59 protein-coding genes and 2 tRNA genes (1 of these 61 cut by a window edge) are annotated in these 55,599 nt (G+C 67.9%); 31 read left to right on the top strand and 30 right to left on the bottom strand.

The features are described 5' to 3' along the window. Positions 1-88: 88 nt before the first annotated feature. The 17 genes from AC5W7N_RS20605 to AC5W7N_RS20685 form a co-directional block, all read right to left on the bottom strand. Entirely contained in the window at positions 89-514 is a 426-nt protein-coding gene (locus tag AC5W7N_RS20605; RefSeq protein WP_495922011.1) for a hypothetical protein, read from the bottom strand. Between the two features lie 24 nt (positions 515-538). Beyond that, positions 539-1,576, bottom strand: coding sequence for a toprim domain-containing protein (locus tag AC5W7N_RS20610; RefSeq protein ID WP_495922012.1), 1,038 nt, complete (start codon positions 1,574-1,576; stop codon positions 539-541). 1 nt (position 1,577) lies between these two features. Beyond that, positions 1,578-2,048 carry a hypothetical protein gene (locus tag AC5W7N_RS20615; RefSeq protein WP_495922013.1) on the bottom strand — a complete coding sequence of 157 codons (471 nt, stop codon included), beginning with the start codon at positions 2,046-2,048 and terminating at the stop codon, positions 1,578-1,580. Position 2,049: 1 nt separating this feature from the next. Then, positions 2,050-3,552, bottom strand: coding sequence for a hypothetical protein (locus AC5W7N_RS20620; RefSeq protein ID WP_495922014.1), 1,503 nt, complete (start codon positions 3,550-3,552; stop codon positions 2,050-2,052). 29 nt (positions 3,553-3,581) lie between these two features. Continuing rightward, on the bottom strand, positions 3,582-4,151 hold the full coding sequence (locus AC5W7N_RS20625; protein ID WP_495922015.1) for a hypothetical protein: 570 nt from the start codon (positions 4,149-4,151) through the stop codon (positions 3,582-3,584). A gap of 33 nt (positions 4,152-4,184) precedes the next feature. Next, the gene (locus AC5W7N_RS20630; protein ID WP_495922016.1) at positions 4,185-4,541 is read right to left on the bottom strand and encodes a hypothetical protein; all 357 of its coding nucleotides are present in this window, start codon (positions 4,539-4,541) and stop codon (positions 4,185-4,187) included. Positions 4,542-4,588: 47 nt separating this feature from the next. Continuing rightward, the gene (locus tag AC5W7N_RS20635; protein WP_495922017.1) at positions 4,589-5,230 is read right to left on the bottom strand and encodes a hypothetical protein; all 642 of its coding nucleotides are present in this window, start codon (positions 5,228-5,230) and stop codon (positions 4,589-4,591) included. A gap of 28 nt (positions 5,231-5,258) precedes the next feature. Then, positions 5,259-7,238 carry an ATP-binding protein gene (locus tag AC5W7N_RS20640; protein WP_495922018.1) on the bottom strand — a complete coding sequence of 660 codons (1,980 nt, stop codon included), beginning with the start codon at positions 7,236-7,238 and terminating at the stop codon, positions 5,259-5,261. Continuing rightward, positions 7,235-8,284: a hypothetical protein gene (locus AC5W7N_RS20645; RefSeq protein ID WP_495922019.1), complete on the bottom strand. Its 1,050-nt coding sequence runs from the start codon at positions 8,282-8,284 to the stop codon at positions 7,235-7,237. Before AC5W7N_RS20645 ends, AC5W7N_RS20640 begins: the two co-directional genes overlap by 4 nt. Then, positions 8,281-8,691 carry an RRQRL motif-containing zinc-binding protein gene (locus AC5W7N_RS20650; protein WP_495922020.1) on the bottom strand — a complete coding sequence of 137 codons (411 nt, stop codon included), beginning with the start codon at positions 8,689-8,691 and terminating at the stop codon, positions 8,281-8,283. Before AC5W7N_RS20650 ends, AC5W7N_RS20645 begins: the two co-directional genes overlap by 4 nt. Further along, positions 8,688-9,005, bottom strand: a complete 318-nt coding sequence (locus AC5W7N_RS20655; RefSeq protein WP_495922021.1) for a hypothetical protein — start codon at positions 9,003-9,005, stop codon at positions 8,688-8,690. The genes AC5W7N_RS20650 and AC5W7N_RS20655 overlap by 4 nt, the downstream gene beginning before the upstream one ends. Next, positions 9,002-9,331, bottom strand: a complete 330-nt coding sequence (locus AC5W7N_RS20660; RefSeq protein WP_495922022.1) for a hypothetical protein — start codon at positions 9,329-9,331, stop codon at positions 9,002-9,004. Before AC5W7N_RS20660 ends, AC5W7N_RS20655 begins: the two co-directional genes overlap by 4 nt. Next, positions 9,328-9,477, bottom strand: a complete 150-nt coding sequence (locus AC5W7N_RS20665) for a hypothetical protein (protein WP_495922023.1) — start codon at positions 9,475-9,477, stop codon at positions 9,328-9,330. The genes AC5W7N_RS20660 and AC5W7N_RS20665 overlap by 4 nt, the downstream gene beginning before the upstream one ends. Beyond that, positions 9,477-9,755 carry a hypothetical protein gene (locus AC5W7N_RS20670; RefSeq protein ID WP_495922024.1) on the bottom strand — a complete coding sequence of 93 codons (279 nt, stop codon included), beginning with the start codon at positions 9,753-9,755 and terminating at the stop codon, positions 9,477-9,479. The genes AC5W7N_RS20665 and AC5W7N_RS20670 overlap by 1 nt, the downstream gene beginning before the upstream one ends. Next, positions 9,752-9,967: a helix-turn-helix domain-containing protein gene (locus AC5W7N_RS20675; protein WP_462776169.1), complete on the bottom strand. Its 216-nt coding sequence runs from the start codon at positions 9,965-9,967 to the stop codon at positions 9,752-9,754. Before AC5W7N_RS20675 ends, AC5W7N_RS20670 begins: the two co-directional genes overlap by 4 nt. 166 nt (positions 9,968-10,133) lie before the next feature. Further along, positions 10,134-10,841 (bottom strand): GntR family transcriptional regulator, encoded by a 708-nt coding sequence (locus AC5W7N_RS20680; RefSeq protein WP_495922025.1) that lies wholly within the window; start codon positions 10,839-10,841, stop codon positions 10,134-10,136. Between the two features lie 87 nt (positions 10,842-10,928). Then, on the bottom strand, positions 10,929-11,786 hold the full coding sequence (locus AC5W7N_RS20685) for a hypothetical protein (RefSeq protein ID WP_495922026.1): 858 nt from the start codon (positions 11,784-11,786) through the stop codon (positions 10,929-10,931). Between the two features lie 128 nt (positions 11,787-11,914). Between AC5W7N_RS20685 and AC5W7N_RS20690 the strand changes: the two genes are divergently transcribed. From AC5W7N_RS20690 to AC5W7N_RS20725, 8 genes are all read left to right on the top strand, one after another. Further along, a complete protein-coding gene (locus AC5W7N_RS20690; RefSeq protein ID WP_495922027.1) occupies positions 11,915-12,610 on the top strand; it encodes a hypothetical protein in 696 nt (231 codons plus the stop codon). 335 nt (positions 12,611-12,945) lie between these two features. After that, positions 12,946-14,127 carry an NAD(P)/FAD-dependent oxidoreductase gene (locus AC5W7N_RS20695; RefSeq protein ID WP_228816063.1) on the top strand — a complete coding sequence of 394 codons (1,182 nt, stop codon included), beginning with the start codon at positions 12,946-12,948 and terminating at the stop codon, positions 14,125-14,127. Then, positions 14,124-15,101 (top strand): RNA polymerase sigma-70 factor, encoded by a 978-nt coding sequence (locus AC5W7N_RS20700; RefSeq protein ID WP_309139015.1) that lies wholly within the window; start codon positions 14,124-14,126, stop codon positions 15,099-15,101. Before AC5W7N_RS20695 ends, AC5W7N_RS20700 begins: the two co-directional genes overlap by 4 nt. Before the next feature lie 13 nt (positions 15,102-15,114). Beyond that, positions 15,115-15,714, top strand: coding sequence for a DoxX family protein (locus AC5W7N_RS20705; protein ID WP_195021425.1), 600 nt, complete (start codon positions 15,115-15,117; stop codon positions 15,712-15,714). Positions 15,715-15,758: 44 nt separating this feature from the next. Further along, entirely contained in the window at positions 15,759-16,253 is a 495-nt protein-coding gene (locus AC5W7N_RS20710; RefSeq protein WP_490725379.1) for an allene oxide cyclase barrel-like domain-containing protein, read from the top strand. A 106-nt stretch (positions 16,254-16,359) separates the two neighbouring features. After that, on the top strand, positions 16,360-16,782 hold the full coding sequence (locus AC5W7N_RS20715) for a nuclear transport factor 2 family protein (RefSeq protein ID WP_195021427.1): 423 nt from the start codon (positions 16,360-16,362) through the stop codon (positions 16,780-16,782). Between the two features lie 36 nt (positions 16,783-16,818). Beyond that, the gene (locus AC5W7N_RS20720) at positions 16,819-17,274 is read left to right on the top strand and encodes an alpha/beta hydrolase family protein (protein ID WP_195021428.1); all 456 of its coding nucleotides are present in this window, start codon (positions 16,819-16,821) and stop codon (positions 17,272-17,274) included. Positions 17,275-17,304: 30 nt separating this feature from the next. After that, the gene (locus AC5W7N_RS20725) at positions 17,305-18,120 is read left to right on the top strand and encodes an NAD(P)H-binding protein (RefSeq protein WP_495922028.1); all 816 of its coding nucleotides are present in this window, start codon (positions 17,305-17,307) and stop codon (positions 18,118-18,120) included. A gap of 126 nt (positions 18,121-18,246) precedes the next feature. Here AC5W7N_RS20725 and AC5W7N_RS20730 read toward each other — a convergent pair whose 3' ends face one another. Continuing rightward, positions 18,247-19,731 (bottom strand): CoA-acylating methylmalonate-semialdehyde dehydrogenase, encoded by a 1,485-nt coding sequence (locus tag AC5W7N_RS20730; protein ID WP_194991238.1) that lies wholly within the window; start codon positions 19,729-19,731, stop codon positions 18,247-18,249. Between the two features lie 25 nt (positions 19,732-19,756). Next, positions 19,757-20,650 carry a 3-hydroxyisobutyrate dehydrogenase gene (gene mmsB, locus AC5W7N_RS20735; RefSeq protein WP_195021430.1) on the bottom strand — a complete coding sequence of 298 codons (894 nt, stop codon included), beginning with the start codon at positions 20,648-20,650 and terminating at the stop codon, positions 19,757-19,759. A 147-nt stretch (positions 20,651-20,797) separates the two neighbouring features. On the opposite strand from mmsB, the gene AC5W7N_RS20740 reads away from it, so the two are divergent. The 9 genes from AC5W7N_RS20740 to AC5W7N_RS20780 all read left to right on the top strand — a co-directional run bounded on the left by AC5W7N_RS20740 (position 20,798) and on the right by AC5W7N_RS20780 (position 28,409). Next, positions 20,798-21,730, top strand: a complete 933-nt coding sequence (locus AC5W7N_RS20740) for a LysR family transcriptional regulator (RefSeq protein WP_375139407.1) — start codon at positions 20,798-20,800, stop codon at positions 21,728-21,730. A gap of 87 nt (positions 21,731-21,817) precedes the next feature. Then, on the top strand, positions 21,818-22,645 hold the full coding sequence (locus AC5W7N_RS20745) for an ABC transporter permease (protein ID WP_194991236.1): 828 nt from the start codon (positions 21,818-21,820) through the stop codon (positions 22,643-22,645). Further along, positions 22,638-23,459 carry an ABC transporter permease gene (locus AC5W7N_RS20750; RefSeq protein ID WP_163814823.1) on the top strand — a complete coding sequence of 274 codons (822 nt, stop codon included), beginning with the start codon at positions 22,638-22,640 and terminating at the stop codon, positions 23,457-23,459. Before AC5W7N_RS20745 ends, AC5W7N_RS20750 begins: the two co-directional genes overlap by 8 nt. Beyond that, on the top strand, positions 23,460-24,437 hold the full coding sequence (locus tag AC5W7N_RS20755; RefSeq protein WP_194991235.1) for an ABC transporter ATP-binding protein: 978 nt from the start codon (positions 23,460-23,462) through the stop codon (positions 24,435-24,437). A 223-nt stretch (positions 24,438-24,660) separates the two neighbouring features. Beyond that, the gene (locus AC5W7N_RS20760; RefSeq protein ID WP_194991234.1) at positions 24,661-24,819 is read left to right on the top strand and encodes a hypothetical protein; all 159 of its coding nucleotides are present in this window, start codon (positions 24,661-24,663) and stop codon (positions 24,817-24,819) included. A 27-nt stretch (positions 24,820-24,846) separates the two neighbouring features. Beyond that, positions 24,847-25,344, top strand: a complete 498-nt coding sequence (locus tag AC5W7N_RS20765; protein ID WP_194991233.1) for an excalibur calcium-binding domain-containing protein — start codon at positions 24,847-24,849, stop codon at positions 25,342-25,344. Positions 25,345-25,390: 46 nt separating this feature from the next. After that, positions 25,391-25,816: a putative copper homeostasis (lipo)protein LpqS gene (gene lpqS, locus AC5W7N_RS20770; protein ID WP_163814826.1), complete on the top strand. Its 426-nt coding sequence runs from the start codon at positions 25,391-25,393 to the stop codon at positions 25,814-25,816. 248 nt (positions 25,817-26,064) lie between these two features. Next, entirely contained in the window at positions 26,065-27,171 is a 1,107-nt protein-coding gene (locus tag AC5W7N_RS20775; RefSeq protein ID WP_324191424.1) for a PLP-dependent cysteine synthase family protein, read from the top strand. Then, positions 27,168-28,409, top strand: a complete 1,242-nt coding sequence (locus AC5W7N_RS20780; protein ID WP_280499234.1) for an MFS transporter — start codon at positions 27,168-27,170, stop codon at positions 28,407-28,409. Before AC5W7N_RS20775 ends, AC5W7N_RS20780 begins: the two co-directional genes overlap by 4 nt. A gap of 61 nt (positions 28,410-28,470) precedes the next feature. On the opposite strand, the gene AC5W7N_RS20785 is transcribed toward AC5W7N_RS20780, so the two are convergent. The 5 genes from AC5W7N_RS20785 to AC5W7N_RS20805 form a co-directional block, all read right to left on the bottom strand. Next, the gene (locus AC5W7N_RS20785) at positions 28,471-29,193 is read right to left on the bottom strand and encodes a DUF4389 domain-containing protein (protein WP_194991026.1); all 723 of its coding nucleotides are present in this window, start codon (positions 29,191-29,193) and stop codon (positions 28,471-28,473) included. A gap of 173 nt (positions 29,194-29,366) precedes the next feature. Then, complete coding sequence (locus tag AC5W7N_RS20790) at positions 29,367-29,687, bottom strand: hypothetical protein (RefSeq protein ID WP_163814828.1); 321 nt, start codon at positions 29,685-29,687, stop codon at positions 29,367-29,369. Between the two features lie 224 nt (positions 29,688-29,911). Further along, on the bottom strand, positions 29,912-30,256 hold the full coding sequence (locus AC5W7N_RS20795) for a hypothetical protein (protein ID WP_163814829.1): 345 nt from the start codon (positions 30,254-30,256) through the stop codon (positions 29,912-29,914). Continuing rightward, entirely contained in the window at positions 30,257-31,441 is a 1,185-nt protein-coding gene (locus AC5W7N_RS20800; protein ID WP_194991025.1) for a fatty acid desaturase family protein, read from the bottom strand. Positions 31,442-31,461: 20 nt separating this feature from the next. Next, positions 31,462-32,520 (bottom strand): ferredoxin reductase, encoded by a 1,059-nt coding sequence (locus AC5W7N_RS20805; protein WP_194991024.1) that lies wholly within the window; start codon positions 32,518-32,520, stop codon positions 31,462-31,464. A gap of 180 nt (positions 32,521-32,700) precedes the next feature. On the opposite strand from AC5W7N_RS20805, the gene AC5W7N_RS20810 reads away from it, so the two are divergent. Beyond that, entirely contained in the window at positions 32,701-33,309 is a 609-nt protein-coding gene (locus AC5W7N_RS20810; protein WP_228806570.1) for a TetR family transcriptional regulator, read from the top strand. 7 nt (positions 33,310-33,316) lie between these two features. On the opposite strand, the gene AC5W7N_RS20815 is transcribed toward AC5W7N_RS20810, so the two are convergent. After that, positions 33,317-34,654 (bottom strand): MFS transporter, encoded by a 1,338-nt coding sequence (locus tag AC5W7N_RS20815; protein WP_194991023.1) that lies wholly within the window; start codon positions 34,652-34,654, stop codon positions 33,317-33,319. A gap of 203 nt (positions 34,655-34,857) precedes the next feature. On the opposite strand from AC5W7N_RS20815, the gene AC5W7N_RS20820 reads away from it, so the two are divergent. The 3 genes from AC5W7N_RS20820 to cmrA all read left to right on the top strand — a co-directional run bounded on the left by AC5W7N_RS20820 (position 34,858) and on the right by cmrA (position 38,353). Further along, positions 34,858-35,430 carry a PadR family transcriptional regulator gene (locus AC5W7N_RS20820; protein WP_163814834.1) on the top strand — a complete coding sequence of 191 codons (573 nt, stop codon included), beginning with the start codon at positions 34,858-34,860 and terminating at the stop codon, positions 35,428-35,430. Positions 35,431-35,451: 21 nt separating this feature from the next. Continuing rightward, positions 35,452-37,488: an FAD-dependent oxidoreductase gene (locus tag AC5W7N_RS20825; RefSeq protein ID WP_163814835.1), complete on the top strand. Its 2,037-nt coding sequence runs from the start codon at positions 35,452-35,454 to the stop codon at positions 37,486-37,488. A gap of 61 nt (positions 37,489-37,549) precedes the next feature. After that, the gene (gene cmrA, locus AC5W7N_RS20830) at positions 37,550-38,353 is read left to right on the top strand and encodes a mycolate reductase (RefSeq protein ID WP_163814836.1); all 804 of its coding nucleotides are present in this window, start codon (positions 37,550-37,552) and stop codon (positions 38,351-38,353) included. Positions 38,354-38,435: 82 nt separating this feature from the next. Here the strand turns inward: cmrA and AC5W7N_RS20835 are convergent, their stop codons facing one another. Next, positions 38,436-39,404: a peptidase gene (locus AC5W7N_RS20835; protein WP_195007357.1), complete on the bottom strand. Its 969-nt coding sequence runs from the start codon at positions 39,402-39,404 to the stop codon at positions 38,436-38,438. Positions 39,405-39,531: 127 nt separating this feature from the next. Next, positions 39,532-41,241 carry a helicase HerA-like domain-containing protein gene (locus AC5W7N_RS20840; protein ID WP_194991028.1) on the bottom strand — a complete coding sequence of 570 codons (1,710 nt, stop codon included), beginning with the start codon at positions 41,239-41,241 and terminating at the stop codon, positions 39,532-39,534. Positions 41,242-41,497: 256 nt separating this feature from the next. Between AC5W7N_RS20840 and orn the strand changes: the two genes are divergently transcribed. The 7 genes from orn (at position 41,498) to AC5W7N_RS20875 (ending at position 49,781) form a co-directional block, all read left to right on the top strand. After that, complete coding sequence (gene orn / locus AC5W7N_RS20845; protein ID WP_163814838.1) at positions 41,498-42,139, top strand: oligoribonuclease; 642 nt, start codon at positions 41,498-41,500, stop codon at positions 42,137-42,139. 55 nt (positions 42,140-42,194) lie between these two features. After that, positions 42,195-42,267: transfer RNA gene (locus AC5W7N_RS20850), tRNA-His, on the top strand. Between the two features lie 67 nt (positions 42,268-42,334). Continuing rightward, a complete protein-coding gene (locus AC5W7N_RS20855) occupies positions 42,335-42,820 on the top strand; it encodes an Lrp/AsnC family transcriptional regulator (RefSeq protein ID WP_163814839.1) in 486 nt (161 codons plus the stop codon). Positions 42,821-43,017: 197 nt separating this feature from the next. Beyond that, on the top strand, positions 43,018-46,491 hold the full coding sequence (locus tag AC5W7N_RS20860) for an indolepyruvate ferredoxin oxidoreductase family protein (RefSeq protein WP_195021431.1): 3,474 nt from the start codon (positions 43,018-43,020) through the stop codon (positions 46,489-46,491). A 219-nt stretch (positions 46,492-46,710) separates the two neighbouring features. Further along, positions 46,711-47,790, top strand: coding sequence for a Glu/Leu/Phe/Val family dehydrogenase (locus AC5W7N_RS20865; protein WP_194991030.1), 1,080 nt, complete (start codon positions 46,711-46,713; stop codon positions 47,788-47,790). A 34-nt stretch (positions 47,791-47,824) separates the two neighbouring features. Beyond that, positions 47,825-49,315: an amino acid permease gene (locus AC5W7N_RS20870; RefSeq protein WP_195021432.1), complete on the top strand. Its 1,491-nt coding sequence runs from the start codon at positions 47,825-47,827 to the stop codon at positions 49,313-49,315. Positions 49,316-49,496: 181 nt separating this feature from the next. Continuing rightward, on the top strand, positions 49,497-49,781 hold the full coding sequence (locus AC5W7N_RS20875) for a hypothetical protein (protein ID WP_163814843.1): 285 nt from the start codon (positions 49,497-49,499) through the stop codon (positions 49,779-49,781). 67 nt (positions 49,782-49,848) lie between these two features. Here AC5W7N_RS20875 and AC5W7N_RS20880 read toward each other — a convergent pair whose 3' ends face one another. Then, positions 49,849-51,060 (bottom strand): L,D-transpeptidase, encoded by a 1,212-nt coding sequence (locus AC5W7N_RS20880; protein WP_195021433.1) that lies wholly within the window; start codon positions 51,058-51,060, stop codon positions 49,849-49,851. 310 nt (positions 51,061-51,370) lie between these two features. Between AC5W7N_RS20880 and AC5W7N_RS20885 the strand changes: the two genes are divergently transcribed. The 3 genes from AC5W7N_RS20885 (at position 51,371) to AC5W7N_RS20895 (ending at position 52,970) form a co-directional block, all read left to right on the top strand. Beyond that, positions 51,371-51,443: transfer RNA gene (locus AC5W7N_RS20885), tRNA-Lys, on the top strand. 546 nt (positions 51,444-51,989) lie between these two features. After that, complete coding sequence (locus tag AC5W7N_RS20890; protein ID WP_195007222.1) at positions 51,990-52,616, top strand: transglycosylase SLT domain-containing protein; 627 nt, start codon at positions 51,990-51,992, stop codon at positions 52,614-52,616. A gap of 39 nt (positions 52,617-52,655) precedes the next feature. Beyond that, positions 52,656-52,970, top strand: coding sequence for a hypothetical protein (locus AC5W7N_RS20895; protein ID WP_195021434.1), 315 nt, complete (start codon positions 52,656-52,658; stop codon positions 52,968-52,970). 2 nt (positions 52,971-52,972) lie between these two features. Here the strand turns inward: AC5W7N_RS20895 and AC5W7N_RS20900 are convergent, their stop codons facing one another. After that, complete coding sequence (locus AC5W7N_RS20900) at positions 52,973-53,461, bottom strand: MarR family winged helix-turn-helix transcriptional regulator (protein WP_163816360.1); 489 nt, start codon at positions 53,459-53,461, stop codon at positions 52,973-52,975. A gap of 56 nt (positions 53,462-53,517) precedes the next feature. Next, a protein-coding gene (locus AC5W7N_RS20905; RefSeq protein ID WP_195021435.1) for an acyltransferase family protein crosses the window boundary here: on the bottom strand, positions 53,518-55,599 show its 3' portion. Its footprint extends 39 nt past the window's final position; the window shows 2,082 of its 2,121 coding nt (coding positions 40-2,121); its start codon lies beyond the right edge, outside the window; it ends in the stop codon at positions 53,518-53,520.

The raw sequence follows: 55,599 nt of genomic DNA on the forward strand, positions 1-55,599 counted from the left end.
TTTTTGCCTTTTTCCTTCCCTTTGCTTGGTGTGGGGTGTTCCCTTGTTTTCCCCCCCCCCCCCACGTCCGCACCGGCGTAGTCGCCGGTCACTGCTTCTCCCACTGCGCACCCGGGCCGGCCGGGGCCGACGGGGTGTAGGTGGCGGTGAACATCCGGGCCTTCGGGTAGTCGGGGTCGGGCCCGGTGTAGGTGACCGACAGCTGTGCACCGGTCTCGAACTCGACGCCGTCGCCGCACTGCTCCAGGGCGTGACCGATGGCCTGCTCCATACGCCACGACACATACAGCAGCCGCGGCCCCCCGGCGGTGTTGAGAGTGATGACCGGCTGCATGACCGGCTGGCCGTCGTCGTCGAGTTCGACCTCGCCGGGCGCGCCGCCGAACTTCAGCTTCGGTTCCTCGGTGATGGTGGCGATGTAGCCGGTGACGGTGGTGCCGGGCTTGCTGTTGCGGCCGAACGCGCTCATGGGGCGGGCGGCGTTGCGGAAGCGCTGGCCGAAGGTGGTGGTCATGATGGTGATTCCTTTCGTTGTGGTTTAGCGGGACCGGGACCAAGCGCGGGCTTGACGGTCATCCCGGCCCCGCGGCTGAGGGTGTTGAGTGGCCTGGCGGGGGCGGTCCAGGTAAGGGACGGCGTCGAGTTCGTCGATCTGATATCCGGCGTCGAAGTGGTCGGACAGGTCCTTGCCCCCGCGGGCCTGCACCACCCGCACCTCACCCACCAGGCGGTCGATAGATTCGGCGACGCGATCGGCATGCTGGTAGCCAGGCCGGTCACGGTCGGCGACCACAAAGACGCGGGCCGCGCCACGCAACCACTTCGCGTGCTCGGGTTTCCAGCTACCGGCGCCCATGGCGTTGCAGGTGGCGATCTGCCCGGCCCGCTCCGCGCGAAGCACGTCCTTCTCGCCTTCGCAGATGTAGATCTCACGTCCGCCGGCGACGCCGTCGAGCAGTTGCGGAAGGTGGAACGGAATCGGAGCGAAACCGGTGCGCTCCCATTCCGTTCCGTTCCAGCGGCGCTGGGTGAACGACTTTTTCACCCCATGTTTGTGCGGGGTCTCCCGCCGGATCACCGCGCCCTCGACCCGCCCGTTCGGCCACCGGTAGACGTAGCTTTCGACGTTGCGGGTCGGTCCGGTCTGCTCGCCGAGGAAATGGCGGGCGGGGAACGGGAACCGCCCAGCCCGGATCGCCTGCTCGACCCGGCTGAGCTGCTGCTGCCGCTGCGACGGTGCCGGCGTGCGGCGCCCGGTGTTGTTGCGCCAGTTCGGGTTACGGTCGGGCAGGCGGTCCCACATGTCCCGCACCCGCAGCCCGACCCGCGCCAGAACGTCGGCGTCGTCGCAGCGGGTGCCGGCGAAACAGCGCACGATGGTCTTGGATTGACGCGGGTCGTAGCGGATGCCCAGACTCGGCGTGTGGTGGCGTCCGTCGCCCTCGTGGACCGGGCACAGGTACCGATTCCACGACTCCGGGACACCGGATCCTTTGCCGGGACCGTAACCGCCGCGTTCGAGCGCTTCGGTGATCCGCTGCCAGGAAATACCCGGCTGCTGCGAGTGCGGGTCCATGTCAGCGCTCCCGGCTCACCTGCGGCCGCGGCTTCAGCGCCTCGACGCCGTTCGGGCGCATCGACTCCGGGTACTCCCGGCCGGTCTTTCTGCCGTCGGACAGCACCTTCCCGTACCGCGACACGTAGCCGGCCGAGATCCGGCGCAGCCCTGGGTCGCGCTCGAACGCCAGCTCGGTCGCCTGCTCAAGGTTGCGTTCCTCGATAGAGGCCGGATAGTCCGGGTACTGGTGCCGGACCGTGTCTCGAATCCACAGCGAATCGCTGGGCGACCTGCGGTATCCCTCGTCGGCCCGCACCAGGTCGACCCAGAAGTAGGCGTGTGGCCCGGACTCCCACTGCGCTTCGAGTTCGTTGCGCCGTTTGATCGCCGTGCGGCGCTCGGGCACCTGATCGGAGTGCTCGACGACGTCGATGAGTTTGGCGTACTCGGTGAAGTCGCGGCGCATGGCTTCTTCGTGTTCTTTCTGCATGTCAGCGGGTCCTTTCGTATCCGTTGCGGTTGGGTTTGGGCATGGCTTGGGTGTCCTCGCTCATCGAGGTGGCGACGCGCTCGGCGCTGCCGTAGCGCTGCTCGCGTGGGGTGGATTTCGCGATCTTCTGCACCGCCTCGTCGCGCTCGGTCTGGTACTTGTCCCGCTCGGCGGTGAGCGTCTCGACGCGCTCGCCGGCGGTGCGGCGCACCTCGCCGATCTCGGCGGCCAGGCGGATGTTGCGGTTCTTCAGCTCCTCGATGCGGCCCTCGGCCTGCGCGAGCAGCGAGCGGGTTTCGTCGCGGTCGGCGGTCACGGCGTCCAGGCCGCGCTGCATGACCTGCATGCGGCGCTCCATCTCCGCCAGCCGCTTGTCCGGGGCACCGTCGACAGGAGCGTCGGCCTTGGCTGCGGTGCGGCCGTGCTGGTTGCGGTCGATCTCGGCCTTCCACGCCGCGGTGCCGGCGGTGACGTGTTCGAGGTTGCCGTCGACCATCCGGATCGGGGCTTTGTTGCCGCGCTGGTGGATCGTGGCTTTCAGCGCCACGCCCGGTGCCCACGGTGTCTCGGCCGTTTGCTGGTGCACCCACTGCACGGCCTCGGCTTCGCTCGGGTGGAATCCGTGCATGGTGTGGACTTCGTGTCCGGGTCCGCGAGTCGCGTACACCTGCGCGGTGTAGACCGAATTCCGTTCGGTGTTGCGGAATTCCCAGTCGATGCGCTGTTCGCTCAGCCCGGCCCGCTCGGCCTCCCGCGCGGCGTGACGCCACTGGTTGGTCAGGTGGTCGCGCTTGATCGCGGAGGCGTTGGGAGCCTCGAAGTTCCATGCCAACTGAGCGGTCCGCAGTCCCTGGATCGCTTCGGCCTGCGCAGCGGTCAACTGCCCGGTCGGACGCGCCGGCGGCTGCACCTGCTGCTCACGGTTGACCAACTGCGCCTGCACCTGGCCCCGGTCGAGGCCGAGCTGCTGGCGAGGCGCCTGCCGGGCGATGCCTAGTTCGTTCTGGGTGCGGGCGACCGCGGCCCGATATCGCAGGGCATCGAGGCCTTTGACCCGGTGGGCTTTGTCGAACAGGTTGCCGACCTTGTAGTGCGGGAAAGCGGTCGCTGCGTCCAGTCCGTCGAGGGCGATTCCGCGCTCGACCTCGGTCAACCGGGTGTTGGTGACGATGCGGGCGCGCAGGTCGTTGGCGTGTTCGGCCAGGGCTTTCGCGTCGCGGGCGCGGCGGTCGTGGTCCACGGTCGGGTCGTGCCGGCGGGCCTCGATCGCCAGCGCGTGGGCCTGGTAGCGGTCGACCATCTGCGTGGTCCAGGTCAGGTGGTGTTTGCGCATGTGGTCGGCCTGGCGTCGCTCCTCGCGCAGGGTGCGCGAGATCTCCTTGCGGACCTGGCGCCGCTCCAGCCAGTTGCGTGCTTGGGCGTGGCGCTGACTCAGCTGCGACAGCGCCGCCCAGAACTTGCGTGCCTCGGCGGCGATTTCGTCTTCGGGGCTTCGATCGGACATGTGGGGTTCTCCTTCGTGGGTTGTGGTGATCAGGCGGGGAGGGGCAGCAGGTCGGCGCTGTGGTCGCAGACCTCCCACCAGGCGTTGTCGAGCCGGCGGCGCTCGGGACGGGCCAAGATGGCGCGTCCGCCGTCGACGCGGCGCTTGTACTCGGCGCGCAGTCCTTCGAGGTGGTCGCGGTAGGGCCACACCGGCATCGGCTCGATCTCGATGTCGGCACCGAGGCCCTGCTCGGCGCGGACACGGCGCAGCTGGCGGCGGGCGTGGCGGAATTCGGCCAGCAACTGCTGGCCGGTCAACTCCGCCACGCTGGTGTTCGGGTATGCCTGGCTCAGCAGCCCCGGCTGGATCTTGGCGACCTTTTCGGCCTGCTCGCGCAGACGGCGCTCGTTGTACTCGTCGGTGCGGGCACGACGCCGGGCAAGCGCCTGCTCCAGCTCCTGACGCTCGGCGGCGGTTAGGTAGCGGCGGCGGCTCCACCGCTCATGCAACGGCAGCAGGACCTCGTCGTAGGCGGCGACAGCGCCGACGACACCTGCTCCGGCGAGGACGCCGGCGGCGGCGCCGATCCCGATGGCTCGGATGGTGTTGGGATTCATGGGTGTTCGGTTCCTTTCCTTGTGGTGGATGGGTCAGTGGGCGCTGATGGTGCGGGTGCGGCGGCGGGCGGTAAGCGCCAGCTCGCGACGGCGGGCAGCGGAATCGGTGAGCTTGAGCCGCGAGCTGTAGGGGTAGGCGCGGGTGATGTCGGCGACCGCGCGGCGCAAGGTGCGGTCGGCTGCGTCGAGCTGGCAGCAGACCTCGAACGTCGCCATCGACGGCGCCAGGTCGTCGCCGACTTGGTCGACCGCGACGGCCGCCGGGTTGCGGTGCAGGTCTGTGTAGGCCGCGCGGATGGTGTCGAGTTCGTGGATCAGGGCGTGGATCTGGGTTTCGATGCCCCGCAACCGGGATGCGGTGACCATCGGCAACGGCAGAACCTTCGCCATGTGGCTTGTGTTGGCGTTCGGCATGCGCTGTTCTCCTGTCCTTGTGGTCAGTTGGTGGCGGTGCGGGCGGTCTCGCTGCGGTGACGGGCCTCGACGATGCGGGTGCCGGCGGCGCGCATCGTGCGGGCAGCTCCGCCGGTGATCGCGGCGATCAGCCGGACGATGGCGGCGTAGGTGGTGGTGGCGACTTGGCCGATCGGGGGCCGGTGTCCGGCGTTCCAGGCCAGGTAGGCGACCCAGCCGGTCGTGTAGACGCCGATCGGGGCGGCGACGGTGGCGGGCTGGCCTTCGGTGAGGACGAGAGCGGTGATGACCACAACGGCGGAGCCGGGCACAGCGCCGCGCACCCACGCCGGGACCGTCGACCGGGCCGGCTCCGGCGTCGGTGTGGCCGGGCGCATCGCCGGGATCAGATGCTCGTCCTCGACCGGCACCGGCGGTTCGGTGTTGCCGGTGGCCTGCTTGATCAGCCGCAGCACCGGCTTGTCGCGCTGAGGCTCCGTCGGTGCGGAGGTTTGGCCGGGCGTGTAGGGGTTTTCAGCGGCGAGGTCGGCGAGCCAAGCTTCAGTCTCGTCGGCGAGGATCTCGGCCAGCCGGGCCGGATCCTGCGCCGGCTCGCCGCCGCCGTGGCCGTGGTCGTGTGCGTCGTGGTCGTCGTCGTGGTTGTCGAAGTTGCGGATGATGCGCATGAGCGGGCCTTTCGGGAGTTCGGGGTGATCAGGCGGCGGCAGCCGCGGCGGTCTTCGCGGGTTTCGCGTCGGCGGGTTCGGCGCCGGGCAGGCGGCTCAGGTTGGTGAGGTCGATGGGCACGACACGGCCGAACCAGGCGCGGCCCTTCTTGGCGAAGACGAAGTCGCCGGTGTCGAACTGGCGGACGCGATCGGGGTCGACCAGCCACTTCTCGCCGACCGAGACCTGGCCTTCGTCGCCGGTGCGCTGGCCCTTGATCAGGTGCCGCGACGGCAGCATCGTCCGGACCGAGCCGACGTGTTTGCACAGGTCGCCGACGTTTTCGCAGTAGCCGATCAGCACGCCGCCGGCGCAGGCCTTGAGCAGCCGGTTCAGCGACCACGGATCGGCGGCGAGGCTTTCGGGTGCCTGTCCGGAGAACACCAGCGCCACACCCTGAGAGCGGCCGCGTTCGGCGATGTCCTCCAGCCCGATGGATCCCTTCTTTGTGGTCAATGCGGAGGCTTCGTCGAGGAACACCGTCACCGAGCGGCGCTGGTCCTTGGCGGTGCGGCCGGCGCGCTGCATCACCAGCCGCAGCGTGGCCGCGACCTGGGCGCGGGCGGCGTCCTTGTCCAGGGCCGGGACGGTCATGTACAGCACGTCGAGGTCTTCGAGGTCCTTGCCGCCGTCGAACACTCCGAGACCGTCGTGGTCTTTGAGCAGGTCGAACAGGTTGCTGCACTTGATCAGCGCGTCGTCGATCTGCGGCACCTTCTCCGCCTGCAAGGCGTCGACCTGCCGCACGACATCGGGGGCGTTGCTCCAGATGTCTTTGAGCTTGTGCTCGTTGAGCCGGGCCAGGAACTCTTCGCTGCTACGGGGCGGCCCGATCGGGGCGTCGACGACCAGGGAGACGATGCGTTTGCGCATCTCGTCGAAGTGCTGGCCCTCGCTGGTGGAGGACTCCCCCGCCATTAGCAGGTCTTCCAGGATCGCGCGCATGTCCCGGGCGGGCAGCTTGGTCCAGATATCCATCCGGTCAAAGCCCGGAACCACCAGCCCGAACCGATCGGCCCTGACACCCATGCGGGTCAACGCATCCCGCATCTGCAAGCCCAGGACACGGTCGTCCTCACCGCCCTTGCAGGTGATCATCACCAGCAGCGGCCGCGGGTGCTTGCCGCCGGCTGCGGGCACGTCCTTCCAGCGATACCAGGCCCGGTACTCGTAGTCGAACAGCCCGACCGCGTACCGCTTGATCAGCTCGGTCTTGCCGCTGCCGGTGGTTCCGAACAGTGCCTGGTGGCGTTTGGTGTCGGCGTGCGGCACTGTCAGCCAGTGCTGATGACGCCCGGCCAGCTCCCGCCACAACCCGACCGGCTTGGAGCTGGTGCGGTCGGCCAGCGTGCCCAGCACGATCGCCGCACCCGCGCTGTGCGGGGCGCCCAGCCGTGCCGCACGCGCCGCGGCGCGGGCTCGCCGCGCGGCCATCGCATCCTGGACCCGCTCGGTGCGGCCGAGGGACTTCAACCCGACGGTGTTGGTCTTGAGCAGGAAGTTCGCCCAGAAGTACGTCGCCGCCAGCATTCCCGCGGGCAGGGCGACCACAAGCATCGGAGCCAGCCCCGCCCAGTCCCCGCCGGCCAGCGTCTCGGCGCCGGACCACAACACCGACAGCGGGGTGGTCCACGAACCGCCGGCCACTACCGACGCCACCGGCAACGCCAGCGCGGCGACGGCGAAGTTGCGCAGCCGGTGCGGCTCCAGCGGCCACAGGTAGGCGACCGCGACAGCCATGATCAGGATCGCGATGACCACGAACCCGACCACCGCCGAGTTCCCGGCGATCTCGCCCAGGCTCGACGCGTCCGGCAGGTGCCACTGGTCGATCGGCGGGGGCGCCGGAATCTCCGGGAATCCCGGCGGCGGTTCCGGCGAAAACGTCGGCATCTGCGCCGGTTCCGGTGTCTCGGTCGGGCCGCAATCGGTCGGTGTGAGGACAGGGGTGCAGTTCGGGTCGCTCATGACGCTTCCTGGGACAGGTGAAGAACAGGACCGCGCTTGGCGGCGCGGGTCCTGCGGCGGTTGGTGAGGAACTTGGTCCACTCGTCGTTGAAGTCGCCGATGGCGAACAGCAGCTTCAGCTCGGCCAGTTCCCGGGGAAGCCGCTGGTAGGCGGCGTTGACGGTGTTGATCACCGGCTCGGACCCGCACAGGTAGAGCAGGCCGATGATCTGCTCTTCCTCGCTGTCGCGGGCCGCGCGGATCGCGCCCTGAAGAGCGAGATCCATCTTTTTGGGCTCCCGCTTGCGGGTCAGCTCGACCTCCAGCGCCCACCACCCGTGCTGGCCGTCGACCGCGCCGAGGAACCGGCCGTCGTGCACGTGCGGGCGCCCGGCCTGCGGGGACCGGCCCGTGGAGAACATCAGCTGGCCCGACTTCGTCTCGCTCGCAGCGACTTCCGCGCGCCGGCGCAGGGTGCGCTCGGACACCCACAGCTGCGGGTCGGAACCGACGAGCATGATCCGGGCCTGGGCCACCGCACGGTAGTGGTTGGCGAACATCAGCGGCGGGCGCCACTCCTTGGGCCGCCACCCCAGATACCGTTCGGCGACCTCCCGCTTCGGATACAGCCACGCCCGACCCGGCTGCACCGTCTCCAACGGATGGATCAGACCGCGCTCGCGCAGCGCCTTAGCCAGGTCATAGGCGCTGCTGAGGCTGATGTTGAAGAACTCGGCCAGCACGTCGACCTGCATGCCGTGCATGTCCGACGCCGCGGCCAGCGCCGCGCTCTGCCGCGCCGTCACACCGCGGCGGGTCACCACCAGCACCCGGCGCAGCGACCCATACGGCACGCCGATCTCGTCGGCGACTTCCTGCTTGGTCATGCCCTGCTCACGCAGCGCCGCCGCCTCACCGAGGCACTTCTCGACCTGGGCCAGCGTGATCCCCAGCGTGCGGGCGATCTCGCCGTAACCCATGCCCTGATCGCGCAGACCCCCAACGATCTGCACCCGGTGCCGCCGCTCCAGCGACTGGTACCGCTGCCCTTTCGTGTTGTGGTTCACCGCGTTCGCTCCGTTCCCCGCGACCTCCCCGACCGGCCGCGACCAGCACGGCGGGCCGCGAGATCACGGCGTGCTTGTTCGATCACTTCGCGCATGTCGGTGGCGTCGATCCCGCGCCGCTCGGCCGCATCCGCCGACCGCGTCCAACGGGCAATCCGCAGCGCCTCCAACTGCGCCTGGCTCGGCGCTCGCACCGGCTTGGCCTGCTCGGGGTCATAGAGGTAGGCCCGCAGCGGCTCTCGGCCACCGCGCCGGCCGCGCAGCATCTGCGCTTCCCACGCACCGCCGGGCCGCTTGCCCTGCTCCCGCAACTGCCGGAAGGTCCGCAGATGCTGCGGGGCCAGACCCCACGGATAGGTGGGCACACCGCCATGGCGACGGCCCTCCGGATCCAGGAACCTGCTCATCGCGACCGCTCGATCCGCGACGCCCGCTTGGCATTGACCTGCGCGGCAGCCTGAGCGCGGATCTTGTCAGCGCGCTCCTTGCCGAGAGCCGCGTCGAAGTAGCGGTTCCACGTCTCCTGCGCCTCGGCGCGAACCGTCTGCAACGCCGGCCTGACCTGGTCGAGCTTGGCGAACTCCGCGGTCGAATTGGCGAACTCCTTGCGCTCGATCGACGTCCACGCCGACTCGGTGATATCGGCCAGCAGATCCTCGACCGTCAGAAGCCGCTCGTAATCCGCCCGCAACTTCTCGGCGTCATCGTTTGCGGTGCTCATCGGACCGCTCCCACCTCAGCCGCAGGGATGCAGGTCCCCGGCCGTTCGGGCGGAATGCCGGAATCGACCGGGCGGCAGATGTTCGGCGACGGCTGCGTGCCCTGGTGGTCGATCCACGCTGCCGTGCAACCGCCCATGCCGATCAGCAGCAGCACCGCGATCGCTCCGAGTCGCAGCGCCGGCGGCAGCATCCCCAACGGCGTGAACACCTGGCCCGTACCCATGAACTCTGGGCCAGCCATGCTGTTCAGCGCGTGATGACCCGCACCGCGGCCGCGATCGAAATGCGTGACCCGAAACCCCTGAGACGGTGCCTGCTGGCTCATCGCCGCACCCCCCAACGACGAGACGCCCGGTAGAACGCGACCGCGCCGAGCACCATGACGGTGAACCCGACGACGTGCGGCGCAACCAGCACCAGAAACCCAACCGACACAGCCGACACGGCGATGACGAAAGTCCGGGCGCGCATCAGAACTCACCCGACTTCCGGCACTTCTTTCCAGAGCGACGCCGGCGAGCCTGAGCCGAACGCAGGGCCATCCGGGTGTAGTGGGCTTTGCGCGCTTGCTCGGCTCGATATGCCCGCTCCTCCGGGCTCAGCAATCCGTCTGGATCGACAAGCTGATCGAACTTGCTCGTCATTGCAGCTCGCGCCTTCGCGGTACGCGCGGCTCGATCGGAGGTCTTCGCCCACGACTCGTGCGCAGCGATACGCGCCTGCAGCGTCCTCTCGGTCGGTGTGCTCATGCGGCACCGCCCTGCCCGAGCGGACGCACGAGCGCCAGCACCTGGCCGCGGTCGACCTTGATCAGCCTCGGACCGACCTGGAACCCATCGAGAAGACCGGAGTCGACCCACCGACGAACGGTGGTCGGATGCACTCCCCCGGCCAGTTGCGCGGCGTCGCGGAGGCTGATCAGCGTCTGCCGGCTGTGCGTCGAACCTTGCTCTGTGGTCATGAATGCAGCTCCTTCAGCGCATCGTGCTTGTGTATACACAAGCAGCGTATACGCAGTTGCGTATACGCACAAGGTTTGCGTATACGCAGGAGCTAGACATAGAAAAGGGCCTGATCAGCGATGCTGATCAGGCCCTTGCTTTAGGCAGGGGGACTCCCCCGGCGGGTCAGGCCGGTGCCTCCTTTCGGGTTGGCTCCAAAGCCATCCGGAAGGAGAACGCCTGGTAGCGCCCGGGCGGGTAGGACACGTCCGAGATCATCAACACGCGGTCGTCAGCGTCCAGGAACCGCTGGCGAACGGTTGTCACAGGATCGCCCCCCGGGACACCAAGCCAGTCTGCATGATGCGTGGGCGGCACCCGGTCGGACAGGATCTCCTCCAAGAACGCCGCATTGGGAGTCTCCTGATCCGGCAGGTGAAAGGTGTCCGAGACCGAGACTGGCTGGTCGGACTCGGAAGCACGAGTTACGACGTGCACCAGCTCGTCGCCAACCTCTATGCCGAAGTCGCCAGCGAGTTCGTCGGTAGCACGGATGCGTTCTATCTCGCGTTCCACCTTCACAGAGTCACCCGACTCGTTGGCGAAAGTCGTTTCGGGACTCTCCATTTGGCGTTCAGGTGCCAGTCGGGTGAGCGTGGGCTGCTCGACCACGTAGGTACCCCGGCGCTCGACCGTCTTCACCAGGCCCCAGCGGTTTAGCTGCCCGACCGCCTTCCGAATGACGATCTCCGAGACATCATTCTCGCGCGCTATCTCCGCGTAGCTCGGCAGCCAGCTATTGGCCGGAAGAGCGCCTCGACGAATGTCCCTGGCGTACTTGTTCGCAATCTGCACATACCTTGGCTCGGCCATATTGAAACGGACCCCTTTCAATGTCGCAAATGTAAGGTCGAAATCTGCGTATACGCAATGTACCGGCCGTTTCGTGCCATCAGGGCCGCAGTCGGGTAACGAAGCTCGTCAGGCTCGCTCGCGTGGGATCCATAGCTGAGCGACGTCACCGAGGTTCCACCATGAGACAAACGAATCATCGCTATCGACCAGGTGCCACTGTTCGGCCAGAAGGTCGAAGAAACCATCCGTTCCGGTCTTCCCACCCTTCGGCTCCCCGATGTAGATCAGGCGCTTGCCACCCGCCGCCGAGAACCTGTCAAGCGCATCCTCCGACATCGAGTCACCCCAGCCAGGCGGCCAGCACAGGAACAGCGTTCTGCGTGACAGCTCTCCGGACTCCGCTACGCGATCAAAGTCGCCGAGGTCCCCGACCGGGTGCCAGACCCTCCGTTGACCAGGCACATTGGGAAACGACACGTTGTCCGCTGCATCAGGCGGTTCCACATCGAACGCCAGCACGTCAACGCCGCAGGCGTTGAGTTGCTGCGCCCAATACCCTCGACCCGCGCCCAGCTCGATCAGGCCAGCCGAGCCGCAGTGCCGAGCAATCCACGTCAACGTCTCTGGTGAAGGTATCGCGTACGCGTACGAGGCCTGGAGCAGCATCTGCGCGTAGCCCAACCGGGCGGATCCGTTCGGCCTGCCGCCGTTCGCTTCGAGCCGGCCGCCGCGCTCAGCCGGGCCCTTCTGGACGATCGGCGCGACGATGTCCCAGTAAGGATTGGCGCTCGCGCCTCCGGTCATGAAGTGCAGGAGCCTGAGGTCAAACGCTCGGTCAACCTCGTCGTCACCGGTCCCGACGAGACCAGGAGCCGTGGCGAGATAGTCGGCCACCTTCGGGAACTCGGCCCGGAACCTCGGTTCGTCGTCCAGGAGTGTGGCCAGCTGGTCGCGGCGTTCTGATGTCAGCACGAATCCGGTCATGAATTTCATTTTGCCTGTCCGGGTTTCGGATGGGGGTCGAACGGACGACAACCCTGAGCGGTACGCGATCGACATTGCCTGGAGCGCTGGTGTCGTGCTACAGGCGGGGATACGCCACACTTCTTGACATGCCGATCAGTCCGCATGACCTCGCAACGCACATGCTCAACGCCGGCGATGAACGGGTGCTACTGCAGTCTCCGGACTTGCTCTTTAACCGGGCTCCCGCGATCGGCGATGCCGTGCTTGCCGACCGTCAAGCCAAGCTCGTGATGATCGCGCCGAAGTTCGAGGCAAGGGTCTGTCTCGGCCACTCTCACTTTCTGGTGGCGCAGCCCGCGATAGGTGGAATTGACGTCAGCTTGCTCCGGGAGCACGGCGCAGGCGCCATGTTCGATCCTCTCTTCGACCGGACACGGGAGGAAATGCCAGCTTCGGCTGAGCTCCGAGGAAGCCACGAAGACCCGCTTGTTCTCGTCATCAGTGCCGAAGTCTTGCTACCCGGTTACGGGCTGGGTGCCTGGTTGGTATCACGGGCCATCGACATGCTGCTGCCCAGCGAGCAGCAGGGCCTTGTCGCCCTGTATCCATCCCCGCTCTACAAGAACCCGGAGACGCTATTGGAGGACGCGAAGCGGCTGGCTAACCACTGGCAAGCAAAGTTGAACGTCGCTCCGATCCCAGGCGCCCCTGGCCTATTCGGCCAGTCGACAGCATCGCCGCAGTGGCGCTCGGCCAGGGACTCGCTCAAAGGGGTCAGCCACACGTCGGTCGAGGTCTCCCGAGAGATGCTCCGCGGACTTGGCTCGCTGGTCTTCGAATGACCGATGTTCAGCAGATAGGGACTTTTCCGTTTTGGACCCACTGGACCTGCATCTACGCAGGTCAGCACAGTGTTAAGTGATCAGGAACTTCTAATCCCTAGGTCGCAGGTTCGATTCCTGCCGGGGGCGCCAGTCCGCGGTGGCCTGCCGATTGCGGGTCACCGCGGTAGTACCCAGACCTCCTCCGGCGCAAACACCAAGGGACAGTCCGAACGGCGAAAGCTTCGACGCGGACGTCCCCGGCGATGCCGATCCCCTCGTGGAACACCGCAGCGATGTGCGGCACGTCACATCTCGACGTGTCACGTTTCGACCGGCCACGGTGTCTTGGAGGCATGTCTGAACACAGCACATCGAACAAGGTCGTCGTAGTCGGCGGTGGCTACGCCGGGGCGCTGGCCGCCAACCGGCTGCGGGTGCGCCCCGGCCTGGACATCACCCAGGTCAACCCGCGCGCGAGATTCGTCGACCGGGTCCGGCTCCACCAGTTCGTGGCCGGTACCGGCGAGGCCGAGGTCGACTACGGCACGCTGCTGGCCGACGAGGTTCGCTTGGTCGTCGACCGAGCCACCCGCATCGATACCGCTGCCCACCAGGTCGAACTGGAGTCCGGGAGCACGCTGGACTACGACTACCTCGTCTACGCGGTCGGAAGCACCGCGACGATGCCGTCCGTGCCGGGCGCGGCCGAATTCGCCTTCTCCCTGGCCGAGTTCGAGCCCGCCCAGCGGCTGCGCGCGAGGCTCGACGAGGTGCCGCTCGACGCTCCGATCACCGTGGTGGGCGGCGGGTTGACCGGCATCGAGACCGCTGCCGAACTGGCCGAACGCGGCCGCACGGTCACCCTGGTGTGCGGCGGGGCCCTGGCACCGACGTTCGGTGCGCCGGGGCGCAGGTCCATCGCCGCATGGCTGTCCCGGCGCGGTGTCGGTGTACTCGACAACGAGGAGGTGGCCGAGGTCCGACCGGACGCGGTCGGGCTCGGCAGCGGTGCCGTGCGGTCGAGCGCGATCACCATCTGGGCAGCCGGCTTCGGCGTGCCCGAGCTGGCCCGAGCCAGCGGGCTGCGCACCGACTCGCTCGGCCGACTGCTCACCGATGAGACGCTGACCAGCCTCGACGACGACAGAGTGGTTGCGGCGGGCGATGCCGCGGCGCCGTCGGGAGTGCCGCTGCGCATGAGTTCCTATGCCGCCGGGCCACTGGGCGCGCAGGCGGCCGACACTGTGCTGAGCCGCCTCGCCGGAACCGAACCCGAGGTGGTCAGCGTGGCGTTTTCCGGGGCATGCGTCAGTCTGGGTCGGCGCAGCGGCGTGCGCCAACTCGCCCGCAAGGACGACACCCCGGTGAAGGCTTACATCGGCGGCCGCCCCGGAGCGGCGATCAAGGAGCTGACCGCCGGGCTCGGGGTGTCGAAGGTTCGCCGCGAGGCCCGCAAGCCCGGTTCGCTGAGGTGGCCGAAGGGCGGTGCCAGGCCCGAGCGTCCGGTCGCGGCACAGGAAGTCACGTCGCCGTGACCGCCGACGAGCACGCCGAGCGGTTCACCCTGCTGCGGCCGCTGCTGTTCACGATCGCCTACGAGGTGCTCGGCTCGGCGATCGAGGCCGACGACGTACTACAGGACAGCTATCTGCGATGGGCCGACGTCGACCTGGCGACGGTACGAGACACCAAGTCCTACCTCGCGCGGCTGGTGACCCGTCAATCGCTCAACGCCTTGCGGGCCAGTGTGCGACGGCGCGAGGACTACGTCGGCCCCTGGCTGCCCGAGCCCGTGCTGCTCGACGAGAACGACGCGGCGGCCGACGTGGTACTCGCCGAATCGGTGTCCATGGCGATGCTCGTGATCCTCGAAACGCTCACACCCGACGAACGCGTGGTGTTCGTACTGCGTGAGGTATTCGGCTTCTCGCACCACGACATCGCCTCGGCGGTAGGCAAATCGGTGCCGACGGTGCGGCAGGCCGTGCACCGTGCCCGCAAGCACGTACAGGCCAGGCGCAGGCGTTTCGAACCCGCCGACACCGCTACCGCGGCCCGGATCACCCAGCAGTTCATGGCGGCGGCCATGACCGGCGATATGGACGGACTGCTCGCGCTACTGGCGAAGGACGCCACCCTCATCGCCGACGGCGGTGGCAAGGCCGCCGCGGCACGCCATCCGGTGGTCGGCGGGCAGACGGTGGCCGCCCGCCTGGTGAATCTCTTCCACAGGGGGCGGGCGCTGCCGAGCCTGCGGATCGAGACGGCCCATTGCAATGGCGCGCCCGCGCTGGTCGCCTACCGCGGCGACCGGCTGGAGGGGGTGTTCCTGTTCGAGATCACCGACGACGAGATCACCAACATCTATGCCATCCGCAATCCGGACAAGCTGCTCTCGGTGACCGTGCCGCGCCGGCTCAGCCGGCAGCGGGAACCCGGCCTTACCGCAGGGCAGGCAGCCGATGACACACGCACCGGGCTCACCACTCCACACCACGAATCGATGTGACAGGTAAACCGCGATGCACACTCCCACCGAAACCCGACAACACGCGGCCGACCGGCCGGCGGCCGCCGTCGTACCGACCGGCAGTAGTCGGCGCCGACTCATCGCCTACTGGGCCACCACCTTCGTCATCCTCTGCGAGCTGTTCGCCGGAGCGGCGTGGGACCTATTGACCATCGACTGGATGGAAGACCAGCTGGACCACCTCGGATACCCGGACTACTTCGCCTACATCCTCGGCGTGTGTCACCTCGCCGCCGCCGTCACGATCGCGGTTCCCGGTTTCGGGCTGCTCAAGGAGTGGGCGTACGCGGGTGTCTGTTTCCTGTGGGCGGGCGCCGCGGTGTCGTATCTGGCGCTCGGCGACGGACCGGTGTCGTGGGCGCCACCGCTGATGTTCCTCGCGTTCGCGTTCGCGTCGTGGGCGCTGCGGCCGGCCGACCGGCGAGCCGCAGGCCCTGACCCGGCGCATCGGCCGCGGACCCGCGAATGGGTCGCGTCGATCGGGCTCGTCGCCGCCTTGTCCGCCATCTCGCTGCTGACGCTGCCCGTCACGGCCGACATAACCAGCGATTGGGCCGTCGAGCGCGGCTGGGTCGACGAGCAACAGCGATGAAGAACATGACCAACCTGTCACGAGCAGAACTATGGAGAAAACGCATGCGCGTCAAGCACACTCGCGCCACAACGGTACTCACGCGCCTCGCCGCCGCGGCGCTCATCGTCGCCGCCGTGGGCGGCTGTAGCACGACAGACGACCCGGAGCGACCAGCCAGGGAGCAGGTCGACGTCATCGAACTCCAGGTACAGAACATCGGATACGAAGCTCTCGATCTCGGTCCGTCGGGGCCGAGTCTCGGCGATATGGATGTCTTCTCCGGCAACGCGATACAGGACGGACGCACCGTAGGACAGGGCGGCGGCTCGTGCCAGACATTGCGGGTCGACGGCGATCACGTCCTCATGCAGTGCGTGATCACGATGGAGCTCGAGCGCGGATCGGTGACCATGCAGTCCACCTGGACCAGGGGTGCGAGTCCGCTCGACATGGCCATCACGGGCGGCACCGGCGAGTATCGCAGTGCGCGAGGCACCGTTCGTTTCTGGGACATCGCAACCCCGAACGAGCGCGTGCGTGCCGAGGTCATCCGTTGACCCGGGTTATCTCCGTGGCAGTGATGTCGCGGGGTGCGGGTTGCCGCCTCGCGACGAGCGGCGATCTCCGTTTCCCCGCCGGTTCGTAGGCGCGACCATGAGGGATATGGATCGCCTCGACGTCATCGACACCTGCACCCGCATGGTCTGGCACACCGACCATCGTGAATGGGACCAGCTCGCAGCCGTTTTCCACGACAGCGTGCGACTGGACTACACGAGCCTCAACGGCGGCGAACCTGTCACGATGTCGCCGGCGCAGATCGTCGCCGCCTGGCGCGAAACCCTGGGTGGTTTCGACGCCACTCAGCACCTGCTCGGCAATCACCTGGTGACCGTGGACGGCGACAGTGCGGTGTGCACCGCGTCCTTCCAGGCCACCCACCGCAGCTCCGACGCATTCGGCGCTTCGCTGTGGACCCTCGGCGGCAGCTACCGCTTCGACCTGGCACGCATCGGCGCCTGGAAGATCAGCGGCGTGGTGATGACAGCGTCCTGGGGCGACGGCAATCGCGGCCTTCTGCCATGAAACCCCTCTCGACATTTGCGATAAGGAGTAAGGTTCGTGAAAGTCGAATTCGACAGCGACGGTGTCGAACTCATCGGCAGACTGTTCCTCCCCGCGCACGGCGGGCCGGCACCGGGGGTGGTGGCCGGGACATGGACCAGCGTCAAGGAGCTGATGGCCGACCACTACGCCCGGCGCCTGCTCGGCATCTGCGCGACCGCGATGTACATGTCCGACAACGCCGCCGACGACCCCGCCGTGAAATCCCTTGCGCTGGTAGCGCCGTGGCTGCACGACGCCACGATCTGTGCGCAGGTCTACGGCGGCAGCGAGGCGGTGGCCGCCACAACGAGGACGCCGCCATCCCCGACGGCGCGCGGCTTCCACGCCGGTCTGGCCGAGTCCGAGGACATCGTCTGGACCGAGGGCACCCAGTTCGATTTCTACGACCAGGAACCGCACGTCACCATTGCCGTCGACGCCGTCGCCGCCCATTTCCAGCGAACTCTGTGAACCCACCGACAAGAAAACGATAGGAAGCTGATGATTCTCGTGACAGGAGCGACCGGCAATGTCGGCGCGGAAGTCGTCAAGGCGCTGACGGCAGCCGGGGAGCCCGTGCGAGCGCTGGTGCGCGATGCCTCGGGCACCGACGCGCCCGATGGCGTGGAGGTGGTGGCCGGCGATCTCACCGCGCCCGAGACACTGAGCTTCGATGGGGTGCGCGCGATGTTCCTGCTGCCCGGCTACCCGGGTGTGGCGAAGACGGCCGCGCAGGCCGGTGTCGAACACATCGTGCAGCTCTCCGGCGTTTCCGCGGCCACCGGTGACACCGCCAACGCGATCACCCGCTACATGATGGCCGCCGAGCAGGAGACCACCGAGAGCGGGATGGCGTGGACCATTCTGCGGCCCTGCGCGTTCGCATCGAATGCCCTGCGCTGGCTGCCGCAGCTGCGCGACGGTGATGTGATCCAGGTGTCGTTCCCACGGGTGCGCACGGCTGCGCTGGATCCGCAGGACCTCGGCACGGTGGCCGCCACCGTCTTGCGAGCCGATTCCCATCACGGCGAGATCCTCTGGCCCACCGGGCCGGAACCGCTCACCCCGAACGAGCAGGTGGCGATCTTGGCCGAGGCCACCGGCCGCGATCTCACCTGCCTCGAACTCACCGACGATGAGGCGCGCGCCCAGATGCTGGAGACCACTCCCGTCGAATACGTGGACGCCTTCTTCGACTTCTACGTCGACGGGGCCATCGATGAATCCATCGTTCGCCCGACGGTGAAACAGATCCTCGGCCGCGCGCCGCGCACGTTCCGGCAATGGGCGGCGGACCACGCCGACGCCTTCCGCTGACCTGGCCCTCGAATCGGATGAGTGACCAGGGCGCCGGGCTGACTCGCGCTCGAACGGCCGGCCGGCCGATGCGTCCGGCCGAGCCGCCTGCCCCGGGAACACGCTCCGGCGGGGCAGGCAACCGGATCAAGAGTTCGTCGGGAAGCCCAGGTTCACCTGGCTTTCCGAAGGCTCCGGCCAGCGGGTGGTCACCACTTTGCTGCGGGTGTAGAAGTGGATGCTCTCCGGGCCGTAGATGTGGGTGTCGCCGAACAGCGATTTCTTCCAGCCGCCGAACGAGTAGGCGCCGATGGGCACCGGGATCGGGACGTTGACGCCGACCATGCCGACCTCCACATCGAACTCGAACTGGCGGGCGGACTTGCCGTCGCGGGTGAAGATGGCGACGCCGTTGCCGTAGTAGTTGGCATTGACCAGATCGACGGCTTCCTGGTAGCTGCCGACGCGGACGACGGCGAGGACCGGCCCGAAGATCTCGTCGTCGTAGACCTTCATACCGGGACGGACCTCGTCGATCAGGCTGACGCCGATGAAGAATCCATCGGAGTCGAACACCTGCTGACGGCCGTCGACCACGACCTTCGCACCCTCGGCGGCCGCGCCTGCCACATAACCGGCGACCCGATCCCTGGCTTCGCGGGTGATCAGCGGCCCCATCTCCGAGTCCGGATCCGAACCGGGCCCGATCCGCAGGGCCCGCACCCGATCGGTGATCTTGTCGATCAGCGGGTCGGCGACCTCGCCGACGGCGACCAGCACCGACACCGCCATGCATCGCTCGCCTGCGGAACCGTACGCGGCCGAGACCGCCGCGTCGGCCGCGGCGTCGAGGTCGGCGTCGGGCATGACCACCATGTGGTTCTTCGCCCCACCGAGGGCCTGCACGCGCTTGCCCTGGTCGGAGGCGCGGCGGTAGATGGCCTCCGCGATGGGTGTGGACCCGACGAAACTCACCGCGGCGACGTCGCTGTCGTCGATGAGTGCGTCGACGGCCTCCTTGTCGCCGTGCACCACATTCAGCACGCCATCCGGCAGACCCGCCTCACTGAAGAGTTCGGCGATGAACACAGCCGCGGAGGGATCCTTTTCACTCGGCTTGAGGATGACGGTGTTGCCGCAGGCAATGGCCGAGGACACCATCCACAGCGGCACCATCGCGGGGAAGTTGAACGGGGTGATGCAGGCGACCACACCGACCGGCTGCTTCACCTGATGGACGTCGACCCCGCCGGCGACCTGTTCGGAGTAGTCGCCCTTGAGCAGATGCGTGAGCCCGGCCACGAATTCGACGTTCTCCACGCCACGAGCGATCTCCCCCACCGCGTCGGCGACGGTCTTGCCGTGCTCGGCGGAGATGATCCGCGCCAGTTCCTCGCGTCGTTCGCCGATCAGGTGGCGCAGCCGGAAGAACACATCGGAGCGCTTGATGAGGCTGGTGGCGCGCCAGCCCGGCAGGGCGTTCTTGGCGATCTGGACGGCGTCGGCGACTTCCGGGGCGGAGGCGAAGACCACCTCGGCGGTCTGTGCGCCGGTGGCGGGGTCGAAGACCGGGCCGGTGCGTACCCCGGCGTCGATGCGTTTGCCGTTGAGGTAATGCGGAATGCGGTTCATGGTCTGCGTCTTTCGGGTCGGAAGGTCAGGCGATGGTGTCGTCGATGTGCTTGATGATCAGCGTGCAGTCGCGGTCGCCGAGGCCGCTGTCGACAAGGTCGCGCAGCTGGCCCGCGACGATGCTCGCCGTCGGCAGCGGGGTGCCGGTGGATTCGCCGGCCTGCAGCGCCAGGCCGATGTCCTTGTTGGCCAGGCTCGCGGCGAAGGTCGGATCGAAACCGTTGTTGGCGGCGGAGGTTTCGACGATTCCCGGTACCGGATACCAGGTGCGCAGCGCCCACGAATCCGCCGACGACACCGAGGCCACATTCCAGAACACCTGCGGGTCGAGCCCGAGCCGCTGGGCCAGCACCGCACCTTCGGCGCAGCCGGCCAGATTGATCAGCAGCATCATGTTGTTACAGATCTTGGCGGCCTGACCGGAGGTGGCGCCGCCGGTGCGAATGATGTTGCGGCTCATCGGCTCGACGAGTTCGGCCGCGGCGTCCACGGCATCGGGTTCGCCGCCGAGCATGAAGGTCAGCGTCGCGGCGGCGGCGCCGCTGATGCCGCCGGAGACGGGCGCGTCGACGAAGCGGAATCCTTGGGCGCGGGCCATCTCGTGCAGGGCGGCCGCGGTGTCGATATCGATGGTGGAGCTGTCCACCAGCAGCGCCGACGAATCCGCCCGGGCGAGTACCCCATCGGGGCCCTCGTACACCGCGCGGACATTCTCGCCCTTGGGCAGCATGGTGAACACGGCATCGACGCCCTGCACTGCCTCCGCGATCGACGCACAGGGCTTCACACCTTTCGCGGCCGCCGCGGCGAGCGCGTCGGCGTTCAGGTCGAAGCCGTGGACGGTGTGCCCTTTGGCCACCAGATTCGTCGTCATGGGGTGGCCCATATGGCCGAGGCCGATCCACGCGATTGTTGCCATCGTCGAGCTCCATCCTGATGTCGATTGGCATGAGATGAGTGATGCAGGCCACGCTATGGGACCCGACGCATTGAGATCAATGCAGTTTGCGACCTACTTTTGCAGCAAGGTGCTGCAAATTTGCAGCCACCATGGTGAGATCGCGGTATGACCGCAGAGCGACGACACATGGCCGCGGGCCAGCCCAACCCCGATGATCTGCTGGTCATGCTTGCCGTAGCGCGGCTCGGCAAATTCTCCGCGGCCGCCGATGCGCTCGGGGTGAACTCGACCACGGCGTCACGGCGCATCGCCGCACTCGAGAAGGCCATGGGCGGACGCGTCCTGGTGCGCGGATCGGGCGGGTGGGAACTCACCGAATTGGGTCGTGGCGCACTGGTCGTGGCCGAGGAGATCGAGCGATCCCTGCAGCAGCTGGCCACGCCCGCTCAGGCCGCCCGCGACGGGGTGAGTGGCCTGGTGCGGATCGCGGCCTCGGACGGCTTCGCGGTCCGGTTCGCCGTGCCGGCCCTTGCCCGGCTGCAGGAAAGCCATCCACGGCTGTCGGTCGAGCTGATCAGCGCCACCCGGCGGGTACGCCAGAACCGGTCGGGTGTGGATCTGGAAATCGTGGCGGGTCGGCCGGACGTGCATCGCGCCATCGCCCGCTATCTGACCAACTACTATCTGGGCCTCTATGCCGGCGAGACCTACCTGTCCCGTCATGGGAGCCCCGCGACGCTGGCCGATCTCGCCGACCACCGATTGATCTACTACATCGAATCCGCCTTGCAGGTCGACGAATTGGATCTGGCCGCCAAGCTGCTGCCGCAGCCAGCCACCAGCTTGCGTTCGACCAGTGTGTTCGCGCATGTGGAGGCCACGGTCGCGGGTGCCGGAATCGGCATCCTCCCGGTGTATCTGGCCGACGAGCGACCGGAACTTCGCCGCCTGCTGCGTGAGGAGTTCAATCCAGAGATCTCGTACTGGTCGGTGGCACGCGAGGAATCGTTGCGCAGCAACGCGGTACGCGCGGTGCTCGCCGCCCTGCGCAGTGAGGTCGAGTCGCGGTCGCACGAGCTGCGCGGACGTCCCGGCTGACCGTCCCGGCCCGCCGTTCGCTTCCGGCGCGCCCACGGGGCATGTAGAGTCGTATCCTTGCGCCTCGGCGTCGGGAGGGGGTTCGGCATGCTCACCGTTGCGCAGGATCTGCGCAGGTCGTCTGCGGTGTATTGGTATCTGGCGGTGGCCGGTTTCCGGCGGCAATGGCAATACAAACTGGCCATGTTCGCGGGACTGTTCACCAACTGTGTCTTCGGGCTCGTCCGCGCGGCGGTCATGGTGGCCGCGGTCGGGGCCGCGGGCAGTTTCGGCGACTACGACGCCGCGAGCATCGGCGCCTATGTGTGGATATCGCAGGGTCTGCTCGGCGCGGTCCAATTCATGGGGCCGAGTTCGGAATTGCGTGAACGGGTCCGCACCGGGGACATCGCGATCGACTTCCTGCGCCCGGTGGACGTGCAATTCGGCTATCTGGCAGCGGATCTGGGCCGCGCCACCTGCACCTTGCTACCGCGCGGTGTGCCGAGCATCCTGGTCGGGACACTCACGTTCGGATTGACCATGCCCACGACGCCGGGGCCCTATGTCGTCGGCTTGATCAGCGTGGCGCTGGCGGTCGCGGTGTCGTTTCTGTGCCTGTTCGCGGTGGCCACCGCCGGTTTCTGGGTGGTGGAGACACGCGGAATCGAAATCCTGCACCGCACCTGCGGAGTGTTCCTGGCCGGGCTGGCCGTGCCGATCCACGCGTTTCCCGACTGGTTGCGCACCGTCGCGAACGCCACGCCGTTCCCGTCCATCCTGCAGGCGCCGGTCGATGTGCTCTCGGGCCGGGTGCTCGGGGTCGACGCGCTCCAGGTCGTCGGCGTCCAGTTGTTCTGGGTGGTGACGATCGGTGCGCTCGGTCAGGTGCTCCTGCGGGCGGGTCGGCGCAAACTCGAGGTGCAGGGTGGTTGATCGAACCGCGGCCGGCACCTGGCTCACCCCCTATCGTGCGGTATTGCGTTCGCGCCTCGACGCTCAGCGCAGCTACCGGCTCTCCTTCGCCAGCGATCTGTTCGGCTCGCTGTTGCTGGGGCTGGCCGAGTTCGGCGAAGTATGGGTGATCTTCGGCAGCGGGCGGGTGCTCGGTGGACTCGATCTGGATGGCGCGTTGTTGCTGTTCGGATTGAGCAATACCGCGTTCGCGCTGGCCCAGGTGCTGTTCGGGCACCTCGACCAGCTGCCGACGCTGATCCGGCTCGGCACCCTCGACATCTACCACCTGCGCCCGCAACCACTACTGCTGCAATTGATCACCGGCGATATCGCGCTGCGCCGATTCGCCCGCGCGATCGTCTCGATCACGGTGCTGATCGTCGGGTTGGCTCGCAACGATATCGATTGGTCGCTCGCCTCGGTCGCCCTGCTGGTCATGGCGCTGGCGAGTGGTATCGCGCTGTTCGGCGGTTTGTTCGTCTGCGCCGCCGGCTGCCAGTTCTATCTGATCGACGGCTCCGAACTCACCAACAGCTTCACCTACGGCGGCGTCTTCGCCGCCACCCAGCCCGCCTCGGTGTTCCCACCACCGTTGCGGCTGCTGTTCGGCTTCGCCATCCCGGTCGCGTTCACTGCCTACCTGCCCGCCATCGCCCTGCTCGGCGTGCCGGGGCCGGCGTTTCTGCCGGCCTGGCTTGCCTGGCTGACGCCGCTGGCCGCGCTGTGGGTATGGCTGATCGCGCTCGGCGCATGGCGGCTCGGCACCAGGCACTACCAGGGAGGCGGCGGATAGATGAACGACGGGCCGATCATCGAGATCGAGAATCTGACCAGGCAATTCGTTCTGCGTCGCAAGCACGGCGACCGCTGGCGCAAGCGTCGGGAAGTGCTCACCGCCGTCGACCGGATGAGCTTCCGGATCGAACGCGGCGCGGCGGTGGGCTATATCGGCGCCAACGGTGCGGGCAAATCCACCACCATCAAGATGCTGACCGGCATTCTGGTGCCGACCTCCGGGCAGGTGCGGACCTGTGGCCTCGAGCCGGTGCGTCAGCGCAGGCAGCTGGCGAGCCGCATCGGTGTGGTCTTCGGTCAGCGGTCCCAGCTGTGGTGGGATCTGCCGCTGCGCGAATCGTTTTCGATTCTCTCCGCGATCCATCGGCTGGACCCGGAGATCGCCCGCAAACGCACGCACGAGCTGGTCGAGCAGCTGGAGATGAGCGACACCCTCGATACCCCGGTGCGCCAGCTATCGCTGGGCCAGCGCATGCGCGCCGAGGTGGCGGCGGCGTTGCTGCACTCCCCCGACCTCGTCATCCTGGACGAGCCGACCATCGGACTCGATGTGCTGTCCAAGCAGCGATTGCGCGAATTCCTGCGCGATGAGCGCACCCAGCGCGGCACCACCTTGCTGCTGACCACCCACGATATGGGCGATATCGAGCGGCTCTGCGATCGCGTGCTGGTGGTCGATCACGGCCGCTTGGTCTACGACGGAACGCTGGCCGGGCTCGGCGCGACCGTCGGCGCACGGCGGGTCCTGGTGGTGGATCTGGCCGAAGCGACACCGGATCTGAACGATCTGCCGGGTGCGACCTTGGTGTCCAGCGAAGGCGGCGGGGTGCGGCAACGGCTGGCCTTCGATGCCGAAAACACCACCGCTGCTTCGCTTCTGGCGGCGGTCTCGGAGCGAGCAGAGGTACGTGATCTGTCCATCGAGGAGCCGGAGATCGAGGACATCGTGCGCCGGATCTACCAGTCCGCCCGCTGACCAACCGGCGCGCTCGCACGGCGCCACACGCAGGTGCGCGACACGCGGGCGGACACGTAACACCACAGGTAGCCGGGTGGATGAAGGGGTGAACGCGAGCACCTCTCGCGCGAGGAAAGTCTACCGGCGCGGCACCCACCGCGCCGCAGCTCGGACCTGTCCGACGTAATCCGGAGCGACTCGGCGCCGGATGGTCGAGCCCGTCCGGTCATGAAGGTGAACGATGACGACGATAGCGCTGCTCGCGGCGATGATGCTCGCGTTGCTGATCGGCACAGCACTCGGGATCCACACCGCCCGCGATGAACATCGGGCCGGAAGCCTGCGGGGCAGATATTGCCGTAGACGATCGCGTCGTCGATACTGGCTGACGTTCGCCTGATCCGAAAACCTTTGGGGGGAGCCGATCATGGTCAAGTCCCGGCCTGTGCTCGTCATACTCGGCGCGTTGCTCGCCGCCGTCCTGGTGCTGTCGATGACCGGGTGCGGTTCGAGTAAGAAACGCCGCTCGTCGAGTTCCTCACACGGCGCGGCGGCCACCAGCACGCAGGCATTCCAGAACTGCAAGCAGGTGTGGGATGCCGGGAAGGCTCCGCTGCGGCGCGGCAGTGCCGGCTACACGACCCAGCTCGATCAGCTCGACAGTAAGAACGACGGCCTCGCCTGCGCCGACCGTCCGGCCGCCACGTCGACCACCAAACGCGTGATACCGGGAGCGGCCACGCAGAGCCCGCCGACGCCGACGGGCGCACCGGCGCCGAAGCCGGATCCGGGCGGTTCCGCCTCCCCCGGCACCACCCGGGCGCCCGAACACACCTCCAGTGGGGATTCCGACAGCCGCAACCGCTCGGGCACCGGCTCGGGACGTTCCGGGTCGGGCAGCCGCTCCGGTTCCAGCCGGCGCTGACGAGCCCGACTCCCCAGCGCCGACGACGGTTGTACTATCGGCAGACGTGACCATCCGCGCGATACGTACCCCGGGTATGCGGGTCGTTGTCGCGTTCCTGTTCGCGGTGTGGTCGATCGCGATGTCGCTGCCGGAATGCCACGTGTTCCCGGCGCACCCCTCGGCCGTCGTGCATCCCCATATCGAATCGACCGACCCCGGCATCGCGACCCCGGAGGCGGTACGTGCGCTGGCGATCCCGCATCCGCACGCCGGTGAACCGGATCGGCATCTGCCCACCGAAGCGGTGCTCGCGACGCTGCCGCGCAGCGGCGCCAGCCTGTTCGACCTGCTGGTCCTCGCCGCGCTGCTGATCGTCGCGCTCGCGCTGACGGCAACGCTCGCCCACGGCGTGCGGGCGCCACCGTCCAGCGGCGCACCGGCCGTCAGCGGCCGGGAATTGCTGACTCGATTCTGTATCGCCAGGAACTGATCGGGCAGCGTCAGGCCGATGCTGCCGGGCCGGCCGGTGTTCGTGCATTCCGCACTCACACCTGTTCGCTGCGATCAGCGACCGCACAGAATCGACTGTTCACCATGTCTTCTGCACTGCACAGTGCTGCCCTCTCCCCGACCGCGCTCGCCGGCGCGGTGGCCTCGCACCCCACCGCTCCCCGTACCGATACCGTCAGTCCCGCCGCCCTGCTGACCACGGCGAATCGGTGCCCCCGACCAGCCACGATGGTCGGCAACACCCCTGTGCTGTGGATCACCGAACCGCTCGCGCCGGCCGGCCGCGGGTTCTGGGCGAAACTCGAGGGCGCCAATCCGGGCGGTATGAAAGACCGCACCGCCTTGCACATGGTCGAACGTGCCACCGCACGTGGCGCGCTGGCTCCTGGCGCCCAGATCATCGAATCGACCAGCGGCACGCTCGGCCTCGGTCTCGCGCTGGCCGGGATGGTGCACGGCCACCCCGTCACCCTCGTCACCGATCCCGGCCTGGAACCGTTGATGCGCCACATGCTCGCCGCCTACGGCGCCCGCGTAGAGCTCGTCGAGGAATCGCATCCGGTCGGCGGCTGGCAGCAGGCCCGCCGCGATCGGGTCGCGCAGCTAATGGCCGAGGACCCGAAGGCCTGGTGCCCGGATCAGTACCGCAATCCCGACAACCGGGAGGCCTACCGTTCACTGGCGCTGGAGCTGGTGGCGCAGCTGGGCCGGATCGACGTGCTGGTCTGTTCGGTGGGCACCGGCGGCCACTCCTCCGGGGTGGCCCGGGTACTGCGCGAGTACTTCCCGGATCTGCGGCTCGTCGGGGTCGACACGGTGGCCTCCACCATCTTCGGCCAGCCTGCGGGCCCGCGACTGATGCGCGGGCTCGGCTCCAGCATCCATCCCGAGAACGTCGACTACGACGCCTTCGACGAAATCCATTGGGTCGCACCGGAGGAAGCGGTGTGGGCCTGCCGGGCGCTGACCGCGACCCACCATGCCAGCGGCGGCTGGAGTGTCGGCGCCGTCGCGCTGGTGGCCGGATGGCTGGCCCGTACCACCGAACCCCACGTGCGCATCGCCGCCGTGTTCCCGGACGGTCCGCTGCGATACTTCGACACCGTCTACAACGACGACTACTGCCGCGCGCACGGCTTGCTCGACGCCGCGATTCCGGACGAGCCCGCCACCATCGGCCACCCGGACGATGCCGTCGTCACCAGCTGGACCCGGTGCACCACTGTGATCGATCCGCGGGGTCGCGGCCGCGCCGACCAGACGTCCACCCCGCATGGTGCCATCGCGTCGAGTATCGACCCGCGCCACGACATCACTCAGGAGAGCAGCCGGTGACCGAGTTCCTCGCCACCTATCGCAGTTTCAGCAAGCCGAGCCGGATGCTGATGATCAATCAGTTCGCCATCAACACCGGCTTCTTCATGCTGATGCCGTATCTGGCCGGGTACATGGCAGGCCCGTTGGGTCTGGCGGCCTGGGCGGTCGGGCTGGTGCTCGGCATCCGCAATTTCAGCCAGCAAGGCATGTTCCTGGTGGGTGGCACGCTGGCCGACCGGCTCGGATACAAACCGTTGATCGTCGCGGGATGTCTGCTGCGCACGGGCGGCTTCGCGCTACTGGCCTTCGCCGATTCGCTGCCTGCCCTGATCATCGCCTCGGCCGCAACGGGATTCGCGGGCGCCCTGTTCAATCCGGCGGTACGGGCCTATCTCGCGGTGGACTCCGCCGATCGCCGCGTCGAGGCCTTCGCCATGTTCAATATCTTCTACCAGGCGGGGATCCTGTTCGGACCGGTGGTCGGGCTTGCCTTGATGGCCTTCGATTTCCGGGCCACCGCCGCCGGGTCCGCGATCGTTTTCGCGTTACTGACCGTCGCCCAGTTGCGCGCGCTGCCACAGCATGAGGCGGAGCAGAAGACGGCCTCGGTGCTCGACGATTGGCGGGTCGTCCTGGCCAATCGGCCGTTCCTGCTGTTCTCCGCGGCCATGATCGGCTGTTACGTGCTGTCGTTCCAGGTGTATCTGGCCCTGCCGATGCAGGCGACCAGGGTCGTGGGAGCCGAGGCCGCCGCCACGCTGATGACGGCGGTGTTCGTGGTGTCGGGGCTGATCGCCATCGCGGGCCAGCTGCGGATCACCCGCTGGTTCGCCGCACGCTGGGGGCGGCCGCAGAGCCTGGTTCTCGGCATGGGCATCCTGGCGGCCGCGTTCGTGCCGTTGTTGCTGGTACCCGGCACCGGGCTCGGCACCCCGGTCGCGATCGGGGCCATGCTGTCGACGGCGGCGGTGCTCGGTGTCGGTGCGGCGGCGGTGTTCCCGTTCGAGATGGATACCGTGGTCGCGCTGTGCGGTGATCGGCTGGTGGCCACCCATTACGGGCTGTACAACACCATCGTCGGCGTCGGCATCCTGCTCGGCAATCTGGGCACGGGCACCATCCTGGACGCGGCGCGCGCGGCCGGAGTCAGTTCGCTGGCGTGGGCCGGCTTGATCGCGATCGGCGTGGTCTCGGCGGGCGGGCTGGCCCTGCTCGCCCGAGCCGGACGGTTGGACGCGCCGGTTCCCGTCGGCTGACACACCGGTGGGTGGTGTGCACCGGGATTCCGGGCACACCACCCACGGCCGCGCCGAGCGTTTACTTCATGGCACTTGGGCCGTCCGGCATGCCGGGTTCGCGAGCGCCCTGGTCGAGCCGGAACGGCGGGTACTCGTCGCGCATGAGCGAGGCGTACGCCTGTACACGCAACGCCCAGCGCTGAATGCCGAGGACGAAATCGAACAGGCCTCCGGGGTAGCGCGCGGTGAACAGCAACGCGATGACCGCGAACAACACCAGCAGGCCGAGCACCGGCGGCGCATAGGCGCCCGACCACTCCTCATCCCAGCCCGTCGCCGCCCAGGTACCGCTGACCATGGCCCCGACCAGCAGATAGTGCGGGATCGCCAGCAACCACCACTTCACCAGCACCAGGCCGCGATGCAGGCGTTCGGGATAGTCGACGACGACGTCGGCCGGATAGTCCGGCTTCGAATCGAGCGAGAACGGCGGGTATTTGTCGGTGCCGAGCACCCCCCACGCATAGAAGCTGACCCGCCACGACCAGCGCATCACCCCGACATTGAATTCGAACAGCGCCCGCGGGTACCGGCCGGTGAACAGAATCGCGAAGAATGCGATGATCGTGACGATCGCGTAGGCGATGTGCAAGAAGAACAACACGATGTAGTGCGGAATAGCGAGAATCCACTTCACCAGCCACATCCACCGCGACAGCGTGGGATCGAGATCGCCGCGGACGTAGACGGGATAGCCGGATGTCGCGGGGGCGCCGATATTCTCGGGATTGTCGGGTTGCATGTTTCGACACTCCTTCACCGATGCTCGGGGAGCAGGGCGGCACGATGGCCGTATGTGGCGATTGTGTCCCACAACAGCTTCGACTTCGACAACGTTGCGGTACCGACACGCCAACAAATCATTCGCCGGGCGAACAAAGTTGGTGTCGCGGGCTTTCCGGAACGGAATTCGCCTCAGTGTGGCGCTTCGCCGTGCGCGGAGTACAGACTGATATCGCCGTCCTCGCCGAGGAACGCGTTGACCAGCATGATGCGATCCTCGCGCAGCACATCGGGTTCGGGTGCGCTGGTGGTGATGGTGATCTGCGGAATCGACGACCAATTCACGACGTAGCGTTGCGGCGGGCCCTCGTCGTCGGACAGCCGGGCCAGCCGGAACACCGATACCGTCTGGCGCAGCATGAGATCGCGGATGACCTCGGCGATTCGCTCGGGGTCTTCCAGCGCGAACATGAAGCCGAATGTCAACTCGGGCGAGGACACGTAGGCGGGCACAAACTCCGAGGCTAGCCCATCGAGGTGCGGTGCGCAGGCACTACGCGCTGGCAGTTGCCGGGGATGCGCCGGGGCGGATCGACGCGATCCGCAGGCGGTGCGGGCGGGCAAGCGGCACAGCGCGGATCGCACCGGCGCCGAGAGTTGCCCGTCCCAGTCGGACCTCTCGGCGCCGGCGCTGCCATCCACGGGGTTCGCCGCGATGGTGGTCGGCGGACCCGCGGCTACCGCGGGCCGTCGGACTCGGGTTCGACGATCTCGGCCTCGACATAGCTCGCCGGCGGGGCGGCGGCGTCGAATCGAGGATCGTCGGCCGGATCGGCGAGCCGGGGTTCGGCGTCGAGCCCTTGGTCGTCGGCGTCGGCCTCGATCGGGCCCGCGGCGGCGTCGCGTTTGGCCGCGGCCGCCGCTTCGTTCATTTCGATCGCGTCGGTGATCCACTCACCGATCTCCCGGGTGACCTCCTGGACGGTGCCGGTGATGATGGTGGCGATATTGCCGACATGCCGGGCGCCGGAGGACGTCAATTCCTGGATCAGATCTTTGTTGGCTTCGAATTTCCCGATCATTTACACGCCCACTTCGGTAGCCTTCCGCTGTCGCATCACGATAACACCGGGGGCCTTTCGCTTCCGTAGTGCAGCGGGCAGCAGGCCGGCGAAACGGGATTCGAGCAGACTCGGCGGCAGCGCCAGCTGGAAAATCTTCACCCACACCGAAGCGATCTGCTTGCTGAACGGCCCGGTGTTGTACGGGAGACCGTATTTCCGGCACAGCGCCTCGACCTCGGGTGCCATCTCCGGGTAGCGGTTGGCGGGCAGGTCGGGGAACAGATGGTGCTCGATCTGATGCGACAGGTTGCCCGACATGATGTGGAACAGTTTGCTGCCGGTGATGTTGGCCGAGCCGAGCATCTGCCGGACATACCACTCACCGCGGGTCTCGAATTCGGTCTCCTCTTCGGTGAACGTCTGTACGCCCGAGGGGAAGTGTCCGCAGAAGATGATCGAGTACGCCCACAGGTTGCGGACCAGGTTCGCGGTGAAGTTGCCCGCCAGCGTGCTGACGAACAGCGGCCCGGTCAGCGCGGGGAAGATGAGGTAGTCCTTGAGCACCTGGCGCCCGGACTTCCGCAGCTGCCCCTTGATCAGCGGCTTCAGATCCGACCACTTGCGCTTGCCCTGGATGATGTTGTCGGCCTCCAGGTCGTGCAGCATCACGCCCCACTCGAAGAAGACCATCAGCAGGAAGGCGTACACCGGATTGCCCAGGTAGTACGGATTCCACTTCTGATCCTCGTCGATGCGCAGGACGCCGTAGCCGATGTCGCGGTCGCGGCCGTGGATGTTGGTGTAGGTGTGGTGCATGTAGTTGTGCGAATGCTTCCACTGGTCGGCCGGGCAGACCGTATCCCATTCGAACACCCGGGAATTGAGGCCCTGTTCACGCATCCAGTCGTACTGGCCGTGCATGACGTTGTGGCCGATCTCCATGTTGTCCAGGATCTTGGACACCCCGAGCGCGGCGACGCCGGCCAGCCAGAACGGCGGCAGGAACCCCAGGTACATCAGGCCGCGACCGGCGATTTCGAAACCGCGCTGCGCCTTGATGATCGAGTAGATGTATTCACGGTCGCGTTCGCCGAGGTCGGCGACGATGCGGTCGCGGAGCTCGTCGAGCGCGCGGCCGATCTCCTCGACCTGCTCCGGCGTGAGGACGAGTGGGCCGTCCTTCGTCTCGGTCAGAATGGTCATCGGTTGCTCCCCTTCAGTTGTCAGATGTCGATGTCGACGTCGCCGACGGCGGCGCTGACACAGAGTTGGATGGGCTGATCGGGATCGGCGTCGGTCTCACCGTTGCGCAGGTTGCGCGTACAGCCGGTGCGCCGGACGGCGGTGCAGGAGAAGCAGATACCCATCCGGCAGCCGTATTCCGGGTTCAGCCCGGCGGCTTCGGCTTGTTCGAGCAGGCTTTCGCCGGTGTTGTCAGCGCTGACGCCACTGGCGGAGAAGGTCACCGTGCCGTGCGCGTCGGCGGCGTCGACCGGCGCCACCGACACCGTGAACTCCTCGGTGTGCAGGCGGTCGCCGAGCTGTTCGGCCTCGAACACTCTGCGCACCGAATCCATCAGCGGGCCCGGCCCGCACAGGTAGGTGTGCGCGTCGGCGAACCACGGTGCGGTCCGCTCGAGTTCGTCGTAGTCGAAGGCGCTGCCATCCAGTTCCGGATAACGCATCTGCAGTGACACGTTGGGATGGGCGGCGGCGATGGCGGCCAGTTCCGCGCGGTGCGGAACGTATTCCGGCGAGCGGGCGTAGTGCAGGAACACCACCGGGCCGGTGTACCCCTCGTCGGTGAGGGTGCGCAGCATCGACAGTACCGGCGTGATGCCGCTGCCGCCGCTGATCAGCAGTACCCGGTCCGGCCGCTGCTCGGGTAGATGGAAGACACCCGAGGCGGGTGCCAGATCGACGACGAGGCCCGGTTCGGCGGCGCGGTGCAGGTACCGCGAGACCAGGCCTTCCGGATGCACTCGGATGGTCAGGTCGATGCGACGGTCGCGCTGGTGCTGCGAATTCACCGGTGAGTAGCAGCGGGTGTGGCGCACGCCATCGATGACGACGCCGATCTGCACGAACTGGCCGGCGAGCAAGCCGGACCACTGGCGCGTCGGCCGCAGCGACAGCGAGACCGTGCCGGGCACCGAACGGTCCACCCGCACCACTTCCGCCCGCATTTCCCTGGCGGTGAGCATCGGGCGCACCAGCTCCAGATAGCGGTCGAGCGGATGCGGTGTGGTCAGGGTCTGCACCAAGTTGATGAGATCCACCATGCGGTTTCTCCGTGCTGTCGTTGGTCACACTCGGCAGTCGAGCCCGAGACAAATTTCAGTGTACGTCTGTACACTCAATAGTGTGACTGATGACCGGGGACGGATGTCAACCAGCAGCTGGTGTGACGCGAACTACATCTGGAGAAAGAGCGCATGGTGAACGGATGTATGCTCACCGGGATGAGCGAGCAGGCGGAAACTCGGGTCGTGCGCAAAGAGCGCACGCGGCGGGCGCTGCTGGACGGGACCCTCGCGCTCGCCGCGGATCGCGGGTTCGCCGCGCTCAGCCTGCGCGAGATCGCCCGTTCGGCGGGCATCGTGCCCACCGCGTTCTACCGGCATTTCGCCTCACTGGACGATCTGGGCGCCACCCTCGTCGACGAAGGCGTCAAGGCCCTCCGGCTGGCGCTGCGGCAATTGCGCCGCAGGCCGGATGCGCAACTGTCGGAGACCGTGCGTTTCGTCTTCGATCAGGTGGCCGACAAGCGCGAGCTGTTCGGATTCCTCACCCGTGAGCGCCGCGGCGGCTCGGCGGCACTGCGTCAGGCGATCGCCATGGAGATGCAGTTGATCGTGCGCGAGCTGGTGGTCGATTTCTCCCGGATCAGCGCGCTGGACTCCTGGTCATCGGACGATCTCGAGCTGGCCGCGGATCTGATCGTGTCCACGGTGGCCGACGGCATCGCCGATTATGTCGCCGCCGCGCCGCGCGACCAGCAGAGCACCATCGACCGCACGGTGTACCAGGTTCGGCTCATCGCGCTGGGCATGGGCGTCTGGAAGCCGTAGCCACCGCTCATTCCGACGACGCCGGCTCCGGCACCGGGTCCGGTCCGGGCACCGTGAGCAGGGCGAGCAGCCCGAGGCCGAGCACCACGAGCAGGCCGACGATGCCCGCGCGATCGGTGGCGAACGCCCACGCGAAGAAACCGAACAGCATCGGAGCCAGGAACGAGACCGCCCGCCCGGTGGTGGTGTAGAGGCCGAACAGCTGCCCCTCCCGGCCCGCCGGCGCGAGCCGCGCCAGGAAAGAACGGGCCGAGGACTGGGCAGGCCCGACGAACACCGTCAGCATCAGGCCGAACACCCAGAACATGAGCGGGCCGGACACCACGAGCAGCACCGTGCCGCAGATGATCATCGACACCAGCGACACCACGATCACCCGCTTCGGGCCGATGCGGTCGTCGAAGCGGCCCGCGATGATCGCACCGAGTGCCGCGACCACATTGGCGGCGATGCCGAACAGCAGCACATCGGCGTCGGCGATGCCGTACACACCGACCGCGAGCACCGCACCAAAGGTGAACACACCCGCCAGGCCGTCACGGAAGATGGCGCTGGCCAACAGGAATCCGACCGTGCGCCGGTCGGTGATCCACAGCTCACGCAGGTCGCGCCACAGCACCCGGTAGGAGCCGAGGAATCCGGCACTGGCCGCACCCGGGTCGGCTCCGGTGCGCACGACTTCGGGCACCGCGAACAGCACCGGCAGAGCGAACGCCGCGAACCAGACCGCGGCCAGCACGGCGACCAATCGGATATTGAGGCCGTCGTCGGTGGGGATGCCGAACAGCCCGCGCCGGTCGCCGTCACCGGCGATGAAGCCGAGATAGCAGATCAGCAGCAGGAAGATGCCGCCGAAATAGCCCATGGCCCAGCCGAATCCGGACACCCGGCCCACGGTGGCCGGGGTCGACACCTGGCGCAGCATGGCGTTGTAGGGCACGTTGGCCAGTTCGAAGCAGGCCGAGCCGACACCGAGCAGGACCAGTCCGAGCCACAGATCGCGGTAATCGTCGTGCACGAAGAACATCGCGGCCATCGCGGCGATAGTCAACGCGGTCAGCGCACCGAGCGACCGTTTACGGTTGGCGGTGGCGTCGAAGCGCTGTCCGCTGACCGGCGCGGTCAGCGCGACCACCAGCCCGGCGATGCCGAGCGCCCAGCCCAACCAGGCGCCCGCCGAGATATCGCCGGGCAGATCATCGCCGACGCTGTCGGTCAGATACACCGAGAAGACGAAGGTCAAGATGACGGCATTGAAGGCGGCCGAACCCCAGTCCCACAGCCCCCACGCCACCACCTGCCCGCGCCCGGTCCCGGCCGCACCGCGCACGTCGACCTCACTCATACGCGCACCCTAATCGACACCGGGCCACCCAGCCGGGTTCTCGGCAGCGCGCCTGGTCAGGGCGAATCGCGCAGTCGCCGAGCAGGCGCGGGCGCAGCCCCTACCGAGCCGCGGGGCGTCCGGCCTACGCTGGTCCTACACACCTGAAGGATTTATATGCACCCAGTTGCATAGTACTTGCGGTCTCGGATACTCTGTGTGGCATGGCACTCGAGCATGCGCTGCTGGTATCGCTGACCGAACGCGCCGGGTCCGGATACGAGCTGGCGCGGCGGTTCGACAAGTCGATCGGCTATTTCTGGAGCGCCACCCATCAGCAGATCTATCGCGTGCTGCGCCGCATGGAGGAATCCGGCTGGCTGCACAGCGAATCGGTGGCCCAGGAGGGCAGGCCGGACAAGAAGGTCTACTCGGTGAGCGAGGCCGGTCGCGCGGAATTGGCGCGCTGGATCGCCGAACCCACCGAACCCGAACGCGAGCGCAGCGAATTCTTCGTCAAGGTGCGCGCCGCCGCCTACGGCGATCTGGACGCCCTGCTCACCGAGGTCGCCCGGCGTCGCGATGAACACCTGCGGCAACTCGAGCTGTACCGGCTCATCGAGAAACGAGACTTCCCGGCGCCGGATCAGCTCACCGGAACCGGGCTGCACCAGTACCTGGTGCTCCGCGCGGGCATCCGCAAGGAGCTCGGGTCCGCCGAATGGTGCGACGAGGTCCTGCAAGCCCTGCGACCCGACACTCCGCCCTCGCGTCCGACAGCCCCGGGCGCGAACTGAGGTAAGAAAGCGAGCCCGCTCGTGCGATCGACCAGCTACCCCCACCTGTTCGAGCCCCTCGATCTCGGCCACACCACCTTGCGCAATCGCGTGATCATGGGGTCGATGCATACCGGCCTCGAAGATCGGGCCTGGGACACCAACCGGCTCGCGGCCTACTTCGCCGAACGCGCACGCGGCGGTGTCGGGCTCATCATCACCGGCGGCTACGCACCCAACCGCACCGGCTGGCTGCTGCCCTTCGGCGCCAAACTCACCAACAAGACCGAGGCCTACCGGCATCGCGTCATCACCCGCGCGGTGCACGCCGAGGGCGCCAAGATCGCCATCCAGATCCTGCACGCCGGCCGGTACTCCTATATGCCCGGAAGCGTGTCGGCCTCCTCGATCAAGGCGCCGATCAACCCGTTCCGGCCGCGCAAGCTCTCGGCCAAGGGCATCGAGCAGACCATCGACGATTACGCCCGCTGCGCCCGGCTGGCGAAGTTCGCCGGCTACGACGGCGTCGAAATCATGGGTGGTGAAGGGTATTTCATCAACCAGTTCCTCGCACCGCGCACCAACAAGCGCACCGACAAATGGGGCGGAACGCCGGAGAACCGGCGCAGGCTGGCCGTCGAGATCGTGCGCCGCACCCGGGCCGCGGTGGGCGAGGATTTCATCATCGTGTTCCGGCTGTCGATGGCCGAGCTGGTGGAGCAGGGCCAGACCTTCGACGAGATCGTCGCGCTGGCACAGGAACTCGAGGCCGCGGGCGTCAGCATCCTCAATACCGATATCGGCTGGCACGAGGCGCGCGTTCCGACGATCGTGACCTCGGTGCCGCGCGCGGCGTTCGTCGAGTTCACCGCCAAGATCACCGCGCAGGTGAACATCCCGGTCTGCGCGTCGAACCGGATCAATATGCCCGAGATCGCCGAGGAGATCCTCACCCGCGGCGATGCCCAGCTGGTGTCGCTGGCGCGCCCGTTCCTGTCGGACCCGGAGTGGGTCAACAAGGCCGCGCAGAACCGGGTCGACGAGATCAACACCTGTATCGCCTGCAACCAGGCCTGCCTCGACCACGCCTTCCAGCACAAAACGGTGTCCTGCCTGCTCAACCCGCGCGCCGGGCACGAAACCGAGCTGAAGCTGCTGCCCACGCGGCGCAGCAAGCGCATCGCGGTGGTCGGCGCCGGGCCCGCCGGGCTCTCGGCCGCGGTGAACCTGGCCGAGCGCGGACATCGAGTGGAGCTGTTCGAGGCCGATGACAAGATCGGTGGCCAGTTCGACATCGCCCGCCGCATCCCGGGCAAGGAAGAATTCGACGAGTCCATCCGGTACTTCACCCGCAAACTCGAACTCACCGGCGTCACCGTGCACCTCGGAAAACGCGCCACCGCCGCCGAACTCATCGAAGGCCGCTACGACGAGGTGGTGCTGGCCACCGGCGTGCGTCCACGCATCCCCGACATCCCCGGCATCGACCATCCGATGGTGCTCACCTACGCCGAACTGGTGCGGGAGGAGAAACCGGTCGGCAAGCGAGTGGCGGTGATCGGCGCGGGCGGCATCGGCTACGACGTCAGCGAATTCCTCACCGTCGAGGGCCATCCCACGCTGAAACTGGACGAATGGAAGCAGGAGTGGGGCGTCGATTCGGCCGATGAGCAGGTGCGCGGCCAGCTCGCCACCCCCGTCCCCTCCCCCGCGGCCCGCGATGTGGTGCTACTGCAACGCAAGTCCGGCGCGTTCGGCAAGAGCCTGGGCAAGACCACCGGCTGGGTGCATCGGGCGGCGCTGAAGGCCAAGGGCGTCGAGCAGATCGGCGGCGTCAACTACGAACGCATCGACGACAACGGACTGCACATCAGCTTCGGGGAGAAGCGGGAACGTCCGCAGTTGATCCCGGTCGACAACGTGGTCATCTGCGCAGGCCAGGAATCGGTGCGCGATCTGGAAAACGAGTTGCGCGCGGCCGGGGTGAACCCGCACCTGATCGGTGGCGCCGAACTCGCCGCCGAGCTCGACGCGAAGCGCGCGATCGACCAGGGCACCCGCCTGGCCGCTCGGCTCTGAGCCCGCGTGGGGGAGGTGAGCTGACACAGCCGCACGGGCGCGAGTCGCTTACGCTCATGGCGTGAGCTTGCCTTCCCCCACCGCCGATAACCGTGCCGTCGTCACCGGAGCGTCGTCCGGGATCGGAACCGCGCTGGCAGCCGAGCTGGCCATGCGCGGCTACTCGCTGATCCTGGTGGCCCGCCGCGGTGACGTCCTCGAGGAACTGGCGCAGCGACTGACCCTCGCGCACGGCATCACCGCCGAGGTGCGCGCGGTCGACCTGGCCGACCGGGAGCAGCGGGCGCCGCTGGTGGAGGAGCTGTCGGCACGCGATATCGCGATCCTGTGCAACAACGCCGGCATCGCCACCTTCGGCCCGGTCGCCGAGCTCGACCCCGCCTACGAACGCGACCAGCTCGAACTCAACGCCGTCGCCGTACACGACCTCAGCCTTGCGGTGCTGCCGGGCATGATCGAGCGCCGCGCGGGCGGCATCCTGATCAGCGGCTCGGCAGCGGGCAATATGCCCATCCCGAACAATGCCACCTACGCCGCGAGCAAGGCCTTCGCCAATACCTTCTCCGAATCGCTGCGCGGCGAGCTGAAGGGCACCGGCGTGCACGTCACGCTGCTGGCCCCAGGCCCGGTCCGCACCGAGACGCCGGATCCGGCCGAAGCCTCCATCGTCGACCGGATGGTGCCCGATTTCATGTGGGTCTCCTCCGAGTACACCGCAAGGGTCTCCATCGACGCCCTGGCCCGCAACAAGATGCGGATCGTGCCCGGGCTGATCTCGAAGGGGATGAGTGTGGCCGGGCAGTACGGGCCGCGCGCGGTCACCGCGCCGGTCGCCGGAGCGTTCTACCGGAAGCTCGGCGGCTGATCAGCGCAGCCCGATGACCTGCGGCGATACGGTCGGGCGCCCGATCTCCGGCACTGCCCCGCGCAACCGGTCCACCGTGGTCTCACCGCGCCGGGAACAGCGCGAGCACCTGCTCCATGACCTCCCTGGTCACCTCGTAAGTAGCGGCGGAGACCTCGACGATCGGCACGCGCGCGCCGGTTTCGGTACTGCCGGAGGGCAGTGCGGGGCCGACCACCGCGGTGAGGATGGGAATGCGGCTGTCGTAGAGCGAAACCCAGCGGTGCACGTCGCGGTCGCCGATCTTCTCCACGGTGCTGCCTGCCGCGACATGGGCCGGATCGCGGTACTCGTAGCTCACGGTGACGGTCTCGTTGCGATAGCCGAACAGGCATTGGGTGAGCCTGCGCTGATCGGTGTCGGTGGTGCCGGCCAGCTTCGCACGCACCGCGCACGGGTCGGCGCCGAGCAGCACCGTCGCCACGGTGTCGGGCGAGGTGCCCTGCGGCGGTGACTGCCGCCAGCGCTCGATCATGCCGGGCAGCAGCCGGTCGGCGACCGCGCACGGGTCCTGCCCCGGCGTGGTCGCGCCGAGATAGAACGCGGCGCCGGCCGTGAACCGGGCGGTCGCGCCACAGGAGCCGGGCGGCCCGTCGGGGCGGTCGGGCACCAGCAGCACGCTCACATCGCCGAGCTGTTTGCCGACGCCGTGCCCCGGCCGCAGCTCGGGCAGCAGGGTGGCATGCCAGGTCAGGGTGCTGTCCGCGCCCTGGGTGCCGAGGGTCGCCCGGCACGAGTCGAGACCGACGGTGACGCTCTCGACCCCGCCGAGGTCGTCGAGGACATCGCGCGGAATCAGCGAGCACACGTCGATCTGCCTGGTCGCCTGCGCGACGGTGGCGTGCTGCTGCGGGGTACCCGCCGGCGTCGACCAGAATTCCGGCGGCGGCGCCGGGATCACCGGCGCCGGGAATGGTGCTGGGGCCGCCGGATCGGCCGGCTCGCTCGGATCGGCCCCGCAGCCGATCACGGAAATGAACGCCAAGGCACTGAGCGCGAGCGCGCGGAACATCCTCACGGCCGTCCTCCCGAATCGGTGCCGGGCTGTCGAGTCTGCCGCAGGAGCTATCGGCGCGCAAATAGGTCGGCGGGTCCGGCGCGGGCGTCAACGGAAGGTCGGATCGACGCTCCGCCCGACGTCAGCGGCGCTTGCGGGTCCCGAAGAGGGTGCGGGTGATCTCGCGGCCCGCGACCGTGGCGGCCGAGCGCAGGAAGCTCTTCACCGCCGGGTTCTTCATGATGCGTTCGGCGGCCGAATCCTCCTGCGCGCTCGGTGACCGGCCGGGCACGGGTTCCCGCTCGGCCTCGGGTTCGGCCGCCGCGACGTTGGCGGCGAGCATCTCGTAGGCCGATTCCCGGTCCACGGTCTGCCCGTATTTGCCGTGCAGCGCACTGGCCAGTGCTCGGGACTTGATGGCGTCGCCGCCGATGGTGTCCATGAGCGAACGCGGCGGCTGAATTCTGGTCCACGCCACCGGCGTCGGGGCGCCGCGTTCGGAGAGCACCGTGACGACCGCCTCGCCGATGCCGAGGGAGGTGAGCGCCTGTTCCAGATCGTAGGTGTCGGTCTTCGGGTAGGTGCGCACCGTCTTCGACAGTGCCTTCTGATCGTCGGGGGTGAACGCGCGTAACGCGTGCTGGATCCGCGCGCCGAGCTGCGAGAGCACCGCGTTCGGGATATCGGTTGGCAACTGGGTGCAGAAGAACACGCCGACACCCTTGGAGCGGATCAGCTTGACGGTCTGCTCCACCTGATCGAGAAACGCCTTCGACGCGTCGGCGAACAGCAGATGCGCCTCGTCGAAGATGAAGACCAGCTCGGGCTTGTCCACATCTCCTACTTCGGGCAGGGTCTGGAACAGATCGGCCAGCACCCACATCAGGAAGGTGGAGAACATCGCCGGCCGCGCCGCCTGCGCGCCGAGCTCGAACAGGGTGATCACGCCCTGCCCACCCTCGGTGCGCAGCAGATCGGCCGGATCGAGTTCGGGTTCACCGAAGAAGGTATCGCCGCCGTCGGCCTCCAGGTTCACCAGCGCGCGCAGGATCACCCCGGCCGTCGATGCCGAAACCCCGCCGATGCCTTGCAGATCCGCCTTCCCTTCCGGGCTGGTGAGATGCTGGATCACCGCGCGCAGATCCTTCAGATCGAGCAGGCCGAGGCCCTGTTTGTCGGCCCAGTGGAAGATCAGCCCGAGCGTGGACTCCTGGGTTTCGTTGAGCCCGAGCACCTTACTGAGCAGGATCGGTCCGAACGAGGTGATGGTCGCGCGGATCGGCACCCCGAGACCGCCGGTTCCCAGCGAGACGAATTCGGTGGGGAACCCGGTGGGCGCCCAGTCGGTGGCCGCGGTCTCCACCGCTCGCTGCGCCAGCTTCTCGTTCTGCTCCCCCGGCCGCGACAGCCCGGACAGATCGCCCTTCACATCGGCCAGCACCACCGGCACTCCGGCCCGGGAGAGCTGTTCGGCGATGCCCTGCAACGTTTTCGTCTTACCGGTACCGGTGGCGCCTGCGACCAGACCGTGCCGGTTCATCGTCCGCAGCGGAATCCGCACCCGCGCAGTGGGATCGACCGTGCCGTCGACGACAACGGTGCCCAGTTCGAGCGCTGCCCCCTCGACCGCGTACCCGGCCGCGATCTGCTGCGCTGCCTCCGAACCGCCACCGCCGGCCGCGGCACCTCCACCGGCCTCGGCACCGCCACCGGATGCGGCGCCCCCGCCGGAATCGGCCGCAGCCGCCTCCGCTTCGGCGGCTTCGGCCGCAGCCGCCGCCTCGGCGGCGACGCGTGCGGCTTCCTCGGCTGCCTTGCGCGCGGCCGCGGCCTTCTCCTGTGGGGTGGTCATCGCAGCTCCTCCTGTGTCGAGCCGAACACCCGCCACCCGGAGGGCCGAGACACGCACGGCCGCTGCTCCAGGAGCTCCGAATGGGCGGGTACTTCGCCTGCGGCTTTCCCGCAGTGCCGAACGCCTAACCGGACTACCGAGCGGTACCTCACCACCGGCGATGTACCTGGCCAACAGCGTATCGCCGGATCGGACGCGCACAGGTGAAGTGAGGTAATCGGACACGCCCGGTTCCGCGCTGACTAGGGTATGGCGAGTGTCCGACAAATTAGTGGTGTGGATGGATTGCGAGATGACCGGGCTGCGCCTGGACAGCGACAAGCTGATCGAGGTGGCCGCACTCGTGACCGACAGCGACCTCAATATTCTCGGCGACGGCGTCGACATCGTCATCCACGCCGATGACGAGGCGCTGGCCGCCATGCCGCCCGTGGTCGCCGACATGCACGCCCGCTCCGGCCTCACCGACGAGGTCCGCCGCTCCACGGTGACCCTGGAAGAGGCCGAGCAGCAGGTGCTCGACTACATCCGCCAGTTCGCCCCGACTCCGGGCACGGTGCCACTGGCAGGTAATTCGATCGCCACCGACCGCGCCTTCATCGCGCGCGATATGTCCGCGCTCGACAGCCACCTGCACTACCGGATGATCGACGTCAGCTCGATCAAGGAGCTGTGCCGCCGCTGGTATCCGCGGATCTACTTCGGCCAGCCGGAGAAGGGCCTCACGCACCGCGCGCTGGCCGATATCAAGGAATCCATCCGCGAGTTGGAGTACTACCGGCGCACCGCGTTCGTGCCCGCACCGGGCCCGTCGACCGCGGAGATCGCGGCGGTGGCCGCCGAGGTCATGGGCGAAGCGGAAAACCCGCAGGTCAACGACTCGCCGGTAACCGATTAGCTCCGAAGGGGGTTGACGCGCTACTATCGACCGCGCCGGTGTCGCACCGGCGATGGTGAGTGTAGTTCAGTTGGTAGAGCACCAGGTTGTGATCCTGGCTGTCGCGGGTTCGAGTCCCGTCACTCACCCAAGGGAGTTCGGGCCCGGGAGATCTTTCTCCCGGGCCCGAACTTTTTCACCGTGCGAGAATGCGTCATGACCATCAAGATCGACGCTCTCGACGCCGCACTGCTGGCCGAGCTGGCCGCCGATCCGCGCGCGCCGATCCTCGAACTCGCTCAGCGTCTCGGTATCGCCCGCAACACCGTCCAGGCCAGGATGAAGCGGCTCGAATCCTCGGGCGCGGTGCGCGGATACCCGCCCGATGTGGACCTGCAGGCCGTGGGGTTCGCCGTGCACGCCTTCCTCGGCATCGAACTCGATCAGAACAAGATGGACGCCATCGTCGAAGCGTTGCGCACCTTCCCGCATGTGCTCGAGGTGCACGCGACGACCGGCCGCGCCGATCTGCTCGTGCGCATCGCGGCCCGCACCCAGCAGGACCTGCTCGAGATCATTCAGCGCGTGCACGCCATCCCAGGGGTCAAGCACACCGAGACCATGCTCGCGCTGGCCACTCCGATCCAATATCGCTGCCTGCCCATCGTCGAGCATCTGACGAAGGCGCCGCCCACGTCGTGATGTGACCCAGATCTCTCCCGGCTCGAGCAAACTGACGCACGTCGCGAAGTGCTCCAGATCACTTTTGAGCAGATTGATCAACCTTTCGGCCGACTGTTGACACAGATCACCCATCCACGGCACATTTCGCTGCACCGAACGCAAGTCCCTTCGTTTGCAGCTCACGATCTGGGTTGTGGAAAGAGTGGTGAGGTGTCATGACGACCGTTGCCTGTCCGACCTGTGTGCCCCAGGCCGAGCCGACCACGCCGTACGACCTCGCCGACCGTTACCGCTCCGGGGCGGGCCCGGTCCTGCTCACCGGTGTCCAGGCCATCGCACGACTGCTCGTCGAGCAGCATGTGCGTGATATCCGGGCAGGCCGCCGGGTCGCGACGTTCATCTCCGGCTATCAGGGCAGCCCGCTGGGCGGGGTGGACAAGATGCTGTTCGGCATGCCGGAGGTGCTCGCCGAACACGACATCACCTTCGTGCCCGGGCTCAACGAAGAGCTGGCCGCGACCTCGGTGTGGGGCAGCCAGGCGGACCTGCCCGCCGGCCGTGCGACCCACGACGGCGTCGTCGGGGTCTGGTACGGCAAGGGGCCGGGTGTGGACCGCGCCACCGATGCCATCCGGCACGCCAACATGTACGGGGTCAATCCGCGCGGTGGCGTGCTGTTGCTGGTCGGGGACGATCCGGCCTCGAAATCCTCGACGGTGCCCGCGGTGAGCGAGCGGTCGCTGGCCGCGCTGGGCGTGCCGGTGCTGTTCCCGCGCAACGCTGAAGAGATCATCACCATGGGCATGCAGGGCGTTGCGCTCTCGCGCGCCTCCGGCTGCGTGGTGGCGATGAAGATCGTCGCCGACGTCGCCGACGGCGCGTGGACCGTCGACGCCTCGGTCGCCGACCGGCCGATCGTGGTGCCCGAGCTGCACTGGGAGGGAAAGCCTTTCGTCTACCGGCAGCGTCCGATGGCGGCCCCGACCGACAGTGTGCTCGCCGAGGCCGATCTGTACGGCCCGCGCTTGGCGATGGTCCGCGCGTACGGCGCGGCCAACGATCTCGACGTCATCGAGGTCGATCCGGCCGAGGCCAGGATCGGGATCGCCGCCACCGGCACCACCTTCGACGCGGTCCGCCAGGCGCTGCTCGACCTCGGCGTCGATGAGGCCGCCATGCACCGCGCCGGTATCCGGCTGCTGCGGATCGGGATGCCCTACCCCGTCGGCGCGGACACCGTCACCGAATTCGCCCGCGGGCTCGAACAACTGGTGGTGGTCGAGGACAAGACGGCGTTCATCGAAACGCAGATCCGCGAGATCCTCTACGGCACCGCGGACGCTCCGCGCATCCTCGGCAAGCAGGACGAGCGCGGGGCCCGGCTCATGCCGGTGGACGGCGAACTGACCGCCGGCCGGTTGCTCGCACCGCTGCGCCGGGTGCTGCGTGAGCGGGTCGAACTGAAAAGGACCGCGCCGCCACCCCTCTCGCTGGAGGTGCTCTCCGCCAAGCGCACGCCCTACTTCTGTAGCGGCTGCCCGCACAACCGCTCCACCGCGCTGCCCGAGGGCTCCCTCGGCGGCGGCGGAATCGGCTGCCACACCCTGGTGACCATGTCCGGCCGCAGCGACAGCGCCGTCACCGGACTGACCCAGATGGGCGGCGAGGGCAGCCAGTGGATCGGGCAGGCGCCGTTCACCGATGTGCCGCACCTGTTCCAGAACATCGGCGACGGCACCTTCTTCCACTCCGGGCAGCTCGCCGTGCAGGCCTGCGTGGCGGCCGGGGTGAACATCACCTACAAACTGCTCTACAACGAGGTCGTGGCCATGACCGGCGCCCAGGATGTCGAAGGCATCCTGACCGTCGCCCAGCTGACCCACAAGCTGACCATCGAGGGCGTCAAGAAGATCATCATCTGCGCCGACGAGCCGCAGCGGCACAGGAAAAAGGACCTGGCCAAGGGCACGCTGCTGTGGCATCGCGACCGCCTCGACGAAGCGCAGCGAATGCTGCGCGAGATCAAGGGCGTCACGGTGCTGATCTACGACCAGCACTGCGCGGCCGATGCCCGCAGGCAGCGCAAACGCGGCACGCTGCCGGCGCGCACTACCCGCGTGGTGATCAACGAGGCGGTCTGCGAGGGCTGCGGCGACTGCGGCACCAAGTCCAACTGCCTGTCGGTGCAGCCGGTGGAGACCGAATTCGGTCGCAAGACCCGCATCGATCAGACCTCGTGCAACACCGACTACAGCTGCCTGGACGGCGACTGCCCGTCGTTCGTGACCGTCGAGCTCACCCCGCGCAAGAAGGGCCGCACCCCGAAGAAGGGCGCGCAGCCGCCCGTCGTGCCGGATCCCGGCCTCGGTGCTCCCGAAGGCACGCAGAATGTGCTCATCGCCGGTATCGGCGGCACCGGCATCGTCACTGTGAACCAGGTGCTGGCGACCGCCGCGCTGCGCGCCGGCTACGAGGTGGAAAGCCTCGATCAGATCGGTTTGAGCCAGAAGGCTGGTCCGGTCGTCTCGCACCTGCGCTTCTCCGCGACCGCCCTCGAACCGTCCAACCGGATCACCCCGGGCAGCGCCGATTGCCTCATGGCGATCGACCTGCTCACCGCCACCGACCCGCGCTACCTCCAGTACGGCAACGCGACGAGCACCGTGGCGGTCGCCTCGACCAGCCAGACCCCGACCGGCGACATGGTCTACGACAAGTCGGTCGCCTACCCCGACACCGGCCTCCTGCTGGACCGGCTCACCGCGGCAACGAGCTCGGTGCGGCATTTCGACGCGCTGGCTGCCGCGCAGACACTGTTCGGCAACACCGCGGCCGCCAACTTCCTGATCGTCGGCGCGGCCGTGCAAAGCGGTGGGCTGCGGTTGCCCGCCGCGGCGATCGAGGAGGCCATCGGGATCAACGGCGTCGCGGTGGACAGCACCATCGCCGCCTTTCGCTGGGGACGCGCCGCCATCGCCGATCCGGCGGCCTTCGCCGCGGCTGTCGATGAGGGGCAGCCGCGGCGCACCCCGCCGCCGGTGCCTGCGCATCTGCTGGCGCACACCGACTTCGAGGGTGAGGTGCGGCGGCTGGTCGAGCGGCGCGCGGCCGAACTGATCGGCTATCAGAACGCCACGGTGGCTCGGCGTTACGTCGACACCGTGCAGCGGGTGTGGTCGGCCGAGCGGGCGGTCACCGACCGCACCGATTTCAGCGCGGCCGTCGCACGCGGGCTGTACAAGTTCACCGCTTACAAGGACGAGTACGAAGTGGCGCGGCTGCTGGTGGATCCGGCGTTCCTGGCCGAGGTGCGGGCGCAGGTGCCGGGCGGGGAGAAACTCACCTACCAGCTGCATCCACCAGTGCTGCGTGCCATGGGCCGGCGCAAGAAGGTCGGCTTCGCCCCGAAATCGCATGGGGTGCTGAAGGTTCTGGCCAAGGGCAAGGTGCTGCGCGGCACCAGGTTCGATCCGTTCGGCTACGCCCACGTCCGCAAGATCGAACGCGAACTGCTCGCCCACTACACCGACATGGTGCGCCGCCTGGCCGACGAGCTCACCAGCGAGTCGTACGACATCGCCACGAAAGCCGCCGAACTGCCCGATGTGGTGCGGGGCTACGAGGACGTGAAGCTCGGCAATGTCGAGCTGTATTGGGCCGGATTGCGCGAACTCGGCATCGAGCACTGATCGCGAGCCGGCCTGCCACACAACGCGGACCCGCCACCCATCCGGACGGCGCGGCGGCGCCGACGCATCGACTCGGGCACACACGCCGTGTGCGGCATCCGACACCGCACATCGCAGAGCGACAACAGAAATCCGCCGCACACCAGCGGCGAACAACCCAGCCGCGGCAGCCGCCCGCCCACCGGCACGGCTGCTCGGCGCCCAGGAAAGGAATCGACAGTGACAGTTCTGCACACCGAGGCAGGAGTCTTCGGCCGCTCGCACGAGCTCAGCGCCCGGCGGCATGAACAGGTGGTGTTCTGCGAGGACGACAAGACGGGCCTGAAAGCCATCATCGCGATCCATTCGACCGCGCTCGGCCCCGCCCTCGGCGGCACCCGCTTCTACCCGTACGCCGACGAATCCGCGGCATTGCAGGACGTGCTGCGGCTGTCCTGGGGCATGACCTACAAAGCGGCGGCCGCCGGAGTGCATCTGGGCGGCGGCAAAGCCGTCATCATCGGTGATCCGGCGACCGACAAGAGCGAGCAGCTGCTCGCCGCCTACGCCCGGTTCGTCGACACCCTCGGCGGGCGCTATATCACCGCCGGCGATGTCGGCACCGATACCGATGATCTCGATGTCATCGGCAGACACACCCGGCACGTCACCGGCCGCAGCGTCGCCGCGGGCGGCTCCGGCGACAGCGCCCGGCTGACCGCCCTCGGCGTCTTCCACTCGATGCGCGCCGGCGCCGAATCGGTCTGGGGCGCACCGACCCTCGCCGGCCGCACGGTCGGCGTCGAGGGCGCGGGCAAGGTCGGGCGCGAACTCATCGCGCTGCTGCTCGCCGACGGCGCGGAGGTCTGCGTGGCGGACGTGAACGAGGCGGCAATGCAGCGGGTGGCCGAACAGCACCCCTCGGTGCGATTGCTCGGGGCGGTATCGACCGCACCCGTCGACGTCTACGCGCCCTGCGCCCTCGGCGCCACCCTGACCAGCTCCAGCGCCGCCGATATCGAGGCGAAGCTCATCTGCGGCGCCGCCAACAACCAGCTGGCCGATCCAGGCGTGGAACGGCTGCTCACCGAACGCGGCATCACCTGGGTGCCCGATTTCGTCGCCAACGCCGGCGGGCTCATCCAGGTGGCGGGCGAGCTGCGGGCCGCCGCCGCGGCCGAAGTCGAATTCGAGGTGGCGGGCATCTTCGACCGCTGCCGCGACATCATCGCCGCCGCGAAATCCGACGGCATCGGTACCGGCGAGGCCGCCAATCGGTTCGCCGAACGCCGCCTCGACGCCATCCCGCGGTCGCTCTGACGGCGCCGGCGGAGTTTCAGAGAGGAGACCTGCAATGGCGATCGCGAGCGGAATGTTCCGCACCAAATCGGTGGAACAGTCGATCCGGGATACCGATGAACCGGATTCGAAACTGCGCAAGGACCTGACGGCCAAGGACCTCACCATCTTCGGTGTCGCGGTCGTCATCGGGGCGGGCATCTTCACCCTCACCGCACGCACGGCGGGCACGGTGGCCGGGCCCTCGGTCTCGCTGGCGTTCGTCTTCGCGGCGATCGCGTGCGGGCTGACCGCACTGTGCTACGCCGAATTCGCCTCGACGGTGCCGGTGGCAGGCAGCGCCTACACCTACGCCTACGCGACCTTCGGCGAGGTCATCGCGTGGATCATCGGCTGGGATCTGATCCTGGAATTCGCCCTTGCGGTATCGGTGGTGGCGAAGGGCTGGTCGCAGTATCTCGGCGAAGTGCTCGGTTCCAGCGCACCGGTCGTCCAGATCGGATCGGTGAACTTCGACTGGGGCGCGGTGGTGATCATCGCGATCGTCGGCGTATTGCTGGCCACCGGCACGAAATTGTCGTCGCGGGTCTCGGCGATCGCCGTCGCGATCAAGCTCGGCGTGATCGCCCTGGTCCTGGTGGTCGGCGCGACCTACTTCAAGCCGTCCAACCTGACGCCCTACGTGCCGCCGTCGGAGCCCTCGGAGAAGGCCGAGGGTGTGCGCCAGTCGCTGTTCGCCTTCCTCACCGGTTCCGGCGGCACCAGCTACGGCTGGTACGGCCTCCTGGCCGCGGCGAGCCTGGTGTTCTTCGCCTTCATCGGGTTCGACGTCGTCGCCACCACCGCCGAGGAAACCCGCAACCCGCAACGCGACGTCCCCCGTGGCATCTTCGGCTCGCTGGCCATCGTGACCGTGCTCTACGTCGCGGTGTCGCTGGTACTCACCGGCATGGTCTCCTACACCCAGCTCGCCGACGGGAACGCCACCCTGGCAACGGCTTTCGCCCTCAATGGCGCCACCTGGGTGAAGAACATCATCGCCATCGGCGCGCTCGCCGGGCTCTCGACGGTGGTCATGGTGATGTATCTGGGCCAGACCAGGGTGTTGTTCGCGATGTCGCGCGACGGCCTGCTCCCGCGCGGCCTCGCCCAGACCGGCAGCAAGGGCACCCCGGTGCGGCTGACCGTCCTCGTCGGCGTGGTCTGCGCGCTGCTGGCCGGGTTCGTCGACTTCGGCACCCTCGAGGAAATGGTCAATATCGGCACCCTCGTCGCGTTCGTGCTGGTGTCGGTGGGTGTGCTGATCCTGCGGCGCACCCGACCGGATCTGCCGCGCGGGTTCCGGGTGCCGTTCGTGCCGGTGCTGCCGATCCTGGCGGCGCTCGCCTGCCTGTGGCTGATGCTGAATCTGTCCATCGAGACCTGGCTCCGGTTCGTGATCTGGATGGGCCTCGGCACGGTCGTCTACTTCGCCTACAGCCGCTCCCACTCGTTGCTGGGCCGGCAATCCGTGGCCGAGGAGAAGACCCTGACGCCGGTGTCCTAACCGGCCTCGCAGGCCCCCGGTTCGCCCGCGAGCCGGGGGCCGACGCATGCGCCGACCTGCGGATGTGACGTGTGAAACGATCATGATCCGAATGTGTGGTGGATCTCGTTGCCGGTCCGTAGACTGCGCTGAGGGCAGCCACCGTGGCGCGCCCGTTCGACGAGAAAGACAACCTCTCCTGATGCGTTCCGCGGTAATCGCAGCCTTCATCGGCGCCACCCTCGTCACCGGATCCGCCGGAACCGCCGCGGCGGCGGTCGGCCTGCCGGACATGCCCGATTCCGGTTCGGCCAGCAGCGGCTCGGCGGGTGGCCTGGCCACCACCGGATCCTCTGGCACCGGCTCGGCCGGGCTGCCCAACCTCGACCGGCTGCTGCTCGGCGGCGAGAAACTGCTGTGCGCGGCCACCGGCAGCGCCGCCGCGATGGCGGGCAACGCCCACCTCGGCTGCGACATGCTGCCCTGATCGCACCCTCAAACGAAACGAGCGGGCGCCGGATCACCGGCGCCCGCTCGTGCGTTCTCTGGTCGGATCAGCCGACGTCGGCGTTGCCCGCCTTCCACTCCGACCACGGGATGTTCCAGTCACCGAGGCCGTCCACCCCCGACAGCGTGCCGCCGACGGTGTTCTTGACGATGGTGATATCGCCGCGCTTGGCGTTCTCGAACACCCAGCGGGCATTCTCCGGGCTCAGATTCAGGCAGCCGTGGCTGGTGTTCGAATAGCCCTGCTGCCCCACCGACCACGGCGCCGAATGGAAGAAGATGCCGCTGTAGGAGATCCGGGTCGCGAAATCGACCGGGGTGCGGTACCCGTCGGGCGAGTTCACCGACACACCGTAGGTCGAGGAGTCCATGATGATCTCGCGATGCTTGTCGGCCACGATGTAGATGCCGTTATCGGTGGGCGTGCTGTCCTTACCCATCGACGTCGGCATGGTCCGGATCACCTCACCGTTCTTCTCGACCGTCACCTGCTTGGTGGCGTCGTCGGCGGTGAAGATCACCGCATCGCCGATGGTGAAGTAGGAGTGGATGTCATCGGCGCCGTAGAGACCGTCGCCGAGATCCTTGCCGTAGACGTTGACGTCGATGGTGACCTTGGTGCCCGGCGCCCAGAAATGCTCCGGCCGCCAACGGACTTCGCGATTGTTCACCCAGTAGAACGCGCCCTCGACCGCGGGCTCGGTGGTGATCTTGATGGCCTCCTGGGCGGCCTTGCGGTTCGGGATGTTCTCGTCGAACTGGATCGCCACCGGCTGGCCGATGCCGACGACCTCACCCTCGCCCGGGATGAGGTAGGGCTTGGTCTTGTTATCGGGCGAGGTGGTGGTGAAGCTCATCGTGCTGGTGGTCGCGCCACCGAGCCCGACCGCCTCCGCGACGAGCCGGTAGGTCCGCCCGTAACCGAGCGGCTCGGTGGTGGCCCACGAACGGCCGTCGGCGGCGAGCGTGCCGCTGACCGGCTCCCGCTCTGGCGTGAGCAACGACACGTTGGTGAACTTGCCGTCCTCGACCTGGAACGTCATCGGCGCGGCCGGCGACACACCCACATCGCCATCCTTGACCGGCGCCAGTAGTTTCGGCTTGATCAACTCGGTGATGGGGTTGCGATCGATCGGGACCGACGCGTCCGTCGCCTTCGACGACGAGCACGACGGCAATGCCAACGCCACGACAGCGAGCAGGACCAGCGGTCCTGCGAGTTTCCACGTCGACCGATGTCGACCTCGACCAATGCGCATCTCAACCCCGTTTCAAGTCCCGGTGCAACAGCCCGCACCGACGGCTTCGGATCCCACCGACTACCCACCGAGCTCAACCCACCGCGCCGGGCGGGACCGGTCGAGACCACGTTCTGCCATTCTGCCAGTCTGGCAGGCGGTTCCCAACGTGACGACCGGCTCGTCGCGGCGAGTCTCCAGGGTTAGATACGCCTCGAACGCGCGGCCGTTACGGGCGACGCGACGAAGGCCACACCCGCACGCGAGGTATCGATTTCACTTTCTGCGCCATGGCCTGTTAATGTCTGTCCCGCACCGAAACACGGAGCACGCGCCATTAGCTCAATTGGCAGAGCAGCTGACTCTTAATCAGCGGGTTCGGGGTTCGAGTCCCTGATGGCGCACAGTAACAAGAAGGCCCCGGCGGCACACGACGCCGGGGCCTTTCTCGTTTCCGGGAAGTGTCCGCGCTCACGCGCGAATACACCGGGAAGGTCACGGAAATGTCACTTTCCGGGCCGAAAAACAGACCAGAAGTTGAAAACTTCTGTGAACTGAAGCACAAGAGGTTTAACAGCAAACCCCCTGCACAGCTCAGGGATCGAGGCAGTTCACTCGAGGGTTTCAAGGTCAACATCGCCTCCGATTAGCGATTCGTTCACCTTCCGTTAACCTTCCGTGACCATTCTGCAATCAGGTCGAAGCAAGGGCCGACGCTCCACCCGAGTGGAGTTCCGCGCGACGCGGCGGATCGGGACACGAGGTCCCGGTAACCGCATGAGAGCCACGCGTCGGTGATCGGGAACCGCTGAGTGTTCTCGTCACACAACCAAACCCCACAACAGCACACAGCCCTGTTCCGGCGTGCGCGCAGAGAGCCGCCGCCGTGGATCCGTGCTGCCCAGACGCGGCCGGATCGACACCTGACACGATCAAGGAACCGATTTCGCATGCCTGACCGACGCCTTTCCACCATTCCCCGCCGCTCGCTGCGCGAGGGTTTCGCCTTCGCCGTAGCCGCGGCCGGAATCGTCGCCGTCGCCGCATCCTCCGCGGTCTCGGTCGCCGATGACAGCGTTCCGGAGCGCATCGCGATGGTCTCCGAGCAGCAGCCGGCACAGGCCGAGCCGGTCGCCGACAAGCCTGCCGATCAGCCCGTCGCCGAGGCCATTCCCGCCCCGGCTCCCGCCCCCGCGCCTGCGCCCGCCCCTGAGCCGATTCCCGCTCCCGCTCCCGCCCCCGCGCCGCCGGTCTACCCGGACAACCTCGACGGCTGGATCCGCCAGGCGCTCGACATCATGGCGGCCAAGGGCATCCCCGGCTCCTACGACGGCATCATGCGCAACATCATGCGCGAATCCACCGGTAACCCGCAGGCGATCAACCTGTGGGACTCCAACGCCGCTGCGGGCATCCCGTCCAAGGGCCTGCTCCAGGTGATCGACCCCACCTTCGCCGCCTACCACGTCGAAGGCACCCCGTTCGACATCTGGAACCCGGTGTCCAACATCGTGGCCGCCTGCAACTACGCGGCGCACCGCTACGGCTCGATGGACAACGTCAACAGCGCGTACTGACCCGAATCCGGCGTCTACCGGCCCGACGTACACTGCGCCATGGCCGATTACGCCCACTCCGACGCAGCGGCCAGGAGCCGCGCCGAGAAGGCGCGGCGCCTGGCCGGATTCATCTGGGAACGCGGTATCACCGGCACCGAATTACTGGCGATGCCCGCAGCGCTCCGGCGCAAACTGGCCCGCGCCGCACAGACCAATCCGCCCAGCACCGGCGAGACCTGGGAATCGGTAGCGCGGTTGCTCGACGAGAAAGACGCCTGGGCCGCGCGCAATCCGGACCATCCGGCCGCCGCCCGCGCACATCTGGACGAGAAACTGCTCTGGGTCAAACCGCCGATCACGCCCTGGTCGTGAGCTCAGACGGCTTCGGCCTCGCCGTCCACCGCAGGTTCCGCGCCCCCTCGTTCGGATCGCTCGACGACCCGTTCCGACAACGTCCGCAGCGCGCGCGCCTCCGCCTCGGTGATGCCGTCGATGAACATCTCCCGCACGAGCGCCACATGGCGCGGCGCGGCGCGCTCGAGCAACGCACGCCCCTGCGGCGTCAACCGGATCAGCACACCACGGGCGTCCCCGGCCACCGGCTCACGATCGACCAGCCCACGCGCGGCCATGCGCGCCAGATGCTTGGACAGCCTGCTCTTCTCCCAGCACACGCGTGCCGCCAGCTCCTTGGCGCGCAGACAGCCGTCCGGCGCCGCCGAGAGCGGGACCAGCAGCTCGTAATCGGGCATCGAGAGCCCGTCGGCCGCCAAGCCCGCGGTGATCGCCGCGTCCATCCGCTGACGCAGCAGGATGTAGGCCTGCCAGGTGGCCTGTTCCTCGTCGCTCAGCCATCGCACCACCCCACGATGCTAGCCACAGATGGTTGACATAGACACCAACCGCGGCCGCGAGGGGCTCACCACCAGCCGGTGGTCGCGCCGATCTGGCGTTCCAGCTCCGGGGCGATGGTGCGGACGTAGCTGGCCGTCATGTGGTGCTCGTCGTGATAGACGAGCACATTCCCGATGACCACCCGGCACACCTCGGGACCGCACACCGCATCGCTCAGATCGAGCAGGTGGACGTTCGGGAACGCGGCGGCGGGCTCGACGGCGGGGTTCACCGGTGAGAGCGCCTCACTGCGCGCGATACCGCAGCTCTCGGCGTTACCGCCGGCGGCAAGGCAATCGACCGCGCGGTACCGGGTGCCCTTCTCATTACGCAACCACGGCGTGTCACGGATGGCGAGCACATTCAACTGTCGCTCGGCCATCGCCGACCACACCTCGACGAACTCGTCCGGCGTGCGATCCCCGCCGATCGGCCACTGCGGTTCGGTCGCGGTGGTGAACACCCAATCCGGGCGCTCGGCGCCGAGCCGGTCGATCACCGCGCGCGACCAATCGCGGCAGTCCGGGATATCGAGGCCCCGATACTTGGCGTCCTCGCGGATATTGAGCGGGCAGCCCATCTTGAGCAGCACGACCACCTTCACCCCGTGCGCGTGCCCCAGCGCGTCCAGCGCGGGCAGCCAATGTTCGGCATGGGAGTTGCCGACGACGGCCATGGTGCGCGTTCCGGCCGGATCACCGTAGGTGCAGGTGGTGATCTCGGTGGTGAACCAGTCCGAGATACAGCCGTCGATGGTGGAGGCGGGCACATCGCCCGGCGCTTCCAGGACCGAGGGCCGCACCCGGGCGGGCGGGACCGTGGCGCCGGCCAGCAGGGCCTCAGCACCCGGATACACCACCGGATCGAGCGCGCCGATCGGCCGTGCCGGATTGGTGATCAGCACGCCCTGCCAGAACCCCGAGACCCCGAGCACCAGCGCGGCGACGACGGTGACCGCGACCGCGGCACCGCGGCGCAACCACACCGGCGAGGTGATCGCAGCGCCCGAACGCAGCCGCAGCGGTTCCTCGATCAACCGATTCGTCAGCACCGCGAGCACCAGCGACAAACCGATGATCAGCACCCCGGCTCCCAGGGTGACCTCGGTGGTGTCGGCGCGGATCAAGTAGTAGATGAGCAGCGGCCAGTGCCACAGGTACAGGGCATAGGCCACGGCTCCGAGCTCGACCATCGGGCGGGTGGCCAGCAACCGGGACACCGCTGGCGTCCAGCCCGCTTCGGTGCGCACACCCGCGAGGATCAACGCGACCGCCGCACCCACCGGGAACAGGGCAGCGGGCCCGGGGAACTGGCGCGCACCGTCGAAGAGGATTCCGCAGGTCAGCACTGCCAGCAGGCCCGCCGCCGCGAGCACCGACAACCCCGCCTTCGCCCCCCACCGCGCCGGCATCCGCAGAAACGGCACGACCACCGCGAGCAGGGCGCCGACCAGCAGCTCCCAGGCCCGGGCGCCGCTGTCGTAGTAGATCCATTCCTGATACGTGGTCGAACGCAGCGCCGCATAGATGAACGAGGCGATACCGAGCACCACCGCAAGCGCCGCTACCGCCGGACGGATCGCTTCGCGGCGCCCGGCCCGACGGCACCCCCACGCCACCGCGGCCAGCAACAGGGTGATCGCGATATAGAACTGCCCCTGCACCGCCATCGACCACAGATGCTGCAGCGGGCTCACCGACGGATCGGCCGCCAGATAGTCGGCGGCGGCATTGGCCAGGTACCAGTTCTGGTAATACAGCGCCGAGGCCACCGTCTGGCCCGACATATCCGCCCACTGGGTGTAGGGATGCTCGGCCACCGTCATTACCACGACCAGCGCGAGCACCACGAACAGCGCGGGCAGCAGGCGGCGGGCGGTCCGGCGGAAGGTCTGCCACAGGCCGATCCCGCCGTCGGCCTCGGCGCGGCGCAGCAGCATGCCGGTGAAGAAGAAGCCCGACAGCACCAGGAAGACGTCGACGCCGCCGGAGACCTTGCCGAACCAGACGTGGAACGCGACCACCAGAGCGATCGCCACCCCGCGCAGGCCGTCCAGATCCAGGCGGTAGTCGGCCGGTTTCGCGGCCTCCGGCACCGAATCGGCGGC

The organism is Nocardia sp. CDC519 (genome assembly GCF_059509835.1).

Coding starts and splice junctions, on each gene's coding strand:
- AC5W7N_RS20650 (WP_495922020.1), bottom strand. CDS start 8,691: ATGAGCAGGTTCCTGGATCCGGAGGGCCGTCGCCATGGCGGTGTGCCC.
- AC5W7N_RS20605 (WP_495922011.1), bottom strand. CDS start 514: ATGACCACCACCTTCGGCCAGCGCTTCCGCAACGCCGCCCGCCCCATG.
- AC5W7N_RS20840 (WP_194991028.1), bottom strand. CDS start 41,241: ATGACCACCCCACAGGAGAAGGCCGCGGCCGCGCGCAAGGCAGCCGAG.
- AC5W7N_RS20795 (WP_163814829.1), bottom strand. CDS start 30,256: ATGATCGGGAAATTCGAAGCCAACAAAGATCTGATCCAGGAATTGACG.
- AC5W7N_RS20730 (WP_194991238.1), bottom strand. CDS start 19,731: ATGAACCGCATTCCGCATTACCTCAACGGCAAACGCATCGACGCCGGG.
- AC5W7N_RS20800 (WP_194991025.1), bottom strand. CDS start 31,441: ATGACCATTCTGACCGAGACGAAGGACGGCCCACTCGTCCTCACGCCG.
- AC5W7N_RS20695 (WP_228816063.1), top strand. CDS start 12,946: ATGTCTGAACACAGCACATCGAACAAGGTCGTCGTAGTCGGCGGTGGC.
- AC5W7N_RS20640 (WP_495922018.1), bottom strand. CDS start 7,238: ATGAGCGACCCGAACTGCACCCCTGTCCTCACACCGACCGATTGCGGC.
- AC5W7N_RS20715 (WP_195021427.1), top strand. CDS start 16,360: ATGGATCGCCTCGACGTCATCGACACCTGCACCCGCATGGTCTGGCAC.
- AC5W7N_RS20895 (WP_195021434.1), top strand. CDS start 52,656: ATGGCCGATTACGCCCACTCCGACGCAGCGGCCAGGAGCCGCGCCGAG.
- AC5W7N_RS20665 (WP_495922023.1), bottom strand. CDS start 9,477: ATGCGCGCCCGGACTTTCGTCATCGCCGTGTCGGCTGTGTCGGTTGGG.
- AC5W7N_RS20880 (WP_195021433.1), bottom strand. CDS start 51,060: ATGCGCATTGGTCGAGGTCGACATCGGTCGACGTGGAAACTCGCAGGA.
- AC5W7N_RS20705 (WP_195021425.1), top strand. CDS start 15,115: ATGCACACTCCCACCGAAACCCGACAACACGCGGCCGACCGGCCGGCG.
- AC5W7N_RS20765 (WP_194991233.1), top strand. CDS start 24,847: ATGGTCAAGTCCCGGCCTGTGCTCGTCATACTCGGCGCGTTGCTCGCC.
- AC5W7N_RS20660 (WP_495922022.1), bottom strand. CDS start 9,331: ATGAGCCAGCAGGCACCGTCTCAGGGGTTTCGGGTCACGCATTTCGAT.
- AC5W7N_RS20835 (WP_195007357.1), bottom strand. CDS start 39,404: ATGTTCCGCGCGCTCGCGCTCAGTGCCTTGGCGTTCATTTCCGTGATC.
- AC5W7N_RS20760 (WP_194991234.1), top strand. CDS start 24,661: ATGACGACGATAGCGCTGCTCGCGGCGATGATGCTCGCGTTGCTGATC.
- AC5W7N_RS20805 (WP_194991024.1), bottom strand. CDS start 32,520: ATGGTGGATCTCATCAACTTGGTGCAGACCCTGACCACACCGCATCCG.
- AC5W7N_RS20710 (WP_490725379.1), top strand. CDS start 15,759: ATGCGCGTCAAGCACACTCGCGCCACAACGGTACTCACGCGCCTCGCC.
- AC5W7N_RS20860 (WP_195021431.1), top strand. CDS start 43,018: ATGACGACCGTTGCCTGTCCGACCTGTGTGCCCCAGGCCGAGCCGACC.
- AC5W7N_RS20655 (WP_495922021.1), bottom strand. CDS start 9,005: ATGAGCACCGCAAACGATGACGCCGAGAAGTTGCGGGCGGATTACGAG.
- AC5W7N_RS20690 (WP_495922027.1), top strand. CDS start 11,915: ATGCCGATCAGTCCGCATGACCTCGCAACGCACATGCTCAACGCCGGC.
- AC5W7N_RS20610 (WP_495922012.1), bottom strand. CDS start 1,576: ATGGACCCGCACTCGCAGCAGCCGGGTATTTCCTGGCAGCGGATCACC.
- AC5W7N_RS20815 (WP_194991023.1), bottom strand. CDS start 34,654: ATGAGTGAGGTCGACGTGCGCGGTGCGGCCGGGACCGGGCGCGGGCAG.
- AC5W7N_RS20755 (WP_194991235.1), top strand. CDS start 23,460: ATGAACGACGGGCCGATCATCGAGATCGAGAATCTGACCAGGCAATTC.
- AC5W7N_RS20615 (WP_495922013.1), bottom strand. CDS start 2,048: ATGCAGAAAGAACACGAAGAAGCCATGCGCCGCGACTTCACCGAGTAC.
- AC5W7N_RS20855 (WP_163814839.1), top strand. CDS start 42,335: ATGACCATCAAGATCGACGCTCTCGACGCCGCACTGCTGGCCGAGCTG.
- mmsB (WP_195021430.1), bottom strand. CDS start 20,650: ATGGCAACAATCGCGTGGATCGGCCTCGGCCATATGGGCCACCCCATG.
- AC5W7N_RS20775 (WP_324191424.1), top strand. CDS start 26,065: ATGGTCGGCAACACCCCTGTGCTGTGGATCACCGAACCGCTCGCGCCG.
- AC5W7N_RS20740 (WP_375139407.1), top strand. CDS start 20,798: ATGACCGCAGAGCGACGACACATGGCCGCGGGCCAGCCCAACCCCGAT.
- AC5W7N_RS20745 (WP_194991236.1), top strand. CDS start 21,818: ATGCTCACCGTTGCGCAGGATCTGCGCAGGTCGTCTGCGGTGTATTGG.
- AC5W7N_RS20725 (WP_495922028.1), top strand. CDS start 17,305: ATGATTCTCGTGACAGGAGCGACCGGCAATGTCGGCGCGGAAGTCGTC.
- AC5W7N_RS20620 (WP_495922014.1), bottom strand. CDS start 3,552: ATGTCCGATCGAAGCCCCGAAGACGAAATCGCCGCCGAGGCACGCAAG.
- AC5W7N_RS20630 (WP_495922016.1), bottom strand. CDS start 4,541: ATGGCGAAGGTTCTGCCGTTGCCGATGGTCACCGCATCCCGGTTGCGG.
- AC5W7N_RS20810 (WP_228806570.1), top strand. CDS start 32,701: ATGAGCGAGCAGGCGGAAACTCGGGTCGTGCGCAAAGAGCGCACGCGG.
- AC5W7N_RS20670 (WP_495922024.1), bottom strand. CDS start 9,755: ATGAGCACACCGACCGAGAGGACGCTGCAGGCGCGTATCGCTGCGCAC.
- AC5W7N_RS20890 (WP_195007222.1), top strand. CDS start 51,990: ATGCCTGACCGACGCCTTTCCACCATTCCCCGCCGCTCGCTGCGCGAG.
- AC5W7N_RS20870 (WP_195021432.1), top strand. CDS start 47,825: ATGGCGATCGCGAGCGGAATGTTCCGCACCAAATCGGTGGAACAGTCG.
- AC5W7N_RS20785 (WP_194991026.1), bottom strand. CDS start 29,193: ATGCAACCCGACAATCCCGAGAATATCGGCGCCCCCGCGACATCCGGC.
- AC5W7N_RS20635 (WP_495922017.1), bottom strand. CDS start 5,230: ATGCGCATCATCCGCAACTTCGACAACCACGACGACGACCACGACGCA.
- AC5W7N_RS20625 (WP_495922015.1), bottom strand. CDS start 4,151: ATGAATCCCAACACCATCCGAGCCATCGGGATCGGCGCCGCCGCCGGC.
- AC5W7N_RS20675 (WP_462776169.1), bottom strand. CDS start 9,967: ATGACCACAGAGCAAGGTTCGACGCACAGCCGGCAGACGCTGATCAGC.
- AC5W7N_RS20875 (WP_163814843.1), top strand. CDS start 49,497: ATGCGTTCCGCGGTAATCGCAGCCTTCATCGGCGCCACCCTCGTCACC.
- AC5W7N_RS20685 (WP_495922026.1), bottom strand. CDS start 11,786: ATGACCGGATTCGTGCTGACATCAGAACGCCGCGACCAGCTGGCCACA.
- AC5W7N_RS20820 (WP_163814834.1), top strand. CDS start 34,858: ATGGCACTCGAGCATGCGCTGCTGGTATCGCTGACCGAACGCGCCGGG.